Origin of the sequence: Pseudomonas sp. PWP3-1b2, assembly GCF_049896045.1 — a bacterium.
Classification (GTDB): domain Bacteria; phylum Pseudomonadota; class Gammaproteobacteria; order Pseudomonadales; family Pseudomonadaceae; genus Aquipseudomonas; species Aquipseudomonas antarctica_B.
In genome coordinates, this window is the sequence record NZ_JAFCTN010000031.1 from 1 (window position 1) to 57,671 (window position 57,671).

Here is a 57,671-nt window from a genome sequence, read left to right on the forward strand (position 1 = left end):
GCGATAGCGGTGTGCCTGCCCATAAATGGGTGACTGACACACCGCTATCGCAGGCAAGCCAGCTCCCACATTTTTGATCAGTGTTTACAGGCGTTAATAGCCGTTGCTGCCGTAGTCGATTGTAAATTCGAAGCCCTGAACCCGCTCCACCCCAGTCTCCAACCGTCCGTCGGCATGCAACCTTAGCCACCGATACCCCGGCGCCTGCTCGCTGACCTTGAAGTCCTCACTGCCCGGCGCGAACTGAATACAGGTAGAAGGCGAGGCCAACAGCCGCACGCCGTTGCGCTCAAGATCAATCTCCTGATGCACATGCCCCCACAGCACCGCTCTGACCTGCGCAAACCGGTCGAGCACCGCAAACAACGCATCCGGGTTACGCAGCCCGATCGGCTCCATCCACGCACACCCGATGGGCACCGGGTGATGATGAAAGCACACCAGATGATGCCGGTCCGGTGCTTCGCTCAAGGCCTGGGCCAGCAATTGCAGCTGTTGATCCTGCAGATAGCCCGGCACTGAGCCTGGAACAGCCGAATCCAACAGGGTGACACGCCAGTTGCCAATATCGACCACAGGCTCCAGTAAATCGCTGTGCACGGCGGCATGCGCCATGATCTGCGGCTCATCGTGGTTGCCGGGGATCCAGCGCGCCGGGGCGTCGATCTGCCGGGTCAGCTCGCGAAACTGTTGATACGACTCAAGCGTGCCATCCTGGGACAAGTCCCCCGTGGCCAGCATCAAGTCAATCTGCGGCTGCTGCGCTTGCACCAGGTCGATCACCCGCTGCAGGCTTTCACGGGTATTCATGCCCAACAGCGTACTGTCAGCCTCGGCAAACAAGTGGCTATCAGACAGTTGCACCAGCAATACCGGCGCATCAGGGTTCACGGCGGATACGCTCGACAAGGCGCTCTCCCAGGCAATCACAGGAAATAGACAGTAGGCGCGATTATGCTGGGGCAGGACACAAGAGGAAACCCAAGGAAGCAGATGCAGTTCACATCTACCGCACCACTTCGAACTCGTGGCCCAGGGCAAGGCAATGGCTTAGCCACTCACCGAGGAACACATTGAGCTGTGCTTTCTCATCGGGCTGGTGCATGAACACGTTCGGGTAGGGGTAGATGCTGCGAAAGCGGCGCGCATGTTCGGCGCTGATCACTTCGGCCATGCGTGCGTCGTGATACACCTGCACTTCCAGTTGCGGCACCGGCAGCCACGGCAGGCTGTGTTCCTGGCGCACGCGCAACGTGGTGGTGTACGGGCAGTTGACGATGACCTCAAGGGTCAGCACGCCAAGCATCTGGTCGCCGTGGGTGACGGCAATGCGCCGCGCCTCGGGGGCGTGGCGCATATCGGGAAGCAAACGCATCAGCCGCGCATAGTTGGCCTCGCAGGCGGCTTGCAGGCCGATCAGGTCGACTCGATAACGTTCCCGTGCCTTTACTGCCATAACCCCCTCACTTCCGCGCGATTAAGCGCAAGCCATTGCAGGGCGATAATGCTCGCTGCATTGGAAATTTTGCCGTCACGCACCGCTTGCAGGGCGTCTTCGAAAGCCCAACGGGTAACGCGGATGTCTTCTGCTTCTTCTTCCAGTCCATGCACGCCACCGGCGCCGGAGCTGTCGCAACGGCCCAGGTACAAGTGGACGAATTCGGTGCTGCCGCCGGGCGACGGGAAGTATTTAGTGATTGGCCACAACGCGGAGAACGTCAGCCCAGCTTCCTCCTCGGCTTCGCGGTGTGCAACCTCCTCAGGTTCTTCGTCCTTGTCGATCAGGCCGGCCACCATTTCCACCAGCCACGGGTTGTCGGTACGGCCCATGGCGCCCACACGGAATTGCTCGATCAGCACCACTTCATCGCGCTGCGGGTCGTAGGGCAGCACACACACGGCGTCATGACGAACAAAGACTTCGCGGTTGATCACCCGGCTCATGCCGCCGTCGAATTTCTCGTGACGCAGCTGTATGCGATCAAGCTTGTAGAAGCCTTTGTAGGCATTGTCGCGCTGAACGATTTCAATTTTGTTCGGCGTCGATTTGGCGATGTCCGTCATATCAATCCTCGTTATGCCCGTGCAGTTGGCGCCATCCTAACGCGCTCACGCCCCTCGGTGCAGCCCCTTTACAGTTGCCGGGATAGACGGCGGGCGTCAAACTCACTCTAATCAGCCTAGTGGCGAACTGACTGCGTTGTCGGCAGTCGAAGGTCCACTCTTTTCGCTTTCCATCGATTTGTGAAGGACACCCATGTCGCTTTTGAAAATCGCCTCCGTGGCTTGTATCGCCTTGACCCTGGGGGCTTGCCAGAGCCTGTTTCAGCCCAGCCATCTCAAGCCGCTGGACACCAAGCAAGACGCCTCGGAACAGATCAAGCCAGGCTGCGACAGCCCTGCCTGCCCGCTGGTGAACATCGACACCGTGCATTTCCCAAGCGAGCCGCAGCTCGACAGCATTGTGGAACAGCGCCTGCTGCAAATGACCCGCAACTCGCCGGGCGCCAGCGTGCCGCCGACCCTGAATGCCTACCGCGACAAGTTTTTGCGCGAATCGCCGGACCGCAACAGCATGTACTTGCAAGCCAAGGTACGCGAGCAGCATGACGGACTGGTGATCGTTGAAGTGTCGAGTTACCTGGACACCGGCGCCGTTCATGGCGAACCTGGCCGTGGTTTCATCAACTATTCGCGCCTGCTGCACAAAGAGCTGAGCCTGACCGACATGCTGCTGCCGGGCCAGGAACAGGCGTTCTGGAACACTGCGAAAGTCGCCCACAACAGCTGGCTGATCAACTCGCAGATGGACCGAGACCCGGAGTTTGTGAAGAACTGGCCGTTCCAGAAAACCCCGAACGTGGCCCTGACAAGCGCCGGCGTGGTACTCAAGTACAACGTGGCGACCATCGCCCCTTACGCATTGGGGCTGATCGAAATGACCATCCCCTATGCGCGCCTCACCGGTGTACTCAAGCCTGAACTGATGCCCGCGCGCCGCTAAACGCACGGCCCAGAATCAGCTGCAACAGCCCTGCCAGCACCAGCGCCGGCAGGGTTGCGCCAACATCCGGATAGAGGTTGGCCAGCACGTGGTAGGCAGCGATGCCGCCCAGCCACGCCACCAACGCCGGCCAATGCAGGTTGGCCACTGAGCCCTGGCCACGGCGGCGCAGGATGAAGTGATCCACCAGCACCACGCCGAACAGCGGCGCGAACACCGAGCCGATCAGCAGCAGGAAGTTCTGGTACTGCGCCAACGGTGCAAAGCAGGCAATCAAGGTGCAGATCACACCGATGGCCAAGGCCAGATGCTCGACCTTCAAGCGCAACAGCATCCCGCTGGAAACCGCCGCCGAGTGAATATCGGCGAAGGCGTTTTCCGACTCGTCCAGCAGGATCAGCAACAGCGGAATGCCCAGGCCAGCGCCCGCCAGTGCGAGCAACAGCGCGTTCACTTCACCGCTGGGCGCAAACGCCAGGGTGTAGGCCACGCCCAGGCTCATCAGCCAGAAATTACCGATAAAGAAACCCAGCGCAGTGCCGCCAAATACGCTTTTCGCACGTTTGCCAAAGCGTGAGTAATCGGCAATCAGCGGCAGCCACGACAGCGGCATGGCGATGGCGATATCAAACCCCACCGCAAACGGCATCGAACCGTCACCGGATTTGGCCCACAGCGCGGCAAGGTCGGCTTTGGCAAACAGGTTCCAGGTCAGCCACAGGCAGGCGGCAAGCAGCAGCCAGATGCCCCATTTACGCAGGATTTGCCGCACGAACGTCAGTGGACCGCTGACGGCCAGTAATGTCGCCAGACCACCAAAAAACAGCGTCCACAGCAATGGGCTAGCCAGCAGGCTGCCTTCGCTGAACGCACGAGTGCCGAGCAGGCTCGCGGCGTCGCGCATGATGATGATTTCGAACGAACCCCAGCCGATCAGCTGCAGCAGGTTCAGCAATGCGGGCAGGCTCGCGCCTTTGGCGCCGAGGCTGAGTTTGAGCGCGGCCATGGCGGACAGGCCGGTGTCACTGCCGATCACGCCGACGGCAGCCAGCAGCAACACGCCCACCAGCGTGCCGAGGAAAATCGCCAGCAACGAGCCGGACAAGCCCAGGCCCGGCGCGAGGAGTGCACCGGTTTGCAGGACCATCAGGCCGATGCCGAGGGAGAACCACAGGGAGAACAGGTCGCGGGCGCCGAACACGCGTTTGTCGCTCGGCACGGCGATGTCAGGTGAGTAGGTACTCGGTTGAATGCTCAAGGGTGTTATCTCTGAGGGGCATTTGTTGTTTGCAAGATTGCTATCGCGGGCAAGCCCGGCTCCCACATCTGGAATGCATTCCAGTGTGGGAGCCGGGCTTGCCCGCGATAGCGGCGGCACAGTCACCGCCGCCTAGGGATCAGACCTTTTTGTACAGTTGACTGCCTTCCTGCTTGAACCGCTCCGCCTGCTCCGCCAAACCCTTGGCCACGTCTACATCCACCGCTTCAATGCGCTGGTTGGCCGCGTATTCACGCACTTCCTGGGTAATCTTCATCGAACAGAACTTCGGCCCGCACATCGAGCAGAAATGCGCGACCTTGGCCGAATCTTTCGGCAGGGTTTCGTCGTGGTACGAACGCGCAGTGTCCGGGTCCAGGCCAAGGTTGAACTGGTCTTCCCAACGGAATTCAAAGCGCGCCTTGCTCAAGGCGTTGTCGCGGATCTGCGCGCCCGGATGGCCCTTGGCAAGGTCAGCCGCATGCGCCGCGATCTTGTAGGTGATGATGCCGGTCTTCACGTCATCCTTGTTCGGCAAGCCCAAGTGTTCCTTCGGCGTGACGTAGCAGAGCATGGCGCAACCGAACCAGCCGATCATCGCCGCACCGATGCCCGACGTGATGTGGTCGTAGCCGGGCGCAATGTCGGTGGTCAGCGGGCCGAGGGTGTAGAACGGCGCCTCGTCGCAGCATTCCAGCTGCTTGTCCATGTTCTCCTTGATCAACTGCATCGGCACGTGGCCGGGGCCTTCGATCATGGTTTGCACGTCATGCTTCCAGGCGGTCTTGGTCAGTTCGCCGAGGGTTTCCAGCTCGCCGAATTGCGCGGCGTCGTTGGCGTCGGCAATCGAACCCGGGCGCAGGCCATCGCCAAGGGAGAAGCTGACGTCATAGGCCTTCATGATTTCGCAGATTTCATCGAAATGCGTGTAGGTGAAGTTCTCTTTGTGGTGCGCCAGGCACCACTTGGCCATGATCGAACCGCCACGGGACACGATGCCGGTGACACGCTTGGCGGTCAGCGGCACGTAGCGCAGCAACACGCCTGCGTGAATGGTGAAGTAATCGACGCCCTGCTCGGCCTGCTCGATCAGGGTGTCGCGGAACAGCTCCCAGGTCAGGTCTTCGGCGGCGCCGCCGACTTTTTCCAGGGCCTGGTAAATCGGTACGGTACCGATCGGCACCGGCGAGTTGCGGATGATCCACTCGCGGGTTTCGTGGATGTGTTTGCCGGTGGACAAGTCCATCACGGTGTCCGAACCCCAGCGAATGCCCCAGGTCAGTTTCGCCACTTCTTCTTCAATGGAAGAACCCAGCGCACTGTTGCCGATGTTGCCGTTGATCTTCACCAGGAAGTTACGGCCGATGATCATCGGTTCCAGTTCGGTGTGGTTGATGTTGGCCGGGATGATCGCGCGGCCACGGGCGATTTCTTCGCGTACAAATTCGGGCGTGATGATTTTCGGCACGCTGGCGCCGAAACTGTGGCCGGCGTGCTGCTGGTCGAGCAGGCCGGTGGCGCGGGCTTCTTCGAGCTTCATGTTTTCGCGGATGGCGACGTATTCCATCTCGGCGGTGATGATGCCTTTGCGCGCGTAGTGCATCTGCGTGACGTTGGCGCCGGCCTTGGCGCGGCGCGGGTTTTTCACGTGAGCGAAACGCAACGCCGTCAGCTCGGCATCGCTCAGGCGCTGTTGGCCGAAATGCGAGCTCAAGCCCGGTAGGCGCTCAGTGTCGCCACGCACTTCGATCCACGGCGAGCGCACGTCGCCCAGACCTTTGCGCACATCAATGATCACGTTGGGGTCGGTATACGGGCCGGAGGTGTCGTAGACCACCACGGGCGCGTTGATTTCACCGCCGAAATCGGTGGGGGTCACGTCCAGGCTGACTTCGCGCATCGGCACGCGGATGTCCGGGCGAGTGCCTTGTACGTAGATTTTTTGCGAGCGGGTAAACGGCTGCACGGAGCCGGAGTCGACCTTGGCCGATTCACTCAAGTGCACGGTGTTTTTCAGTTTTGTACTTTTTATTTCTGTGCTCATCACGGGCTCTCCAACTATCCAGGCGGTGGATTTTTGTCGGAGCGAACCTGGGACGGATGGACGCACTGAAACCAGTGCTGTGCAATGCACGAGGGCTGTTCGGTGGTCGAACAACATCCCGGGCGAAGCACAAGAGGACTCGCCGGGTGACGAGAAATCTTGTTCCCTACGCAGGCGCTAACCTGATCAGGTTCAACGGGATCCGGTATTTACCGATCTCAGCCTTCCAACAAGGCACCCCGACAAGAACGCGGCCAGTCTAGACCATGGCGTGGGGAAATTGCCAATGGCGGTGCATTCAGCGTGATGAATGGCGTGATTGCAGGATTGTTGTGGCGTGATCGCGCAACTACACTCGGGCGTTGCCTCAACGCTTGACGCCGGAAACGGCCAGCCTTAGCCTTGGGCGCTAAATTATAGCCGTAATATTGAATCTAGGGATCGCCACATGCTGCGCAAACTCTCACTGGCTCTCGCCGTGTCTTGTGCGACCAACGGAATGGTCTGGGCAGCTGAAGCGCCCTTGTCCGCCCAAACCGATCTGGTCAGCGTCTACCAGGAAGCGGCCAGCAACAACGCCGACCTGGCGGCTGCCCGTGCCCAATATGGCGCACAGAAAGAAGTGGTGCCCCAGGCCCGCGCCGGTTTGCTGCCAAACCTGTCAGCCGGTGCCGACAGCAATAATGTGCGCACCCAGATCGACCAACCGGCCGCCACCGTCAACCGTGACGCTCACTCCTGGCGTGCAACCCTGAGCCAGCCGCTGTTTCGCGCCGACCGCTGGTTCCAGCTGCAAGCCGCCGAGGCGGTCAACGAACAAGCCTCGCTGCAACTCTCGGCCACCGAGCAGAACCTGATCCTGCAAAGCGCCGAAAATTACTTCGCCGTGCTGCGCGCCCAGGACAACCTGGCCTCTACCAGGGCCGAAGAAAACGCGTTCAAGCGTCAACTCGACCAGTCCAACGAACGCTTCGACGTGGGCCTGTCCGACAAGACCGACGTGCTGCAATCCCAGGCCAGCTATGACACTGCACGCGCCAACCGCATCGTCGCGCAGCGCCAGGTCGATGACGCCTTCGAAGCGCTGATCACCCTGACCAACCGCCAGTACAACTCGATTCAAGGCATCGTGCACACGTTGCCGGTGTTGCCACCGTCGCCGAACGACGCCAAGGCCTGGGTTGAAACCGCCGGTCGTCAGAACCTCAACCTGCTCGCCAGCAACTACGCCGTCACTGCCGCCGAAGAAACCCTGCGGCAGCGCAAGGCCGGCCACTTGCCGACCCTTGATGCCGTGGCGCAATACGAAAAAGGCGACAACGACGCGCTCGGCTTCAGCAACCCGAACCAACTGCCGGTGCCGTACGGTGGCGATGTGTCCCAACGCACCATCGGCCTGCGCCTGAACATCCCGATCTACAGCGGCGGCCTGACCAGCTCGCAAGTGCGTGAATCCTATTCACGCCTGGACCAGAGCGAGCAGCAGCGCGAAGGCTTGCGCCGTCAGGTGGTAGAAAACACCCGCAACCTGCACCGCGCAGTGAACACCGACGTGGAACAGGTGCAGGCGCGCCGCCAGTCGATCATCTCCAACCAGAGCGCGGTGGAAGCCACGGAAATCGGTTATCAGGTGGGCACGCGCAATATCGTTGATGTGCTGGATTCGCAACGCCAGCTCTACGCGTCGGTGCGCAACTACAACAACAGCCGCTATGACTACATTCTCGACAACCTGCGGTTGAAGCAAGCGGCAGGCACGTTGAACCCGGGGGATTTGCAGGACCTGGCGCGTTATCTCAAGGCCGACTACAACCCGGACAAAGACTTTCTGCCGCCGGATTTGGCCAAGGCTGCCGCCGAACAGCTCAAGGCCCGCCCCGGTTCCTGAGCCCACACCAAAAACCAATGTGGGAGCTGGCTTGTGTGGGAGCTGGCCTGCCTGCGATACAGACACCTCGGTCCTTCAAACACACCGGGGTGATGCTATCGCAGGCAAGCCAGCTCCCACATTTTGATCAGCGCTAATTCAGCAGTCTGTCCAAGCCATCGAGCAAGCGCTTCAGCGCCCCCTGGTTGGCCTGCATCACTTTCAATCCTGCTGCAGCCATCTTGCGCGCGTCCTGCGGCAGTTCGAACAATTGCCGCACAGCCTGCGCCAACCCTTCGGCATCATCCACGGCTCGCAACGCCCCGGCTTCGCGCATCATCGCGGTGATGTCGAGGAAGTTGAATACGTGCGGCCCCATGATCACCGGCTTGCCAAGCGCCGCCGGCTCCAGCGGGTTGTGGCCGCCAGTGGCAACAAGGCTGCCACCGACGAAAGCGCTGTCAGCCAACGCATACAGAAACAGCAACTCGCCCATGGTGTCGCCCAGCAACACCGAAGTTTGCGCAGTCACCGGCTCACCGCTGGAGCGGCGCACTGTGGCAAAGCCGCGTTGCGTGCACAGCTCGAACATCGGGCCGAAGCGTTCCTGATGACGCGGCACCAGAATCAACAACGCATTCGGATAGCTGGCAAGCAATTGGCGATGAGCCGCGAGAACCACTTCGTCCTCACCTTCATGGGTACTGGCGGCGATCCACACCGGGCGCTCGCTGGCGCCCCATTGCTCGCGCAGGGCGGCGGCGCGCACCGGCAGTTGTGGGTCGATGGTCAGGTCGAATTTGATCGAGCCAGTGACCTCAACCGTTTCCGGGCGCGCGCCCAGGCTTAGATAACGCTGCGCTTCGGTTTGCGTCTGCACGGCAAACAGGCTCATTTCAGCGAGCATCGGCGCGGTCAGCTTGGCGAAACGTCCGTAACCCTTGGCCGAACGCGCCGACAATCGAGCATTGGCCAACGCAACCGGAATCCCGCGTCGAGCGCAGGCGTGAATATGGTTGGGCCACAGCTCGGTCTCCATGATCACTGCCAGCTTAGGCTGCACCCGATCAAGAAACCGCTTGGCCGCGCACGGCACGTCATACGGCAAATAGCAGTGCTGAATGCGCGGCTCATTGGCGAACAGCGCCTGAATACGCTCGGAACCCGTGGGCGTCATGCAGGTGACGGTAATCGGCAACGTGGGATGACGTTCCATCAGCCCGCGAATCATCGGCGCGGCGGCAATGCTTTCGCCGACCGACACCGCATGCACCCAAATCCCGCCCGGCTGCATCACCGGCAAGCCATAGGAAAACCGTTCGCCGACGCGCTTGGCGTAGGCCGGGGCCTTGCGCGCGCGCAGCCACAGACGTAAAGCCACCAACGGCAGCGCCAGGTAAAACAGACAGCTGTAGAGAGTTCTATTCATGGCGGCGGAGTTTATCGGCTTTTTCAGTCGATCGCCTGCAAGCACTCGGCAAATCGTTCGGCCAGGAAACGCGCAGCAGGCCCGAGGTGCTCATCCCGGCGCCAGACCAATTCCACCACCAGCGCCGGCGGGGTCCATTCGCTGTGCAGTTCGACCATCTGCAGCTGATAGGTTGGGTACTGCACGATATGCCGGGGCAGCCAGGCCCAGCCCAGCCCACTCATCAGCCATTCAGCCAACACGTAGAAACTGTCGGCGCGCCACACCAGCGGGCTGGCGGCTTCACTGCCGGGGTAGACGCTGGTTTGGGTCGACATCAGCAATTGTCGAAACTGCGCCAGGCGCTGGCACGTCACATATTTGTCCTTCGCCAGCGGGTGATTCACGCCGCACACCGTGACCATTTCCACGCTGCCCACCACCCGCCGTTCAAGAGCTTCGGGGATTTGGTCGTGGTAAAACAACAGGCCCAGGTCCGCCTTGCGCTCCACCAGCTTGCGCGCCACATCGCCCTGGGCGGCGCTGGACAACTGCACTTCCAGATGCGGGTATCGCCCGGCCAATGCCTCAAGGCTGTCGAGCACCGGCTGGAACAGCATGGCTTCGTCCTGGGCCAGCCGCAGGCAGGGTTCTTCGCCGCGCGTCAGTGACAACGCGCGGCCATTGAGCCGCTCGCACTGGCGCAACACCTCGCGCGCTTCTTCCAGCAACACGCTGCCGGCTTCAGTCAGGGTTGGCTGGCGGCCACTGCTGCGTTCAAACAGGCTCAGGCCCAAATCCGCCTCCAGCAGCGCAATGCCGTTGCTCACCGCCGATTGCGCCTTGCGCTGGTCGCGCGCCACCGCCGAAAACGAACGCTGTTCAGCGACGCTGACGAACAAGCGCATCTGTTCGAGGTTCCACTGCACGCTCATGGCTCAACCCATCTTGATTTCGGATAGGTAATGACTTTATCCCATCTGCTGAAGCGTTAGAATGGCGACCTTATTCAAATACGCTGCACACCGAGGACACCTCTATGAATGCTGCCTACGTTTATCTGGCCATCGCCATTTGCTCGGAAGTGATTGCCACCGTTTCCATGAAGGCCATCAAAGGCTGGAGTACGCCCATCCCGCTGCTGCTGGTGATCGTCGGCTACGGCGTGGCGTTCTGGATGCTCACGCTGGTGGTGCGCACCGTACCGGTGGGCGTGGCCTACGCCGTGTGGGCGGGGATGGGGATTGTGATGGTCAGCGTCGCGGCGCTGTTTATTTACGGGCAAAAGCTTGATGTGCCGGCAATCATGGGCATGGGCCTGATTGTGCTGGGTGTGGTGGTGATTCAGCTGTTCTCGAAAACCGCCGGGCACTGACCCCGCCTCAACAGCCTGTATACTGCGCCTCTTGTCTTGAACACTGAGGTCGCCGATGCCATCCGATATTTCCACCGACGTTCTGATTGTCGGCGCCGGGGTTGCCGGCCTCTGGTTGAATGCGCGCCTGCGCGGCCAGGGGTTTTCCACGGTGGTAGTGGAAAGCGCCACACTCGGCGGCGGGCAAAGCGTGAAGTCCCAGGGGATTATTCACGGCGGTGCGAAATACGCCCTGCACGGCGCCCTCACCGGCGCCTCCGAAGCGATTGCCGACATGCCGCGCCGCTGGCGTGAAGCGCTGGCAGGCAATGGCGAGCTGGACCTGTCCGGCGTGCGCTTGCTGTCCGAGGCGCATTACCTGTGGTCCCCCGGCACACTCGCCGGCAACCTCACCAGCTTCTTCGCCAGCAAGGCCGTGCGCGGGAGGGTCGATCAGGTCAAGGGCGACGAGTTGCCCCCGGCCCTGCAAGACCGCCGCTTCAAGGGCAAGGTCTATCGCCTCGCGGAACTGGTGGTCGACGTGCCGAGCCTGGTCGAACGCCTGGCGCAACTGGCCGGAGACGGCTTGCTCGCCGGGCAACACATCGAACCGCTGCTGGACGGCGACACGCTGGTGGGGTTGAAGGTGGACGGTCGCGAGATCCGCGCCCAGCGCATCGTCTTGAGCGCAGGCGGCGGCACGGCGGATTTGCTCAGCGCCCTGGGCCTTAGCCAGCCGGCCATGCAGAAACGCCCGCTGCACATGATCATTGCCAAAGGCCCGGGCCTCAAACCGCTGTACGCCCACTGCCTGGGCGGCGGCACCAAACCGCGCATCACCGTCACCACCCACCCGGCTGCCGATGGCAATTGGGTGTGGTACATGGGCGGCGACATTGCCGAGGCGGACGGCGTGGCGCGCACACCTGAAGAACAGATCGCCACCGCGCAAAAAGAGCTGGCGCAACTGCTGCCATGGATCGACATGAGCCAGACCCAGTGGGCCACCCTGCGCGTCGACCGCGCCGAGCCGCTGCAATCGGGCCTGACCCGCCCGGACAATGCCTTTCTCGCCGATCAAGGCCGCCTGCTCGTCGGCTGGCCGACCAAGCTGGCCCTCGCGCCAGACTTCGCAGACCGCGTGCTCAATGCCCTCGAGCGCGACGGCATCCGCCCAAGCGCCACCGACGCCCTGCCCGACTTGCCGAAACCGGCCCTCGGCCAACCTGCCTGGGAGCAACTGTTGCCATGAGCCTGCCAACCCTGCACGACCTGCATCGCCCGCTGGGCAACACTGGCCTGCTGGTCTCGCCGCTGGGCCTGGGCACCGTCAAGCTGGGCCGCGACCAAGGGGTGAAATACCCCAATGGTTTCCAGATTCCCAATGATGAAGAAGCGCGGATGTTATTGCGCCAGGCCCGCCAGTTGGGCATCAACCTGATCGACACCGCGCCTGCTTATGGCCGCAGCGAGGAGCGCCTTGGCCCGCTGCTGCGTGACCAGCGCAAGGACTGGGTGATTGTCAGCAAGGTCGGTGAGGAGTTCGACGCGGGCGTGTCCCATCACGATTTCAGCGCGGCCCATACGCGCATGTCGATTGAGCGCAGCTTGAAACGCCTTGAAACGGATTTCATCGACCTGGTGCTGGTGCATTCCGATGGAAATGACCTTCACATCCTCAACGACTGCGAAGTTTACGAGACCCTGGAAGCGTTGAAAAAAGAAGGCAAGATTCGCGGTTTCGGCTTCTCCGGCAAAACCGTCGAAGGCGGCGTGAAGGCTCTGGAAAGGGGCGATTGCGCGATGGTCACCTACAATTTGAACGAACAGACCGAGAAAGCCGTGATTGATTACGCGGCGGCCCATGGCAAAGGCATCCTGGTGAAAAAAGCCCTGGCCAGCGGCCACGTGTGCCTGGAGCCGGGAATGGATCCAATTCGTGCCAGTTTCATGTTGTTGTTTGCGCACACCGGCGTCGCCAGTGCTATTGTCGGGACCATTAATCCGCTGCACCTGGCCCATAACGTGGCGACCGCTGCCCAAGTCATTCGTCAACTCTGATGCCGCCCACGCGGCCGACCCCGTCGCAAGAAGGAGCCGACATGCCGCGAACGCTCATAAGAAAAAACCCGAGCAACTTCAAAACACTGCCGCTGCACGTCGAAGCCACACCCGAAGGCCTGAGTTACCAGAGCGTGGGCATGCCGCTCAACTTCGCCCAGACCCTGCAACGGCGCAAGCCGGTGGAGGTAGCAGACCCGGAGCGCTTTGCCCTGGAGCTGGCCAACCTCGGTGTGTCGGTACGCCTGACCCTGCATTGGCAAAACAAGGATTACTGGGTGCTGGTACGCCAACGTCGCCAGGACCGTGGCGACGTGGTGCTCAAGCTGATTTCCGGCTACGTCCCTGCCCATGAACTGAACCTGCCGCTGCATACCGCCATCCAGGAAATTGCCGAAGAATGTTTGCTGGAGACGCCCGAAGGCTGGCTTGGCGGGCGCTTCAATGACACCTGGCTGCCTGCGCCCTACTCCGCCGCCCTGCATTACCGCGAGGCCCTGCCTTTTCGCTTGAGCCCGCTGTCTGGCGCCGCGCGCCCGGTGCGCTGCGCCACCACTCAACTGATCGAACGCCCACGCGCCTATGTGCACTTGCCCACGGCGTCGTTGCAGTTGATTTACGACTTGCGACTGGAAGTGCCGAAGGAAGCCAAGTCCCTCAGCCTGTTTCATGTGGATGAACGGCTGGAAGGCGACCAGTTGGTGGCGCGCCTTGACCGCCAGCGGCCGGATTTGTACCTGATGCCGTTGAAAGACGGGCAACCGATTGCCGAGTTGTACACGGTCAAGAAAGACCAGCTCATCCCGGCCAGCACCCGCGGTTTATACCTGGCGGAAAGCTTCGCGTTGCAGGAAGGCTGGCTGGTGCGGGACGAGCGGATTCGCTGGAAGGATTGGTTGCGTCAGCAAGGCCTGGCACAGCCTGAAAAAGAGTCGAAGCTCAAGCGCTTGACAGGCAAGGCCAAGCAGATGCTGCGCAAGATCGTGCCGAAGAAAAAAGCCAAAGGCTAAATCAAACCTGTTGTGAATATGGTTTGTGTGGGAGCTGGCTTGCCTGCGATAGCATCACCTCGGTACATCAGTTGGACCGAGGTGATGCTATCGCAGGCAAGCCAGCTCCCACACAAGCCCGCTCCCACATTTGATTGCGTTCAGCCGTTAAGCAGGCGCTCAAGGCCGACCTTCAGCGGGGTCGGCTTGGGCAGCGTGAAACTGGCCAACAGCCGCTGGTTATTCGCCCGCGAATGCCGAATATCCCCCAACCGCGCAGGCCCGTAAGTGATCGCCGGCAATGCGCCCACTACCTCTTCGAGCGCCTGCAACACCTGCTTGAGCGTGGTGGTGCGGTTCCAGCCGACATTGAGCGCACCCACCGGCGCATCCGGTACTTCGATCGCTTGCACGAGCAAATCCACCAGATCTTCCACGTACATGAAATCGCGGGTTTGCTCGCCGTCGCCGAACACGGTGATCGGCACGCCTTGCTGCACGCGCTCGCTGAAGATGCTGATCACACCGGAATACGGCGATGACGGATCCTGACGCGGCCCGAAGATATTGAAGAAGCGAAAGATCACCGGCTCCAGGCCATGCTGGCGGCGGTAGAAGTCGAAGTAGTGCTCGCCGGCCAGCTTGTCCGATGCATACGGCGTCAACGGCGCCTTGGTGGTCTCTTCGTCGATCGAAGCACCTTCGCCGTTGTTGCCATACACCGCCGCGCTGGAGGCAAATACCACGCGCTTCACACCGGCTTTGCGCATGGCCTCGCAGACATTCAAGGTGCCGACGAAATTGCTCTGGTGTGTGCTGACCGGGTCATCGACCGAGGCTTGCACCGACGCCACGGCGGCCAGGTGCACCACCGCCGTCGCGCCGATGGCGGCGTGCGCCACCCGTTCGGCATCGGCCACATCGCCTTCGATCAGTTCGACCCGCGGGTTATCCAACGGCAGATTGCTGCGCTTGCCGGTGGACAGGTCATCCAGCACCCGCACGGCATAGCCCTTGGCGAGCAATGCATCGACCAGGTGCGAGCCGATAAACCCGGCGCCGCCGGTAATCAGAATCCACTGCTCAGCGTCACTCATTGTTGCGAATCTTCTCGACAATGGCCGTGGTCGAGCTGTTCTCAACCAGGCCCAACACTTTGACCTTGCCGCCGTAGGCGCTGACGATATCGGCCCCCACTACCTGGTCGACGGAATAATCGCCGCCCTTGACCAGCACGTCCGGCTTGACCTGGGCCAGCAGGTTTTCGGGGGTACCTTCAGAGAAGCTGATCACCCAGTCCACGGCGCCCAAACCGGCCAAAACAGCCATGCGCCGATCGACACTGTTGATTGGACGGCCTGGGCCTTTCAGGCGGCTGACCGACGCGTCATCGTTGACCGCGACGATCAGACGATCGCCTTGGGCGCGCGCCTGCTCCAGGTAGGTCACGTGACCGGCGTGGAGGATGTCGAAGCAGCCGTTGGTGAACACAATGCTTTCGTTGTGGGCGCGCGCATCGTCAATCGCCAGCAGCAATTGTTCGATGGTCAGCACGCCACGTTCCGAGCCTTCGGAGCGCTGAATCGCACGGCGCAACTCGGGGGCGCTGATAGCAGCGGTACCCAATTTGCCCACCACAATGCCCGCCGCCAGATTGGCCAGGGCCACGGCGTGGGGCAATTCCTCACCGGCCGCGATGGAGGCAGCCAGAGTGGAAATAACGGTATCACCGGCGCCAGTGACGTCGAACACTTCACGGGCGCGCGCCGGCAGGTGCATCGCCGGGTGGCCAGGGCGCAACAGGGTCATGCCGTGTTCGCCACGGGTGACCAGCAAGGCGCCGAGGTCGAGGTCGGCCATCAGCGTCGCGCCCTTGGTCACCAGGTCGTGCTCATCGGCGCAGCCGCCGACGATGGCTTCAAACTCGCTGAGGTTTGGCGTGATCAGGCTGGCGCCCCGATAAATCGAGAAGTCCTTGCCCTTGGGATCGGCCAGTACGGGAATGCCTCGGGCCTTGGCGGCCTTGATCAGTTCCTGGTGATTCTTCAGGGCGCCTTTGCCGTAGTCCGACAACACCAGCACCTTGATGCCTTCGAGCAACGCATCAACCTGGCCGCTGAGGGCCAGGGCGTCGGTGGCGAAGGGTTCTTCGAAATCGATACGCAGCAATTGCTGGTGACGGCTCATGACCCGCAGCTTGACGGTGGTCGGCTGATGGGCAATGCGCTGGAACAGCGCGCGCACGCCGGCACCGCGCAGGCTGTTGGCCAGGCTGTCGGCGGCTTCGTCGTCGCCGGTCACACCCACCAGGGAGGCCGGGGCGCCGAGGGCGGCAATATTGAGGGCAACGTTGGCAGCGCCGCCTGGGCGGTCTTCGATTTGCTCGACCTTGACTACCGGTACCGGCGCCTCAGGGGAAATCCGTGAGGTACCGCCATGCCAGTAACGGTCGAGCATGACATCGCCGACCACCAAGACAGGGGCTTGATCGAATCGCGGCATGGACAACTTCATGGAGCAACCCACATACAAAATGAACAGGGGCGCGATATTAGCACAGGGTTACAGGAGGCTTGTGGCGGGCGTGACAGAAGATGGTGTGGCGAGGGAGCTGGCTCCCGCTGGACTGCGCAGCAGGCCCATTTTCAGGGCCGCTTCGCGCCCCGGCGGGAGCAGGCTCCCTCGCCACAAAAGCCCGCTCCCACAGAGATTCAGGTGATGTCGGCCGGCACGGGTGCATCCAGGCCCATGGCATGCAGGCGGGCGTAATAGCCGTTCTGTGCCAACAGCTCGCCGTGGGTGCCCCGCTCAACGATGCGGCCGTCATCCATCACCAGAATCAGGTCGGCTTTCTCGATGGTGGACAAGCGGTGCGCGATCACCAGAGTCGTGCGGCCCTGCATGACTTTGTCCAGGGCGGCCTGAATGTGCCGTTCGGACTCGGTGTCGAGCGCCGAGGTGGCCTCGTCGAGAATCAGCAGCGGCGCGTTCTTGAGCAAGGCTCGGGCGATTGCCAGACGCTGACGTTGACCGCCGGACAACAGCACGCCATTTTCGCCGACCTGTGTGTCGAAGCCTTTTGGCAACTGGTCGATGAAGTCTTTGGCGTAGGCATCTGCCGCCGCGGCCTCAACGTCTGCCCTTGGAGCACCGGCCAAATCGCCGTAGGCAATGTTGTTGGTCACGGTGTCACTGAACAGGGTGACGTGCTGGGTGACCTGGGCAATGTGCTTGCGCAGGTTGAGCAGCTTGTAGTCTTCGATTTCTACGCCATCGAGCAGGATTTCACCGCTTTCGTGGTGGTAGAAACGCGGAATCAGGCTGGCCAGGGTCGACTTGCCACTGCCGGAACGGCCGACGAGGGCGATCATCTGCCCAGGTTCGGCGGTGAAGCTGATGTCCTTGAGCACGTGGCGTTCGGTGCCTGGGTACGTGAAGTTCAGATTGCGCACGTCCAGACGGCCGCTGACCTTGTCGCGCTCGACGGTGCCGCCGTCGACTTCCTGTTCTTCGTCCAGCTGTTCAAAAATACTTTCGGCACCGGCCACACCTTTCTGGATGGTCGAGCTGACTTCAGACAATTGGCGGATCGGCTTGGGCAGCAGGCCCGCCAGCGTGATGTAAGCCACCATGTCACCCGCCGACGCGTCGCCACGAAGGTAAAGCACGAGGAACATCAGCACCGCCATGGCGGTATAGATCACCAACTGCAGCGCCGGGGTGTAGATCGCCCCGGTGCGGGTCATGCTCAGTTGTTTGTTGGTGTTGCTCAGGCTGGCCTTGAGGAAACGCTTTTCCTCGTAGACCTCACCGCCAAAGCTGCGCACTACGCGGTAGCCCTGGATGGTTTCAGAGGCGACGTGGGTCACGTCGCCCATGGCTACCTGAATCTTCTTGCTCTGCTTGCGGAATTTCTTGCTGGCGGTTCTGACCATCACGGCAATCAACGGCAGGATGGCGACCATCACCAGCGTCAGGCGCCAGTTCATGAACAGCAGCGAGACGAACAGGAAGATCACCGTCATGCCTTCGCGAATCACCACCTTGATGGCATCGGTCGCCGCACCCGTGACCATGGTCACGTTGAAGGTGATGCGGGAAATCAAGTGCCCGGAATTGTGGTTATCGAAGTAGCGGTTCGGCAATGTCAGCAGGTTGTTGAACAACTGCACGCGCAGGTCGTGGACAAGGCCCAGCGAAACCTTGGCCAACAGGTAGTTGCCCAGAAACGAACCCAAACCCTGCCAGGCTGCGATCAAAATGATCAACAGCGGCACGGCTTGCAACAATTGCAGGTCCCGCAGCAGCGGTACGCTTGGGAACAGCACCGCTTCGGGGTTGGACAGGCCGTCGACGAAGTACTTGAGGATGTACCCCAGCATGGGCTGGGTCGACGCAAAAATCAGAAACCCAAGGATACTCAGCGCAAACAAGCCGGCGTAGGGCTTAACGTAGGTGAGCAGACGGAAGTATATTTTCAAGCTCGAAGGGCTTGCGCTCGGACTAGAGTCGGTCATATCACGCGGCGTTTTGAAAAAGGAGGCTGACTTTAGCACAGCTTCTCTGTTGTACTTGCACCTGGCATGCCCCTCGGCCCGGCTGGATCCAACTGGCGACATTATATAGCCACTACTTTAATGTGGTCGGCTTTCTCTATTCTGGAATGGCTTTTACTGTATGCAGTCCAAGCGTCTTCACTATGGCTCAAATCGCGTTTTCGACTTCCTGGTTCTGTGGATTTTGCCCATTGGCTTGTTGTTGTTGCTGAGTTCGCTGTTCTACGTCACCAATCGCAATGTGATGCACCGGTTCTATTACGGCTTTTTCAGCGTGCCCACGTTGCTCCTGCTGTGCTTGCGCCCCAGGGAATTCAAGGCGTTGCTGCGTGAACCGCTGGCGGTTGCCTTCCTGGCATTTTCTGCCTGGGCACTGACCACTGTGCTCTGGAGCCCGGCACCGACCGGCGACTCAAACCTGTTCAAGGTCCCGCTGCAAACGTTCATGCTGTTTGCCGGCTGCGGGCTGCTGCTGCACTACCGCAACGACCTGTTTCGACCCATATTTTTCAGCGCTTCCGTGATTACGTTAGTGATCTGCTTGCTCAACCTGATTGCGTTTTTCCGAGGCTTCGAGCCGGGAATGCGCATGATCGGTGGCCTGGGTGCTCTCGACAATCCGTTGCTCAGCTCTCACCTGTTCGGTTTTTTCTGCGTGTATTGGCTGTATGTTTGCGTCAATACCAAGCGTTTCAGCACGCTGTGGCTCAGCGTACCCGCCGTCGCGATCATGGGCGTAGTCATACTGGCGACGGGCTCCAGGACCCCCTTTGTTGCACTGACTCTGGCCGTATTCTGGATGGGACTGCTGAGCCGTAATCGGCGGTCGGCGCTGATGGTGATTGGCCTGGTAGTGGCAGGCGTCGCGCTGGTGCTGTTTTATCCGGAACTGATCACCGAACGCGGCAGCTCATTTCGCTTCGAAATATGGCGCATTATTCTGGATCGCATCTCTGACGCTCCCTGGATAGGCCACAGCTACGATTCAGAACTCTATGTGATGCCTGAAAACTATAGCGACATCGCACTGCGCGAACCCCACAGCTTTGCCCTGGGCGTGCTGTATTACATCGGCATCATCGGCTTCATACCGTGGCTTTTCATGCTGGGCAGAGGCCTTTATCAAGGCTTCAGAGAGCGCGCGCAGCCGCTGTTTATCCTGGCATCCTCGCTGCTGGCTTACGGCATCGGCGCTGGCCTGACCGAAGGCGGTGGCATTCTTTCGCGGCCCAAGGAGCACTGGTTCCTGCTGTGGATTCCGCTGGCGTTGATCGCTGGCTTGAGCATCGCCCAGCGCCGTCACAGCCTGTTGCGCATGCCGGTCAAAACGCCCCGGCCGCAAGCTTTTGAAGCCCTGCGCGAAGGCGCTGACATTATTGAAGAAGACGGCCTTGGCCCCAAAGTCCTGCGCCTGGCGGACGGCAGCTTCCTGAAACTGTTCAGGGCGCGCCGCTGGTACACTTCCGGCGGGTTCAACCCCTACTCGGAGCGTTTTGCCAGCAACAGCGAGCAATTGCGGTCGATCGGTATTGCTTCGCCGCCTATCCTCGATCTGTATCACCTGCAAGACGCCAGTACCGCCGTGCGCTATCAACCGCTGCCCGGCCTGACCCTGCGCCAGGCCCTGCAGAGTCTGGACAGCAGCCTGCGAGAGTCGTTGATTGAACGTTTTGGTAGGTTCATGGCGCAATTGCACGAGCGCGGCGTTTATTTCCGCTCACTGCATCTGGGCAATGTGCTGCTGATGGACGACGGTGAGTTCGGGCTGATTGACGTGGCCGACCTGCGCATTTACCCATCGCCTCTGCGCAACGCACTGCGCCAGCGTAACTTGAAGCATATGCAGCGCTACCCGCAGGACCGCAACTGGCTGTTCGAATCGCACTTCGAACAATTGGCCCAGGGCTATGCATCGGTAGCGTCGCCGCAATCTACGGCAAAAATCCGCGAGCAGGTTCTGTCGCTCGCTCGCCCTGCTGCCTGAGCCATTTGAAAGATGCGCCCCCTGGAGGGGCGCACGCAGTCGCGGTCAGCCTTTTTCCAGCGGGGAAAAATACAGCCGCATCAAGCCCCGCCACGTTTTCTTGTTCCATGCCCGAAACGGAATCTGCGCGAGCAGCTCCCGCGCCAACGCGCGATTGCGATTGGACGTTTTGAGGAACATGGAACTGAGAAACTTGTAACGCACCTCGTCGTATTGCGGATGGTCACTGAACAACGCGTACGAGCGCAGAATATTGTCGATCATAAAGCGGTGATTCTTGTACGAGTTGGTGGCGTGCTTGCGGTAGCGCGCCATGACCACGTTCAAACCATCGATGAAATACCCGGCGTGGGTAATTTTCAATTCAATCAGCAAATCTTCCAGACGGATTTCAGGGTCGAAACCGCCGACCTTCTCCAGCGCTTCGCGGCGAATCATCAGCGTGGGCGCAGGCGGATAAGGCTTGCGTTCCATGAACAAGTCGTCGAAGTCCAAGCGCCGGAAAGGCACATCCCGACGCTGACGCTTTTCCGGAAACAGCTCACCCTGGGAATCGATCAGTTCGATGTTCCCCGCGCAAATCCCCACCTCGGGCTTGCCGTCCATATAGGCCACCTGGGTCGCAATGCGCTCGGGCAACATAATGTCATCGGAGCCGAACGGCACTATCAGCGGGCCCTGGGACCGTGCAATGGCACCGTTGAGCGTATTGGTCAGCCCTTGGTTCTGCTGCACGCGAAAATCGAAGGTGTGATGTTCCTGTAACCGGCGAATGCGCTCGACGCTGTCGTCTGTCGAACCATCGTCAATCACCAGCAATTCGATGTTGGGGTACGTCTGGTTCAGGACGCTGAGGATGCTGTCCTCAATGTAGGGCGCATGGTTGTAAGACGCGATGATCACGGTGACCAAAGGCTGATGCTGGTTCATACATTGCTCCCGTGTGCTTGAGCCAATCCGGAATCAATCAGCTCCAGGTATTCCTGACGGAAGACCTCAATGTCGTGCTGCGCCTGGAGGTACCTATAAGCCTGTTCGCCCTTCTGCGCCAGCGCCTCAGCGGACAGCGCCAGGTAGGTGTCCAGCGCCCGCGTCAGTTCGGGGACATTGGCCGGCTCAACCGCCAGGCCACCTGCTCCCTCAATCAGTGGAAGCATGGCCGGCACGCTTGAAGCGATCACCGGCAGGCGGCCGCTCATACCCTCCAGCAGCGCCAGGCCCAGGCCTTCCGCCAGCGACGGCATGGCCCAAATATCGAAGGCGCGCACGTACTGCAAGGCATTCTCCTTGAAACCCAATAAATGCACACGCCCGTCCAGACCAAGGCTTTGGATTTGCGCGGCCAGGTTGGATTCCTCGCGCCCCGCACCAATGATGGCGAGTTGTGCTGTGGGGTACTTGTCTTTGAGTGCGGCGAACGCCTGCAACAAATAGGTGTGGCCCTTGACGGGCACCAGGCGCCCCAACGCGCCGATCAGACGCACCGAAGGGTCGATGCCGAGCAACTCGCGCGCACGTTCGCGCGAATGCTGCAGGGCTTCGGCCTGCTCGATGTCGATGGCGTTGGTGATGGCGTACGTATTGCTGTCAGTAAAGCCGCACTGGCAGTCCAGCAGGTACTGTTTGACCGCAGGTGACACTCCGACGAAACGCCAGTGTTCGTCGATCCAGCGCTGCGCCTGCTTGCGCCGGTAGAGACGGTCATACTCGCCGAAGCCGTGGGAGATGCCGATACACAGCGGGATCTCCAACCAGCGGTTCAGTTGCAACATCATGTTGACCGGCTTAAAGCGGTTGCACACCACGACGTCGAACTTTTCCCGGCGGCAGAACTTGTACAGCTGCCACATGGCGCGCAGCCTCAAGCCTTTGAGGGACTTGTCGGAAAACTCGAAGTAGACCGATGTGCCCGCGCGGCTGACCGGCGCCCCGGGCCCAGGACGGCCACGCAGGAACGCTGCCGTGACCTCATAGCGGTCTGCCGGCAATGCCTTGACGATCTGCTCGGCGAGGTCGGCAAAGTCATGGGATTTAACATTGTAGTCAGGCTGCAATTGCAGAACCTTGAAACGCCGACTCATAACTCTCCTCGATGGAAACCTGTGGCATCAATAACCCAAGAGGGTTGCGCAGCGAGCGCCTCAACGTACTCGTCGCTGGGCGACGGTAATAACGACCACTGATTACGCTTCCAACAGACAAAATGGAAATACGGAAATTCCCGCTCGCCATCCCTGTCATTGGTCAGCCGACCGTTGTTCCAGAACCATTGATGAGGGAAGCGATCACTGCCGTCATGCCATTTGATGACGCCACCCGGCGTGCTGAACGCTTCGGTGAACTCACTGCGTCGACGCCAGGGATTGAGCATGCCCACCAGATTGAACAACGGTTTCGGGAAATTCTTGCGCCACAGGAAAATACGGCTGAACGCACCCTCATCCAGCGCATGATGCGCCTGGTCGGTGAAACGCGCTTCCCATTCCTTGATCTGCATGAACGCATGCCGTTTTCTGGCGGAATTGCGCATCAGGCACAAATGGCCGGCGACCCGGCGCTCATGGGTCGAAAACAAGTCGTAGCCGGCCAATCGCTCGGCGGTGAAGTAATTGCGCAGGTTGCCGTAAATAAGGTCCAGGTCGCCAAACGCCCAGAAATCATAGCCATCGAGGCGATCCGCATGGATATGCCCCAGTGCCGGCTTTATGTCACACAACTTGTAAGGCTCTTGAGGCGCAAAGTTGATGTACAGGCGCTGCGAAACCAGCGCGCAGTAATCGGCAAAGGTGATGCTTTCAATCTTGACGTTGTCCGGCACGTCTTTGGGCATTGGGCAATCGCTGAATAGCAGCCAGTCAATGTCCGCGTTGCGCCGGCAGCTTTCGAGGAAAAAAGGCATCCAGAATGGCCAGCGGCCAAAGTAAGGAATAATGAAAAGAATGCGAGGGCGCTGATTGATCACTCTGGAGACTCACTGTCATTGAGGCAGGAGCGCTCTTCGCTCCAACACGTTGCGTTACGTTACTTATGGTTGATGAACCAAAAAAGTTCATGGCGCCGAATGGCTTTGCGGAAGAACTCGTTCTCCCCCCAGGGCGAGATGGCTCTGCCCGCCAACAGGCGCTGAATGACACGCCGAACGCGCCGTTTAAACGGCATCCTCGGCTGCAAGTCATGCATCATGCCAAGCGACATCGCCTTGTCACACTGCTGCTCTTGGGATATCGGCAGGCAATAAGGCTGAAAAGTGTACGTTGAATCAAAGCATGGTGGCAAAGCGATACCAGCACCCGAATCGCCCATCGGCCAGCGGTCATTGTCATGCAAATGGTTGGCGTAACCCAGCAACGTGGTCGGCTGCCATTCGAGCCCCTGCAATGCTTCCAACACGGCTTGCTGAGCGCAGATATGGTCAGGGTGCGGATCCAGCACCGCATGAGGCAGCACGATAACCTCCGGACGCGCCATCAACAGCACCGCGCGAAGATCAGCCAGCAGGTTGTTCCAGGTCGGTCGCCCGTCAGCATCCGCTGGCAACGTGAACGGGTTGAACTGGCGAAACACACGAATATCATCCAGGTCGGCTTCCCGGGACGCTACCGCCCGGTCAGGCTCGGCCTTCATCGCCGCCAGCTGCAGGCAAAAATACCCCAACTGCACGCAATGCTCCTGCGCCACCCCGGCCCAACGCGGCACGGCAATGCTGTCCCAGGCACGCAAGCGGCCCTTGAGCCGCGCCGCCTCGGGCTTGTTCAGGCCCATGTGCTGATAGTGTTCGGCTTCAATTTCGCCGGCCGTCAACGTCACGATCCAGGGTTGCGTCGCCTGGCAGTAGAGGCCAAAGGCTGCCAGCTCGGCGTCGTCGGCGTGGGGGGCAATCACCATCACCCGCTGCCGGCGCACGTCGGGTTGGCGGAAGACAGACAAAACGGGCGAGCCCTGCACGCGGCAGAAGCGACTGCGCAGCAGCAACTGCCCATCGAGAAGCGCTTGCGCCTGGCCGGTCAGGTTCAGGTAGCGCAAGCCATTCACGCCGCGCTCGAACACCTGACGGTCACCGTCGGGCAAGGCAATGAACGGATCGATAAAGCGGCCCAGCCAATTGCTCTTGAGGCGCAGCGCCAGGATCAGCGTTTCATCGCCGTCCAGCTTTAAAGGCTGGCTGAGCACCAAGCGACCCTGCTCCAGGCTGACTTCAGGCTGCTCGGTGTCCGCCGCAAATTGATACTGATAGTCGTCTTTGGGCGAGTAGAAAAGGTGATCGGCAAACCAGGCTTCATGCGCCACCCAGGCCAGCACCGCCAGCACCAGCGGCAACCACCAGGCCACGAGCACACCTACGGCAACCAACAGCAACAACCCCACCAGCAGGCTGATGCGTTTGTGGCGGCGATGGCGCTTTAGCAGCGCCTGCTTGCGGCTCACGGACTCACTCATGTTTTGAATACCGGCACAGGGTTGCACCAACGGTCCTTGTACTCACGGTCGGCGCGGCCAAACGAAAACCGCAGCGGCTTGCCGACTGCCCGCGCCTGTTCCCAGGCACTTTGTGTGTTGAGGAAACTCAGCACGCTGCCCGGGCTGAACGCGCGCGTTTCGGGGTCAACACCGCCGTTGATGTACTCGACGCTGACCCACTGCGGCGCTTCAACGCGGTACACCAACTGAATGGCAATCGGCGCATCGTTAAGGAAAATCACCGAACCGATCAGCCATTCGCGCAATAACTCGATGACCTGCGCCATGTGCTCGGCGCCGGTGGCGGCAAAACCCCAGCGGCGCTGGAACAGATCGCAGTAGATCGCCGCCAGCTCAGCGCTGGAAAATTCCTGCACCGCACGCACCACGCCACCCGCTTCCTCGAGCAAACGCAGCTCACGGCGCTGGTTGTAGCGAAACTTTTTCGACAGCTCTTCAGGGCTGCGCGCCATGGCCAACTGTTCGGTCTGCAGCTTGATACCGGCAAACCGGCCTTCATTCAGCGCCGACAAGTAACGACCGCGATGGCGCAGCGGCACCTGGGCATCGGCAGCGGCGGGCAGGATCAGCTCGGCATTGCCCAGGTCAAACAAGCCTTTCTTGCCCTGACGCTTGAGCACGTCTTTGGACAAAGCCAGATCCTGGCCCCAGGTGGCGATGCTCGCCTTAAGCTCGCCGCCCTGCTCCCACGCCAGATAGCGCACGGGGATTTCAGCCAGCCCGGCCAGCCGCTCGACCACCTGCGGATGGGTCGCCACACTGCCACCAAAACGCTGCCAGGCAGCGCTGTAGGTGGAGGCATCAACGACGGACCAGCCACGCTCGCGCCAGCCTTGGAATCGATTGAGCATCAAGCCCTCGCGGTCAGTTCGATGACGTGAGGCAACTGCCAGAACGTCGCGCGTACCGCCTGATCCGAGAACCGCGCGTGCAGGCGCTCCAGCATCATTTCGGCACATTGCTGGTGCTGTTGACGGTCCATCGCCGCCAGGTGCCGAAGCCCTTGGCCCAGGTGGTCGGCATCGCCGAAGGGAAACAGGATCCCCACACCGTCAACCACTTCCCGGGCGCCACCGCAGGAGGTGGCCAGCAGCGGCACGCCAGCGGCCATGGCTTCGAGCAACACCATGCCAAACGGTTCATGGTCGGAACTCAACGCAAACACATCGAACGCACGGAAATACCGGCGCGCGTCCGGCACTTGGCCAAGGAACAGCACGCGGTCGGCAATATCCAGCTCGCGGGCCAGGGCCTTGAGGTCCTTTTCCAGGCGCCCGGTGCCGAGGATCGCCAGACGACTCTGCGCCGGCAAATGCGCCAATGCACGGGCAAAGCCCTTGATCAGCGTGGCTTGGTCCTTGTCCGGGTGCAGGCGGCCGACGTTACCGACCACCCATTCATCCGGCGACAACCCCAAGGCATCCCGCGCAGCTTCGGCCGGCACCTGCAGCGCTTGCATGGCCTCAACGTCGATGCGGTTATACAAGGTCTGGATGCGCGCCGCAGGCCAAGCCGGCAGGCAGCGACGCATGTCATCGCGCACCGCATCAGACACACCGAGCAGGCTCAGGCGCTTGCGAAAAATCGACGCGAACAGTTTGCGGGTGCCGCGCTTGTAGTCACCAAACGCGTGATGTACACCGATCACCGGCAGGCGCGTGCCCAGCAGGGCGATATAGATCGGCTTGAAGCGGTGAGCGATGCAGAAACTGAAATTGCGCGATGCGGCAATCCTGCGCAGCTCACGGATGGCCCCCAGCTTCAGGCCACGAATGGCCTTGGAGCTGAATTCCATGAACAACACTTCATCACTGGCACAACCGGCGGCGACATCGGGGTCGGCGACCCCGGTGAGAAACACCGTCGTCACCTTGTAGCCGGAGCCTGCGAACAGGCTCGCGTACTGTCGCGCGCAATCCAGAAACGGCCCGTCATAGCCGTGGCAGAACTGCAGGACGTGACGTTCAGCCGACCGTGTCATAAGGGTCCACGCCGTCTTTGACGACCAGGATGTCTTCCATGATCAGGTACTCAAGGTCCGAGCCGAAAAACATGTTCAGCGCGTCGGTTGGCGAGCAGATCATCGCTTCACCACGACGGTTGAGCGAGGTGTTCAGCGACACGCCGTTGCCGGTCAGCACTTCCAGCTCTTTCATCATGTCGTAGTAGCGCGGGTTGTATTCGCGCTTGAGCACCTGGGCGCGGGAGGTGCCATCTTCATGGACCACTTCCGGCACGCGGGTTTTCCACTCTTCAGACACTTCAAAGGTGAAGGTCATGAACGGCGCCGGGTGATCGACCTTGATCATCAGCGGGGCCACGGTGTCGAGCATCGACGGGCAGAAAGGCCTCCAGCGCTCGCGGAACTTGATCTGGTGGTTGATGCGGTCAGCCACGCCGGTGGCGCTCGGGCAACCGATGATCGAACGACCGCCGAGGGCACGCGGGCCAAACTCCATGCGGCCCTGGAACCAGGCCACCGGGTTGCCGTCGACCATGATTTTGGCGATGCGCTTGGGCATGTTTTCGATCTGGCGCCACTTGGGCTTGCTCGCATGCTTGGCGCACGCGGCAATCACGTCTTCGTTGCTGTAGGACGGGCCGAGGTAGACGTGTTCCATCTTCTCCACCGGCACACCACGGGCGTGGGACACATAGGCCGCCGCGCCCACCGCAGTACCCGCATCACCGGACGCAGGCTGCACGAACAGTTCCTTCACGTCGTCACGGGCGATGATTTTCTGGTTCAGCTTGACGTTCAGCGCGCAACCGCCAGCGAAGGCCAGCTTGCCGGTGTCTTTGAGGATGTCGCCCAGGTAGTGGTCGATCATCTGCAACGCCAGCTTCTCGAACAGCGCCTGCATGCTGGCCGCGTAGTGGATGTACGGCTCGTCGGCGATGTCGCCTTCGCGTTTTGGGCCCAGCCACTCGATCAGTTTTGGCGAGAAGTAGAAACCCTTGCCCTTCTCTTTGTAGCGGCGCAGGCCGATGACGTTGGCGTAGTCGGTGTTGATCACCAGCTCGCCGTTTTCAAAGGAGGCCAGGCGCGAGAAATCGTATTTGCTGGCATCGCCGTACGGCGCCATGCCCATGACCTTGAACTCGCCGTCGAGCATCTCGAAACCGAGGAACTCGGTGATCGCGCCATACAGGCCGCCGAGGGAGTCCGGATCGTAGAATTCTTTAATCTTGTGGATCTTGCCGTTTTCGCCGTAGCCGAAGAACGTGGTGGCGTACTCGCCCTTGCCGTCGATGCCCAGGATCGCGGTTTTTTCCTGGAAGCCGGAGCAGTGGTAGGCACTGGAGGCGTGGGCCAGGTGGTGTTCAACCGGTTCGATCTTGATTTTCTTCGGATCGAAGCCCAGTTGCTCCAGGCACCAGACGATCTTGTTGCGGTAGCGCTTGTAGCGACGGTTGCCCATCAGGATCGCGTCGAGGGCGCGGTCCGGGGCGTACCAGTAACGCTTGGCGTAGTGCCAGCGCGCCTCGCCGAACAGGCTGATCGGGGCAAACGGGATCGCCACCACGTCAACGTCGGAAGGCTTGATGCCGGCCTGTTCCAGGCAGAACTTCGCCGATTCGTAGGGCATGCGGTTCTTTGCATGTTTGTCGCGTACGAAGCGCTCTTCTTCGGCGGCCGCGATCAGCTTGCCGTCGATATACAGGGCTGCGGAAGGATCATGGCTAAGGGCGCCGGACAGGCCAAGAATCGTCAATGCCACAGGGGTCTAGCCTCTTTTAGTCTGCATGCAGGCGGGTCGCGCCTGAAAAAAGTGTGCTTCCCGCCTGGGCAGGAAACAGCTAAAGGGCGGGATTATAGCGTAAAAGCACCAGGAAGCTGTTAGCCGCGAGGACTAGCGAAGTTCGATACTGCCGTCGACGTTTTGCCGGTAGATCGTGTAAGGCAGGATGAGCGTATCCAGAACACCGGAGACAGGCACATCAATGAACGCCCAGGGCACGCTGTTCAACGACACCCCGGTCGCGGAACTCGGCGGCGCATGCAACACGCACAAGTCATAGGCGAGGCCGCTGTAGACACGCGGAACAGACTGACAATAGGTTTTTTTCGCCTTGAGGCTTTGAACCGTGGCGTTGTCCCCTCGAAACACCGTGGTCACCGTACCGCAGCCGCCCATGAGCAGAAAACCGCCCATCAAGCCCAGCAGGCCTGCCATTTTTGTTACTTTCATAGTTGCCTCGCCTCACGGGAAAGGCGCAAACCTAACACCCTGGCCTGGCACCCACAGCCTCCAAGTACCCAAAACAGAGTAGGAACCTTCTTTTTCGGCAAAAGAACGGGAGTAACCGGTAAACTCGGTTTTTTCCCCGCGTTGACGCCTGTCACCCGCGCAGTTCCACTGATCCGGCTCCCCGATGAATACATCCGCAACCACCCCTCTGGCCCTGATGCTCTTAGGCTTGAGCTGTACCGCCCTGGCCGAAGAGGCCACGTTGACGCTCGACCCCAGCGTCGTCACCGGTTCGCGCAGCGCCAGCCCGACTTTCGACCTGCCCTACTCGGTCGACAGCATCAGCCATGAGCAAATCAGCGACGGCCAACTCGGCATCAACGCCTCCGAGGTCCTGTCCCGCGTGCCGGGCCTGGTGGTGCAAAACCGTCAGAATTACGCCCAGGACCTGCAGATCTCCTCCCGAGGCTTTGGCGCCCGCTCGGCGTTTGGCGTGCGCGGCATCAAGCTGATCGCCGACGGCATCCCCGCCAGCACCCCGGACGGCCAGGGCCAGGCCGCCACGTTCAACCTCGACACCGCCGAGCGCATCGAAGTGCTGCGCGGCCCGGCGGCCACGTTGTACGGCAGCAACGCTGGCGGGGTGGTCCAGATGTTTTCCCGCGACGGCGAAGGCCCGCCGCGCATCGGCGCTGAAACGCTGGTGGGCAGTGATGGCTTGAACAAGAACCACCTGACCGCCGAAGGCTCGGCCAATGGCGCAGGTTTTGTGCTCGACGCCTCGCGCATGGACACCGACGGCTACCGCGACCACAGCAGCGCCCGCCGCGACCAGACGTTCGCCAAGCTCAACGTCCAGCCGGACGACGACAGCAAGCTGGCACTGATCTACAGCAGCCTGGAGCAGAACGGCACTCAGGACCCGCTGGGGCAAACCTGGGCGGCGTACAAGGCCGACCCGCGCTCGGTGGCTCCGGCTGCGCTGACGTACAACACGCGAAAAAGCATCGATCATCAGCAACTCGGGATGAATTACGAGCGGTATTTCGGCGATGCGACGCTGCAGGTGAATGCGTACACGGGCCGACGGAGCGTGATTCAGTACCTGTCGATTCCAGGCGGCAGCCCAGCAGACAAGCGCGGCGGCGTGGTGGACTTCGACCGCACGTTCTACGGCGGCTCCCTTCACTGGCTGCAACCCATCACCAGCGCTCCCGGCGACCTAACCCTGATCACCGGCCTCGACTACGACCGCAGCAGTGATGATCGCCAAGGCTATTCCAACACCCTGAACGGCGTGCACGGTGTCAAAGGCGCCCTGGGCCGCGACGAAATCGACACCGCCACCAGCCTCGACCCGTTCGTACAAGCCAACTGGCTGCTGGGCGACTGGACCCTGCAAGCCGGCCTGCGCCACAGCACCATGAAGATGGATGTTGACGACCACTTCCTCAGCGACGGTAACGACAGCGGCAACAAGACGTATCAGAAAAACACGCCGTCGGTCAGCGTCATGTACGCCTTCACGCCGGACTTGCATGGCTATGTAAGCGCGGGCAAAGGCTTCGAAACCCCGACCCAGGCCGAGTCGGCGTATTCCAGCAGCGTCAACGGCTTTAACTTTGCGCTCAAACCGTCAGTCAGCAAACAGTATGAAGTGGGGCTCAAGGCCAGGCTCGGCCAGGACACGCGCCTCAACGCCGCCGTGTTCCAGATCACCACCGAAGACGAGTTGGTGGTGCAGCAATCCAGCGGCGGTCGCACCACCTACCAAAACGCTGGGCGCACGTTACGGCGCGGCTTTGAACTGGGCCTCGAAAGCCAACTCAGCGAACAGTGGAGCACCCACCTCGCTTACACCCGCCTGCAAGCCACCTATGACAGCGACTTCGTCAGCGGCGGCAACACTCCAATCGACAAGGGCAACTACCTCCCCGGCGTCCCGCAAACCACGCTGTTCGCCGAACTCAACTGGAAGCCCCGCGACTGGGTCAGCACCGCCCTCGAAGGCCTGTACCGCAGCAAGGTCTACGTCGAAGACACCAACAGCCAACACGCCGCCCCCGGCTACAGCGTGTTCAACTGGCGCGCGCGTTTCGAACAGAAGGTGGAGCACTGGACCTTCCACCAGACCCTGCGCCTGGATAACTTGCTGGACCGCCAGTACGTCGGCTCGGTGATCGTCGGCGACGGCAATGGGCGTTACTACGAAGCCGCGCCGGGCCGTTCGTGGTACGCCGGGGCGGGTGCCGAATACCAGTTTTGATCAAGCACTCTCCAACACCCGGCGACTGGCAAAACTGAAGGTCAGCACCGCAAAAATCAGCACACCGGTCGCCACCTGCTGCCAATAGAAATTCCAGCCGATCAGCAGCAAGCCGTTGGCAATCACGTTGATAAACAGCACGCCCAGCAAGGTCCCGGGAATATTCGCGCGACCTTGCCGGCTGAGGGTGGTGCCGATAAAGACCGCACCAATCGCGTTCAGCAAAAACGCGTTGCCGGACAGCGGCACGTAGGCACTCACCGTTGCGCTGAGCAGCACGCCAGCCACGCCGCACGCCAAGGCCGTGGCCACTGCCACGACGGTGACAATGCGCCGCACCGACAACCCCGAGTAATACGCCAACAGCGGCTGCGTGCCCTGGGCCAGCAGTTCACGGCCCAGGCGCCCGCGCGCCAACGCCAGGCCGTAAAACACCGCCAAACCCACTACGATCAGCAACGGCGTCAGCCCGGCCAGCTCAGGCTTCAGGCCTTGGCTGATATAGATCGGCTGGCCGCCGTCCGAGAGCAATTGCTGGGCGCTGGTGCCGATAAACAAAGTGCCCAGGGTCGCCAGAAACGGGCTGATCCGCAGCCCGGCGATCAACCCGGCATTCACCGCGCCCACCAGCAGCGCGGCGCCCAAAGCGCCAGTGGCAGCAAAGGCCCAGCCATGCCCGCCATTGAGCAGCACCACAAAGCTGAAACTGGCGAAATCCAGCGCTGTGCCCACCGACAAATCCATACCACCGGCCGCCACCGCGTAGGTCATACCGATGGCGACAATCGCCAGCAACACGAAGTTATTCAGCACCAGGCTTTTGAGGTTGCCGGCACTCAAAAACCCCGGTGCCTGCACGGCAAACAGCACCACAATGACAGCAAAGACCACAGGCAATGTCAGCGGCAGCAGGGCGCGCAGGTTCATGAACTCGCCCCTTTATTCAATGCGCTGGAAGCCGCGACCACCAACAGGATCAACACGCCTTGCACGCCGTTGACCCAGAAACTCGAGACATTAAGCAGTTGAAAACCATTGATTAGAAAACCGATCAACAAGGCCGCGAGCAAGGTGCCCTGAATGCTTGCCACCAGCCGCCGGGAAAACACCACACCCAAAAAAGCGATCGCCACCACCGACAGCAACATGTCGCCGGAACCGGTGGTGCTGCCGCTGAAAAACGCCGCCGAACACAGCGCGGCCACCGCCGCGCACAGGCCGGCCAACAGGTAACTCGACAGCACGTAGGCTGGCACGCGCAAACCCGCCGCCTCGGCTGCCTGTGGGTACTCGCCCACCGCTTGCAGGCGCAACCCGTAGGCCGAATGCTGGATCAACACGGTCAGCAACCCCGCCGTCACCAGCAGCACCCAGGCCAACGCAGGCACGCCCAGCCAAGCGCCACCGCTGAGCAGGTCGAGCACCGGCGAATCGGTGGACACCACGGTATTTTCCGTCAGCACCAGCTCCAAACCGGCCACTACATTCATGCTCGCCAGCGTCGCCAACAGCGGCGGCAAACGCAACACCACCACGGCCAGCCCGTTGAACAAACCCACCGCCAGGCCACACCCCAAGGTCAGCAGCAATGTCAGCCAGAGCTCCAGGCCCGCATTGTTGAGGCGGCTGAACACGGCGGCACACAGCCCTAGATTGGCCGCGAGCGAAAGGTCGAGGCCACCGGCGACCACGTTCGAGCCGCCGCCAATCATCACGCAGGTCAGCCCGAAAGCCAGCACGCCGAGGATGGCCGACTGGCTGAACACATTCGCCAGGTTACCCACCGACAAAAAGTTAGGCGCCGTCACGGCAAACCCCAACATGATCGCAAGGAATACGCCCACCGAACCTCGGCGCAGCAGCAACACCCACAGGCGTTGCGAAAACCCCGACGGGGCGACTTCAAGCATGTTCAACCTCCCGCACAAGCGCCGTCGAGACGGGCGCCGCGCCCGTGGCACAGGCTAGCAACTGATCGCTGTCAGCCTCGCCTGCGCGGAACTCGCCGGCGATTTCTCCGCGATGCAGCACCACAATGCGATCACTGATACCCAGCAATTCCGGCAGGTCCGAGGACAGCACCAGCACCGCAGCGCCCTCCTCCACCAGCCGTCCGATCAAGCGGTAAATCTCTACTTTGGCGCCGACATCCACACCCACACACGGCTCATCCAACAGGTACACGGCCGAGCGCCGGCTCAGCCATTTACCCAGGGCGACTTTCTGCTGGTTGCCACCGCTGAGCTGGCTGACAGCGGCATGAGGACCGGGCGCCTTGATGGCCAACGCCTCGATCAAACGGGCACTTTCCGCCTGCTCCTTGTGGCGGCTCAACAAGCCCCAGCGCGTGAACCGGGAGAGCCCCGCGAGTGTGAGGTTTTCCAGCACCGACAAAACGGGAGAAATGCCTTGTGTACGGCGCTCCTCCGGCACCAGTGCTATCCCCGCTGCAATCGCCTGGCCAGGTGAACGCAAGCGCAACAAGCGCCCTTCAAGATGAATGCTGCCGCTGTCAGGTTTTTCGACGCCAAACAGCGTCTTGAATAATGCCTTGGCCCCCGAGCCGACCAGCCCGGTAAGGCCGACGATTTCGCCGCGGCACACGTCCAGGTCAATGCCGTGATAACGCCGCGCCAGGCTCAGCCCGCGCACCTGCAATAACGGTTCGCCAGGTTCGACTGCCGCCTTGGGGTACATCTCCTGCACTTCACGGTTGACCATCAGCCGCGCAATCTCGGCGCTGGAGGTGTGCCGAGGCTCCACTACCGCCACATCCCGGCCATTGCGCAACACGGTGACTTCATCGCACAGGCTGTCGATTTCCTGCAGGTAATGAGAGATGTAAAGGATCGACAAGCCCTCGCTGCGCAAGCGTTTGACGATGCGCAGCAACTGGTCGACCTCACGCTTGACCAGCGCCACGCTGGGCTCGTCGAACACCAAAATCTTCGGCTTGCGGATCAGCGCGCGAGTGATTTGCAGCACCTGGCGCTCAGCGCTGTTCAGTTCGCTCACCAGCGCGCCGGCAGGCAATTGCAGGTCAAAATATTCCACCAGCAAACGCTCGGCTTCACGCTGTTGGCGGCGTCGATCCACGAAGGGACCACGGCGCAACTCATGCCCGAAAAACAGCGCTTCGCCCACGGTGAAACTGGCGGGCAACAGACGCTCCTGATGAATGAACTGCACCCCCAGCCCGTCCACCTGGCGCGGCGACAGCGAGGCATAGGCCTGGCCGTCGATACTCACCTGTCCGGCATCAGCCTTGTGGATACCGGCGAGAATCTTGATCAAGGTCGACTTGCCCGCGCCGTTTTCACCGACCAGCCCGTGAATGGTGCCGCGCTCGACCTTGAGGCTTGCGTCATCCAGCGCCCGTGTGGCGCCAAAGCGTTTGTGCAGATGCTGCAGGTGCAACGCTGTCATCAGTCACCCCGCAATTGCTGAACCTGCGCCAGGTTGGCGGCGGTGGTCAGCAAGGTCGCCACGTGGGTTTCCTTCGGCAAATCGCGCTGACCGGCGAGGTAGTGTGCGACGTTCTGCACGGCGGTTTTGCCGATCAACGCCGGTTGCTGCGCCACTACCGCGCCAACCGGCGAGTCCGCCTGGCCGAGCAGCGCCAACACTTCCGGGGTGCCATCGACGCCGTAGGTTTTGATCTCGGTGCGCTTGGCATCGATCAACGCCTTGCTCGCGCCCAACTGCGGAATATCCCACGCCGACCAGATCGCCGAGACGCTGCCCTTCGGGTACTTGTTGAGCAAGGCCGACACTTGGGAATAGGCGTCTTGCACGGTGTTGGGGATTACGTCGCGCAGCTCGGGCTGGATGATTTCCAGTTGCGGATGGTCCTTGAGCGCGAGCTTTAACTGGTCGTAGCGGATCGCGCAGACGGGCACGCCGTAGAAGCCGTTGAACACCAGGATCTTGCCTTTGCCGTCAGCGTCCTTGATCAGTTGCTCGGCCAGTTCCTTGCCGGTGGCGACGTTGTCGGAGGTGGTGTTGTTGAGGCTGTATTGCGACGGGGCGTCGATGGTGAACAGCGGGATGCCGGCCTTGCTGATGCGCTTGAGCCAGGGGTCGATAACGCTGAGGGTGCCGAGGGTCTGGATGACGGCGTCGGGCTTTTGGGTGACGACGGTTTGCAGTTGGGTGACGAGGTTTTTGTCGTTACGCCCGGCGTCGAGGGTGATCGGGGTGCCACCCAGGCGTTTGATTTCGTCGACCTGGGCCTGGAAGGCTTTGATGTCGAAATAGTGACTGGTGCCGGTCATGCTGACGGCGATGCGCTTGCCGGCGAGTGAGGGGACGGTGGTGGTGTCTTCAGTGGCCTGAGAGAGGGTCGCGTGGCCCAGGAGCAGTGCGGCGCTTAGATAGATTAAACGGGAAAGTGTGTTGGGGGTGGAGGGCATATGGGGCTCCGCTGGGCGACCTGGGGAAGGGGTTGGCCAGGGGTATTGCAGAGCTCGTGCCAGGATTTTTCTTTATAAAAATCATGTAGATATAAACATTCTAGAATGGGCGGCATGTCGCAATTGTGTATGAACTGCTTGATTGCTGTTGTTCAGGCAACAGTTGTGGGGGCATATCCGTTATTGCGTGATGGCGGCTTATGGTTCCGCTCTTACAGCGGGTCACTTTTGGCAAACGCCCGGAAGCCGGCCCAGCCAAAAGTAACCAAAAGGTCTGTGCCCCACCACTCGACACCTCGCTGTGGCTCGGTGTGGGGCTGGCTTTTTTGTGGGAGCTGGCTTGTGTATGGAGATGATGAGGTCTTACTCGGTCAAAACTGTTGGAGCGGGCTTGCTCGCGAAGGCGATGGGTCAGTGATGAATGTGGTGGCTGATACACCGCATTCGCGAGCAAGCCCGCTCCCACAGTGGATCTCCATTTTGTCTGGGAGAACGCAATCTGCTCTGGAAAAAACAGCGCTTCTGATTCAACCACTAACCCGGCAGGACGCCGGGTTAGCCGTTACCACAGCAACGGATATGTACTCAACCAACCGCCAAAGGCAACCGCTGATCAATCACCTGATACAGCGCGCTCCCGACCGGCCAATTACGCATAAACCGCGCCCGATCCCGGACATACGCAGGCGCAAATCCAGCCAAAGACCCGTGATGACACATGGCATCCAGATCAATCAAGGACCACCGATCCCCCGCCCAAAACAGGTTATGCCCCTTGAAATCCCCATGACTGATCCGCTCCCGAATCAACTGCGCAAACAGCTGATCCAACGCCACCAATTCAGCCTCCGGTGCCTCCCCACTTTCAACGTAAGGCGCAAACCGCTCAATAATATCCGGCCCCGGCAAATACTCAGTCACCAGATAAGCCCGACTGCGCAGCCACAAAAAGCGCTTCTCCAGTACCGCCAACGGCGTGGGCGTAGCAATCCCCAAAAACGCCAGACGATTACCCTCACACCAAGAATGCCAGGCCCGGCTCGGCCGCCAGAACCGCTTGAGCCAATGGGCAAACCCCTTGATGTTATAGCGCTTGATCACCAACGGCCGCCCCGCGACTTCAACCCTGGCCACCGTCGCCGCACCGCCGGTCTTGTACAAATGCCCCTGATCGAGCAATGCATCTGCCTGCGCCAGCGCCGGCAACATCGCCGCCACTTCCTCACGCCGAATCGCACGCAAGCCAAAGGCACCACGCACCACGCTGAACAGCGTGCATTCACGGCCAACCTTGCTCAGAAAGTCCTTCAAACGCCAGGCGCTGACTTTACGCACCTGCTTTTCCAGGGCTTCCAGCGGCAACGCATGCTCACCGTTGCTCAGCAGGTAATACACCAACAGTTCTTCGGTAAACGGCTCAAGATTTTTTGGCAACTGGGCAAAAAACACACCGAGGTTTTCCAGCACGCGGTTACGCGAAAGCGGCTTACCCGCCTCTTCAACGCGAATACCCGCGCCGTCGATCAGGTACAACATGCCGTCCTGACGCAGCAGGTTGTCCAGGTGCAAGTCTTCCTGCCACAGCCCTTTGGCGTGCATCTGCGCAATCGCACCGAGTGCTTCGGCAAGTACGGCGGTTTGTTCGTCTGCCAGCGGCGGCAGCCCTTCGACTGCCTGCCAGGCATCGGCAAGGCTTTTGGCGCCTTCAATAAAGTCGAACAGCAGCCAGCCGCCCTCGCCTTCCTCCAAGCCATCGGCCAGCAACTGCGGCGTGGTCAGCCCTTGCTCGGCCAGCAGCCGGACGCCAGTGAGTTCACGCTGAAAATGCCGTGCGGCTTTGCCGCCCACCAGCAACTTGGCCAGCACCGGGCGACCGCGCCAGACGGCGGCGCCGACGTAGCGCTCGCCCGGCAATACGCGCAGCAGGCTGAGCAGTTGCAATTGCCCTGTGCCGGCGGCATCCGCCAGTTCCAGGGTCAGGGGCAGATCGGGTGTGCGCCCGGCGTTTTTCAGTGCGGATAAACGCATCAGCGTTTCCCCTTTTGGCTGCGACGGGCCGTCAGGCGGCGGTGCCAGACATCCACCAGCGCGCTGTCCTCAGGCTGTTCAATGTAAGCGGCCAGCAATTGCCGAATGTGCGCGTCCGTCCACTGCGGCGCACGGCGCAGCAGTGGCTCCAGGTCTTTGACTCGATCACGCCAGCCAAACAACAGTGGTCGGGTTTTCTCCAGGTCGATCAACCGCGCGGCATAACCCGCACCGGCCGCCTGCAGGAAAATATGCTTGGGGTAAAAACAGCCGTGCACCTGCCCCACGCGGTGAAGGTCGCGGGCCAGCTTGCCGCACGCCAGCAGGATCGCGCGGTGCTGGGCGTCGCTCAGTTGCGACCATTGCTCCAGCAACGAATCCAGATCATTCCAGCCGTCCAGGGCACGGGTCAGCAGCATCGCGCGGCGCTCGCCGCTGACCTTGCGCTCACCGAAAAACGCGGCCTGCAACGCGGGAATACCGAGCGTCTGGTAACGGCTGATATTGCGAAATTCGCGGGCGAACGTGGGCTCGCCAAACGGCCTGTGCAAGCTGCGCGTCAGGTAGTTGCTCTGGCGTTTGAGGTAGTACCCCTGGCCTTCAAGCTCCAGGCGAAACACGCTGCTCCAGCCGCCTTCGCTGGTATTGGGTTCGTCCACCGCGTCCAGTTGCCGAGCCCACAGGGCGTCGAAGGTTGCGAGGCCGTGGCGCTCAAGCAGAGCGCGGTCTTCGGCCGCCAGGAAATCACTCATTCGCGTCCCTCGAAAAACTTCACCACGTGGCGAATTCGCTGTTTGTCCGCCGCCGACAGGTGTGGGCGTTGGCGATATTGCAGGTAGAAACGCAAGCGCTGGGTGGCCGACAAGTGATACTTGGCGACTTTGTCCAGGCAGGCTAGGTCCTTGGTAATCCGGTACTTGAGCCAGAAGCCACGCCAGAAATCACCGTTGGGGCAATCGATCAGGTACAGCGTCTGATGGTCATCGACCAGCAGGTTGCGCCACTTCAAGTCGTTATGAGTGAAGCGATGCTCGTGCATCGTGCGCGTGTATTCGGCGAGCTGACGGCTGATCGCATTGACCCATTTGGGGTCTTTCAGACGGGCGTCGTGGCGGCCGGCGAGTGCCGACAGGTCTTCGGTTTTCGGCAATTCACGGGTGATCATCGCGCCGCGGTGATACGCCAGGCCCTTGCGCTCCAGGCCCCAGGCGACCACGTCTGCGGTGGGAATGCCCCACTTGGCAAAACGCTTGAGGTTCTGCCACTCGGACTTGACGCGCGGCTTGCCCAGGTAGCGGCGAAGGCCTTTGCCGGCGCCGACGTAGCGCTTGACGTAGTAATGGATCCCGCCACGCTCCACGCGGATCACTTCCGACAGCGGGTCGCGAGTCAGCCGCTCGCCTTGCAGGGCGAACACCGCCTCCAGGCTGCCGAAATCATCCGCCAACGCGGTGTAAGCAGGTTCCAGGTTCCAACCCGCCATCAGATCGCATCTCCCAGGCGCTGCTTGCGCGCATACAGCTTGTCGGCCTTGCGCTGCAACAGGCTCAAGGACGCCGACTGCTCGGCGAGGATCTGGCGCAATGGCTGACGGAAATAGCCTTTGAGGAAGCGGAACTTGTCCCGCCGGGTCAGGCCGATTTCCAGCGCCGAGTAGTACAGCGCAGACAAATCTTTGTCGCGCCAGCGCAGCGGCAAGTGGGCACGCATCTGGGCGCGATGCAGGTCAATCACCGACAGCTTGATGTCGCGGGCGTCGATCGGTTTGGACGTGTCCAGCAGGAAGTGGCACAGGTAGCAATCGCGGTGGTTCACACCGCCACGGTGCATGTCGCCAACCATGCGCGCCAGTTCGTCCGTCAGCGCATGGCGCAACGCAAGGGGCGGCGGCTCGGCTGGCCAGTTGACGGTCAGGTCTTCCAGGCTGATGGTCGGGGCCAGCTCTTCGGTGATGATGAACGAGTGCTGGTCCGCCGGGTTGCTGCCTTTTTCGCCGAAGGCCACGCCGGTCATGGTCGGCACGCCGATTTCCTGCAAGCGGTGAATGGCATCCCATTCCAGGCCGGCGCCCAGCACGGGCAATTTGGCCGTGATCAGGTTCTTGAAGATTTCCGCCCAACCGATGCCACGGTGAATTTTCACGAAATACGCACGGCCATCCACCTCGGTGCGCAAGGTGCGGCGCGCCGCCAGTTCACGAAACACCTGGCCTTGCAGTTTTTCGACTTCGGCAAAGGCGTCACGCCCGGCCCATAAAGTCTTGAACGGTTCGGCAAGAATCAACTTCATCGTTTTGGCTCCGCCAGAATCACATCCGCCGCGTGCTGCGGCATGCTGTAGAGGTCGGCCGTCTCGGCGAAGGCCAACCCATTGCGGCCCCAGGCCACGCGCTGTGAGGTGTCGGAAAGCATCTGCGTCAGGTACTGATTGAGCTGCGCCTGCTCGAACGGCTCATCCAGCACCAGGCCGCTGTCGGCCTCGGTGATGTAGTGCGCGTAACCGCACACCGCCGAGACCAGCACCGGCAGCCCGGCTACCACGGCTTCAAGCAACACGGTGCCGGTGTTTTCGTTGTATGCCGGGTGGATCAACAGGTCGGCGCCCAACAGAAAACGCGGGATATCACTGCGCCCCTTGAGGAACTGCACGTTATCGCCCAGCCCCAATGTGGCGCTCTGCAGTTGGAATACTTTGGGGTCGTCCTGGCCAATTACAAACAGACGCGTGCGCTTTTTCAATTCCGCCGGCAGCGCGGCCACGGCCTTGAGGCTGCGGTCGACGCCCTTGGTCTTGAAACCCGAGCCGATTTGCACCAGCAGCAGCTCGTCGTCGCGCAGGTTGAATTCCTTGCGGAACCCCGCGCGAATCTCGGCCGCATCGGGCGGCGCGCGGCGGTCTTGTGCGATGCCCGGCGGCAGCAGGTGGAAGCGCTCCAGCGGCGTGTCGTAATGCTTGATAAACAGCGGCTGCTGCACTTCGGAGATCATCAAGACTTCGGTCTTGGCATCCTTGGCAAACACTGCGCGCTCGTAGTCGGCAAAGTGCTTGTAGCGGCCAAAGTAGCGGTACAGCGAATGGCGCAGGTTTTGCGCCTTGTCTTCAAAGCAGCCGTCGGCGGCGTAGTACACGTCCAGGCCGGGCATCTTGTTGAAGCCAATCAGGCGGTCCACCGGGCGTTTGGCCAGGTCGGCTTCCATCCAGGCGCTGAGTTTTTCGTTGCGCCGATGGTTGAAGAACGCCTTGACCGGCGCCACCAGCACTTCGAAGCCGGGCGGGATGTCGCCTTCCCAGATCAGCGTGTAGACACGAATCTGATGCCCGCGCTTCTGACACTCCAGGGCGATGCGCATGAAGTCGCGCTGCAGGCCACCGAAGGGAAAATATTTGTACAACACAAAAGCCAGTTGCATCAGTGCAGCTCCTCAGCCAGTAACAACGTGCTCAGTCGGCTTGCCACACGCTCAGGGTTCAGGCGCGTGAAGCACAGCGGCGACTCGCGCTTGATGTCGAACCGACGCAGGTCGTCGGCCGTTGGTTGATAGGTACAGTGCTTTTGCAGGCACGGCGCGCACGGAAAATCGCTGGCCAGGTGAATCTGGCCCTTGCCGTAGGCGCCGGTGAGGCCCGGGTTGGTCGGGCCAAACAGGGAAATGGTCGGCACATCCAGAGCAGCGGCCAAGTGGCCGAGACCGGTGTCCACGGCCACACAGGCACGCGCGCCCGCCAATACACGGGCCACGCCAGCCAGGTTCAATTTGGGCAGCACTTCGGCGTTTGGCAGGCCTTGGGCCAGGCGCTCGGCGCGGGCTTTTTCGGCGGCATTGCCCCACGGCAACTTCACGTCTACACCCAGGCTGCCCATGCGCTCGGCCAGCTCGCGCCAGTAGGCTTCGGGCCAATGCTTGGTGTCCCAGGTGGTGCCGTGCAGCAGCAGTACGAAGGGCTTCTTTGGCGGCAGGCCGAGCAGTTTATCCACGCTCAAACCATAGTCGCCCAGGGCTTTGGGCAGGTCATAACCGAGGGCGACGGCGAACAGCTGGCGCAAACGCTCCACGGCGTGCTGCCCACGGGCGACGGCCAAGCGACGGGAATAAAAGCGTGCGGCGATCGGCTCACGGGCCGAGTTTTTATCGAAGCCCGCCACCGGCGCACGCACATAACGCGTCAGCCAGGCGCTTTTCAGCAGGCCTTGGGCGTCGATCACCAGGTCGTATTTGGTCGACTGGATGCGCTGTTTAAAACGTCGCCACTCGCCACTCTTGAGCGTCTGCCAGATGTTTTTGCGCCAGCGACGAATCGCCACCGGGATCACCTGGTCCACCGCCGGGTGCCAGGTCGGAATTTCGGCAAAGCCTTCTTCCACCACCCAGTCAAAGCGAATGCCGGGGATCGCCCGCGCGGCGTCGGTCAGGGCCGGCAAGGCGTGGATCACGTCGCCCAGGGATGAGGTCTTGATTACCAGTACGCGCAAAACTATCGAACCTCGACCGCAGTGCCCTGCAACCGCTGCAAGGCTTCATTTACCGGCTGCGGCAATAATTGGCGCATGCAGTTGTAGTGGCCGAAACGACAGGTGCGCTCAAAACACGGGCTGCACTCAAGCCCGAGGCGCACCACTTCAACCTTGTCGGCCAACGGCGGGGTGAAACCCGGCGACGTGGAGCCGTACACCGCCACCAATGGGCGATTCAGGGCCGCCGCAACGTGCATCAGGCCGGAGTCGTTGGACACCACCGAGTCGGCGCAGGACAGCAAATCAATCGCTTCGGCCAGCGAAGTGTCACCACTGAGGTTCACCGCTTCTTCACGCAGGCCGGGAATCAGGCGCTGGCGGATGTCTTCGCCCACCGGGTGATCTTTCTTCGAACCGAACAGCCACACCTGCCAACCTTCGCGAATCTTCGCTTCGGCGACTTTGGCGTAGTGCTCCGACGGCCAGCGTTTGGACTCGCCAAACTCGGCGCCCGGGCACAGCGCCATTACCGGGCGATCGAGCATCAAACCGAACTTGGCCAGGGCCGCATCGCGGCTCACCGGGTCGATTTGCAGGCTGGGGCGCGGGTAAGGCGTGGGCAACTCGGCACCCGGCGCGTAGGCCAGGGCCATGAAGCGTTCGATCATCAGCGGGTAGCGCGTCTTGTCCAGCGTGCGCACGTCGTTGAGCAGGATGTAACGAAACTCGCCGCGCCAGCCGGTGCGCTTGGGGATGCCGGCAAAATACGGCACCAGCGCCGACTTGAGCGAGTTGGGCAACAGGATCGCCTGGTCGTATTGGCCGGCCAGGGATTTACCGATGCGACGACGGGTCGCCAGCTCAAGCGCGCCGTGGCCGAGCGGAAAGCTCAAGGCCTGACGCACTTCGGGCATGCGCTCAAGGATCGGCCGGCTCCACTCGGGGGCGAGCACGTCGATCTGGCAGTCTGGATAGCGCATGCGCAGGCACTGAAACAGTGTCTGTGCCATCACCATGTCACCGACCCAGCTGGGCCCAACGATCAGAATATTCATGTAGTTTCCACAAACGATACGGGGAGGCTAATGCCTCCCCGCCTCGATAATGACTGTAGGTCACGGTTAGCCCGGTAACAGTGTTGTGTGGGAGCCTGTTGATGTGGGAGCTGGCTTGCCTGCGATTGCATCGACTCGGTGCCACTGATAAACCGAGGTGTCTGCATCGCAGGCAAGCCAGCTCCCACACAAGCCCGCGCCCACATTTAATCAAGTTTCAACTTAACCCCAGTTCCTTCCAGACCCGCATCACCTGGCGCCGCTCGTCGGCAAACTGGTCCCCGGCAACCGTGCCGGCCTCGTTTTGCAAGGCCTGGCGGTGCGCGGCGGAACGGTAGGCCTTATACACCTCGCGCAACAGATGGGCGTCGGCGGCGGGCATCAACCCCACCTGCTCCAGGCCTTCCAGAATGCGGATATTGTCGGTGTAGCGCAGCAACGATGGATGGTGGGCAGACCACGCCAAAGCCGCGTATTGCACCATAAATTCAATATCGACGATACCTCCGGCGTCCTGCTTGAGGTCGAACGCTGCCGTGGCCTCGAAAGCATTGGCGCCGGTACCGGCCGCCGTGCTCTTGGTACCCAGGTTGTCACGCATCTTGGCGCGCATCTCGCTGACCTCCTGGCGCAGCGTTGCCAAATCCCGCTCGCGTCCCAAAACCCTGGCGCGAACTTGCTCAAACGCATGGCCCACGTCCGCGCAACCGACCAACACCCGCGCGCGGATCAGGGCCTGATGTTCCCAGGTCCAGGCTTCATTTTGTTGATAGCGCTCAAACGCCCCAAGCGAACTCACCAGCAAGCCCGAGGCGCCGGAAGGTCGCAGGCGCATGTCCACTTCATAGAGCTGGCCGGAGTTGGTCTGGGTGGTCAGCAGGTGAATAATGCGCTGGCCCAGGCGCGTGAAGAACTGCGCGCCGTCGATGGGCTTGGCGCCGTCGGTTTCAGCCTGAGGGTCGCCGTCGTGGATAAACACCAGGTCCAGGTCCGAACCATGGCCCAATTCGATGCCGCCGACTTTGCCGTAACCGACAATGATGAACCCAGGGTCGCACACGCTACCGTCCAACCGTTGCGGCGAGCCGTAACGCGCCACGGTCTGGCGCCAGGCCAGGGCCAGCACTTGTTCGAGGATGGCTTCGGCGAGCCAGGTCAGGTAGTCGCTGACTTTCATCAGCGGCAGGCTGCCGGCGATTTCCGAGGCGGCCACACGCAGGCGGTGGGCCAGTTTGAAGTGTCGCAGCGCTTCCATTTGCTGCTCAAGGTCATCCTCAGGAATACGCGTCAGGCGCTCGCGCAGTTCGGCGGCGAGCTCAGGCGCCAGGGGTGGCTTGAACAGGCGGCCTTCGTTGAGCAACTCATCAAGCAGCAGCGGGAAGCGGGTGATCTGTTCGGCAATCCACGGGCTGGCGGCGCACAGGGTTAAAAGGCGGCGAAGTGCGCCGGGGTTTTCCGTGAGCAGCACCAGATAAGCGGAACGCCGGGCGACAGCCTCCAAAAGCGGCAACACGCGCTCCAGCACAAGGTCCGGGTTGGCGTGCTCCACGGACTGGGCCAGCAGGCGCGGGATAAAGGCATCCAGACGCTCACGCCCAAGGCGCTGCATGGCCCGCAATTGCGGGCTGACGCGCAAGCCGGCCAGGGCTTTGAGGGCTTTGGGCGCGTCGCTGAAACCACCTTCGGCCAATTGACGACAGGCAGCGTCTTCGTCCTGGGACTCCTCCCACAGCGGCAACCACTCGCCTCCCACCACCAACTCGCTTTCTTCGCCCTCTTCTTCATCGGGGTCGGCAATCACTTGGCGAAAGTGCCAGCTCACCCGGCCACGCCAGTGCATCAGGCGCTCGTGGAAGGCCGCCCAGTCGGCAAAGCCCAACATAAAGGCAATGCGCGCCTGGTCTTCAGGGCTGTCCGGGAGCATTTGCGTCTGCCGGTCGGCAATCGCCTGGATCGCGTGTTCGGTGTAGCGCAGGAATTCGTAGCCATTGCGCAGTTCGGCAATCACCGCCGGCGGCAAATAACCTTGGCCCTCCAGCATGCCAAGTACTTTAAGTAACGGGCGCTGTTGCAGGCTGAGGTCGCGACCGCCGTGAATCAGCTGGAAGGCCTGGGCGATAAATTCCACCTCGCGAATGCCGCCCGAGCCCAGCTTGATGTTTTCGGCCATGCCCTTGCGCCGCACTTCCTGCTGAATCAACTGCTTCATGGTGCGCAGTGCTTCGATGGCGGAGAAATCCAGGTAACGCCGGTAAACGAACGGCCGCAACATATCCAACAGGTGCGCACCCGCCACCTGATCGCCCGCGACCACGCGCGCCTTGATCATGGCGTAGCGTTCCCAATCGCGACCCTGATCCTGATAGTACTGTTCCAGCGCGTTGAAGCTGAGCACCAAGGCACCGGCCGAGCCGTAAGGGCGCAAGCGCATATCGACGCGGAACACGAAGCCGTCGACGGTCATCGGGTCGAGGGACTTGATCAGTTTTTGACCCAGCCTGATGAAAAATTCCTGGTTATCCAGTGCACGCTTTACGCCCACCGTTTCGCCCCCTTCGGGGTAGGCAAAGATCAGGTCGATGTCGGACGACAGGTTCAGCTCTACCGCGCCGAGCTTGCCCATGCCGAGGATGACCATGTGCTGGGCTTCGCCGCTGCGCCGACCGGTGGGCGTGCCGAATTGCACGCAGTGGCGCTCATACAGCCATTGATAGGCTTGGTCGATGCTGGCGTCGGCCATGTCGGAGAGGTCACGACAGGTTTGCACCAGGTCGGCTTGACGGGTCAGGTCGCGCCAAATAATGCGCACCTGCTGGCGGGTGCGCTGGCGGCGCAATACGCGGCCCAATTCATCTTCTGTTTGTGCCTGTTGCACGACGCCGCAGATCTGGCTGCACAGCTCGCCGGGCGCAAAGCCACGGTCCAGCTCGCCCCACGCCACCAGCTCAAGCAACATCAAAGGGTCACGAACGCTCTGTTCAATCACGAAATCACTGGCGGCGCACACGCGGGCGAAGTCGGCCCACCGTTGCGGCGTCCACGCAGAAAGTCCATGATCGTCGTCCAGCGCGGCCACTGCGTCACGAAATGACTGCTCGGCCCGCTGGGCAAATGGCAAGAGAATGGCCGGCAGTTCGGCCAGCGTTGGGAGGCTCATGGTCTATCCTTGATCGGCGCGTGAAGGGCGTGTTGCCGTAAGGGCAAGAACCACGCTTGGTGAAGGACTGTCGAACAAAGGTGATAAATAGCTGAAATTAAATTTATCTTGGCAGCCAGCATTAAACTTTCACCTTTTCTTGTTCGCAAATGATCAACAATAACGATTATGCTCACCAGCCAGACCGAGTTATACGCTCAGTCTTGTGTAGTTTTACTACTCGTATATACATTCGAAAGGCTGAAATGGCCGACGATTTGTAGTAAAACTACAGGACGCCGAAGCAACCTTCGGCCATCCAAGAATTTATGTCGTCTGCCCACAAGGCCAGTCGCAAACTCAGGCAACCGATTCTGGTAGCCTTTCCGCCCTGGAGCAAGCCATGCAAGACCTCGATCCCGTCGAAACCCAGGAATGGCTGGACGCCCTGGAATCGGTTCTCGACAAAGAAGGCGAAGACCGTGCGCACTATCTGATGACCCGTATGGGCGAACTCGCGACCCGCAGCGGCTCGCAATTGCCTTACGCCATCACCACGCCATACCGCAACACCATCCCCGTTACCCACGAAGCACGCATGCCTGGCGACCTGTTCATGGAACGCCGCATTCGCTCGCTGGTACGCTGGAACGCCATGGCGATGGTAATGCGCACGAACTTGAAAGATTCTGACCTGGGCGGTCACATCTCCAGCTTCGCTTCCAGCGCAACCCTGTACGACATCGGCTTCAACTACTTCTTCCAGGCCCCGACCGACGAACACGGCGGCGACCTGATCTACTTCCAGGGCCACACCTCGCCAGGCGTTTACGCCCGTGCGTTCATGGAAGGCCGCATCACTGAAGACCAGATGAACAACTTCCGCCAGGAAGTAGACGGTCAGGGCCTGTCGTCGTACCCGCACCCTTGGCTGATGCCTGACTTCTGGCAGTTCCCGACCGTTTCCATGGGTCTGGGTCCAATTCAAGCGATCTACCAGGCACGCTTCATGAAGTACCTGGAAGCGCGTGGTTTCATCCCTGAAGGCAAGCAGAAAGTCTGGTGCTTCCTGGGCGACGGCGAGTGTGACGAGCCGGAATCCCTGGGCGCCATCTCCCTGGCTGGCCGCGAGAAACTCGACAACCTGATCTTCGTCATCAACTGCAACCTGCAGCGCCTCGACGGCCCGGTTCGCGGCAACGGCAAGATCATCCAGGAACTCGAAGGCGTGTTCCGCGGTGCTCAGTGGAACGTGACCAAAGTCATCTGGGGCCGTTTCTGGGACCCACTGCTGGCCAAGGACGTCGACGGTATCCTGCAACGTCGCATGGACGAAGTCATCGACGGCGAGTACCAGAACTACAAAGCCAAAGACGGCGCGTTTGTACGTGAACACTTCTTCAACACGCCAGAACTCAAGGCGATGGTTGCTGATCTGTCCGACGACGAGATCTGGAAACTCAACCGTGGCGGCCACGACCCATACAAGGTCTACGCGGCGTACCACGAAGCGGTCAACCACAAGGAACAACCGACCGTCATCCTGGCCAAGACCATCAAGGGTTATGGCACCGGTGCCGGCGAAGCGAAGAACACCGCGCACAACACCAAGAAAGTCGATGTCGACAGCCTGAAGTTGTTCCGCGACCGCTTCGACATCCCGGTCAAGGACGAAGAGCTGGAAAACCTGCCGTTCTTCAAGCCGGAGCCAAACAGCGCCGAAGCCCGTTACCTGGCCGAGCGCCGCACTGCACTGGGCGGTTTCGTGCCGCAGCGCCGCGCCAAGAGCTTCGACATCCCGACGCCACCACTCGATACCCTCAAGGCTATCCTGGACGGCTCGGGCGACCGTGAAATCTCCACCACCATGGCCTTCGTGCGGATCCTCGCGCAACTGGTCAAGGACAAGGAAATCGGTTCGCGCATCGTCCCGATCATCCCGGACGAAGCCCGTACCTTCGGTATGGAAGGCATGTTCCGTCAGTTGGGCATCTACTCCTCCGTCGGCCAGCTCTACGAGCCAGTCGATAAAGACCAGGTGATGTTCTACAAGGAAGACAAGAAGGGCCAGATCCTCGAAGAAGGCATCAACGAAGCGGGCGCCATGAGCTCCTTCATTGCAGCCGGTACTTCGTACTCCAGCCACAACCAGCCGATGCTGCCGTTCTACATCTTCTACTCGATGTTCGGTTTCCAGCGTATCGGCGACCTGGCGTGGGCAGCCGGCGACAGCCGTACCCGTGGCTTCCTGATCGGCGGTACTGCCGGGCGGACCACGCTGAACGGCGAAGGCCTGCAACACGAAGACGGTCACAGCCACATCCTGGCTGCCACCATCCCGAACTGCCGCACCTTTGATCCAACCTACGGCTATGAGCTGGCGGTGATCATCCAGGACGGCATGAAGAAGATGACCGAACAGCAGCAGGACGTTTTCTACTACATCACCGTGATGAACGAGTCCTACCAGCAACCTGCCATGCCGGCCGGTGTTGAGGAAGGCATCATCAAGGGCATGTACCTGCTCGAAGAAGACACCAAGGAAGCAGCGCACCACGTGCAACTGATGGGCTCCGGCACCATCCTGCGTGAAGTGCGTGAAGCGGCGAAGATCCTGCGTGACGAGTTCAACGTGGGCGCTGACGTGTGGAGCGTTACCAGCTTCAACGAACTGCGTCGCGATGGCCTGGCCGTCGAGCGCAACAACCGCCTGCACCCGGGTCAGAAGCCACAACTGAGCTACGTCGAAGAATGCCTGAACGGCCGCAAGGGTCCGGTCATTGCATCCACCGACTACATGAAACTGTTTGCTGAACAAATTCGCCAGTGGGTCCCGTCCAAGGAATTCAAAGTCCTGGGCACCGACGGTTTCGGCCGCAGTGACAGCCGCAAGAAGCTGCGTCACTTCTTCGAAGTTGACCGTCACTTCGTGGTGTTGGCAGCCCTGGAAGCCTTGGCTGACCGTGGTGAGATCGAACCCAAGGTGGTAGCAGACGCTATCGTCAAGTTCGGGATCAACCCGGAAAAACGCAACCCACTGGACTGCTGAGGAGATTTTTTGTGAGCGAACTCATTCGCGTACCTGACATCGGCAGCGGTGAAGGTGAAGTAATCGAGCTGTTTGTGAAGGTCGGCGACACCGTCGAAGCCGACCAGAGCATCCTGACCCTGGAATCGGACAAGGCGAGCATGGAAATCCCTGCTCCCAAAGCCGGCGTGGTCAAGAGCCTGAAAGTGAAGCTGGGCGATCGCCTGAAAGAAGGCGACGAACTGCTGGAGCTGGAAATTGAAGGCGCTGCTGATGCAGCTCCTGCGGCGGCTCCGGCTGCCGCTGCTGCACCGGCTGAAAAACCTGCCGAAAAAGCCGCCGAGGCCCCTGCGGCTCCGGCGGCTGAACCTGCCGCCGCCACCGTTCAGGACATTCATGTTCCGGACATCGGCTCGTCGGGCAAGGCCAAGATCATCGAGCTGCTGGTCAAGGTCGGCGATACCGTCGAAGCCGACCAGTCGCTGATCACCCTGGAGTCCGACAAGGCCTCCATGGAAATCCCGTCGCCGGCTGCCGGCGTCGTGGAAAGCATCGCGGTCAAGCTGGAAGACGAAGTCGGCACTGGCGACTTCATCCTCAAGCTGAAAGTACAAGGCGCGGCACCGGCTGCTGCTCCAGCACCGGCCGCCGCACCGGCGGCCAAAGCTGAAGCTGCACCGGCTGCTGCTGCCCCGGCTTCGGCTCCGGCTGCAAAAGCCGAGGCCGCACCGGCTCCTGCTGCTGCCGCTCCAGCGCCAAGCGGTGCCAAGGTTCACGCCGGCCCTGCCGTGCGTCAGCTGGCCCGTGAGTTCGGCGTTGAGCTGAACGCTGTGTCGGCCACTGGCCCTCACGGTCGCGTGCTGAAGGAAGACGTGCAGGTTTACGTCAAATCCATGATGCAGAAAGCCAAGGAAGCTCCGGCTTCAGGCGGCGCTACCGGTGGCTCGGGCATTCCGCCGATCCGCACCGTGGACTTCAGTCGGTTCGGCGAAACCGAAGAAGTGCCGATGACCCGCCTGATGCAAATCGGCGCGTCGAGCCTGCACGCGAGCTGGCTGAACATTCCGCACGTGACTCAGTTCGACCAGGCCGACATTACCGACCTGGAAGCTTTCCGCGTTGCGCAGAAAGCCGTGGCCGAGAAGGCTGGCGTGAAACTGACCGTGTTGCCACTGCTGCTCAAGGCCTGTGCGCACCTGCTCAAGGAACTGCCGGACTTCAACAGTTCGCTGGCGCCAAGCGGCAAAGCGATCATTCGCAAGAAGTACGTGAACATCGGCTTTGCGGTCGACACCCCGGATGGCCTGCTGGTACCGGTCATCAAGAACGTCGACCAGAAGAGCCTGCTGCAACTCGCTGCCGAAGCGGCTGCGCTGGCTGCCAAGGCCCGCGACAAGAAGCTCACCGCCGACGACATGCAAGGCGCTTGCTTCACCATCTCCAGCCTCGGTCACATTGGCGGCACTGGCTTCACGCCAATCGTCAACGCGCCGGAAGTGGCGATCCTGGGTGTCTCCAAGGCAACCATCCAGCCTGTATGGGACGGTAAAGCGTTCCAGCCAAAGCTGATGCTGCCACTGTCGCTGTCCTACGATCACCGTGTGATCAACGGCGCCGCAGCTGCGCGCTTTACTCAGCGTCTGAGCCAGTTGCTGAACGACATCCGCACCATCCTGCTGTAAGCCACAACGGGCCTCCCTTTCATCGGGGAGGCCTGGCACCACCGATTTCCGAGCGCCACGCTCGTACCTCAACCCCGCCCTGTGGCGGGGCTTTTTTTGGGTGGTTGTTGGACACACAAAACAGGTTTGTACACCTTCCATCACTCCGACTGTAGAAATCCCCCGCCCGGCCGATAACACCCATATAGCACTTAGCCTTCACTCTCTCTTGTCAGTGCGTCCTGCATGATGCAACCTTGCCGCAGGCGACAGTAAAGAGGGTGTGAACCCGGCGCCGAGCGCATTTTCCCAAGCGAGTTTCCCCCATGAAAAGCCAACCCGATGTCGCCCGTATGGCGGCCGAGGTAGTGACGCAGTTACCGGTGCCTTCGCGCCTCGGTATGCTGCGTTTCGAGCGGCTGAATGAGGCAAGCTGGGCCCTGCTGTACCTCGACCCCAATTGCGAGCGCCAATTCGGCCTGCCGGCGGTGGAGCTGTGTGCCCTGCTCGGCACGCCCTACGCCAGCCTGATGGAGCCTCAGGCGCGCTATCAGTTGCACGATGCGATCCAGCAACAACTGGCTCAAAGCCCGCATTACCTGGTGCGCTACACCCTGCACACCAACGATGGCCCGCTGAGCCTGCTGGAAATGGGCGAGGCCTATAAACAACACAATCGTCACCTGGTGCGCGGCTACCTGATGGTGGTTGACGGGCTGTTCAGCGAACCCCCCTCGGCGGCACCCACCGCCGACCTGGAAAACCAGAACAGCCGTCTGCAGATCGCCCTGGAACTCAACCAGCGCGCCCAGCAGGAACAGTTGCAGCACCTGGAACGCGTCCGCGCCCAGCAGGAGTTGATCCTGTTGCTCGCGCGCCAGCGCTACACCATGCCCAATTCGCTGCAGGAAGCCGCCGAGCTGATCACCCGCAGCGCCTGCGATATCTACCAGATCGATTGCGCCAGCATCTGGAACCTCGAAGGCCAGCGCCTGGTGCCGATTTCGGCCTACCACCGCGATGACCAACAGCACCATATGCCCGAACCGATTGATGCGAGCGGCTTTCCCGATTACCTGGAAGCCTTGCATTCGAGCCGCGCCATCGATGCCACCCATGCACTGCGCGACCCGCGCACCCGGGAAATGGCCGAGAGCCTGCGAGCCAAGGATGTTCACGCGATGCTTGATGCGAGTATCCGTGTGGATGGCCAGGTCGTCGGCGTGTTGTGCCTGGAGCAAAGCGGCAGGCCGCGCGCGTGGCAGTCGGATGAGATCGCCTTTGCCGGCGAGCTGGCGGACCAGTTCGCCCAAGTGATCAACAACCACAACCGCCGCACCGCCACCAGCGCCCTGCACCTGTTCCAGCGTGCGGTGGAGCAAAGTGCCAACGCCTTTCTGCTGGTCAATTGCGACGGCGTGGTGGAGTACGTCAACCCCAGCTTCACCGCGATCACCCAATACACCGCCGAGGAAGTCCACGGCCATCGCCTGGCGCAACTGCCGGCCCTGGAAAACCTCAGCGAATTGCTCTTCGACGCCCCGTCCGCCCTGGCCAAAAGCAACAGCTGGCAAGGTGAATTCAAGAGCCGGCGCAAGAACCTGGAACCCTACTGGGGCCAGTTGTCGATTTCCAAGGTGTATGGCGACAACCGCGAGTTGACCCATTACATCGGCATCTACGAAGACATCACCCAGACCAAGCTGGCGCAGCAGCGTATCGAGCGCCTGGCCTACACCGACAACCTGACCAACCTGGGCAACCGTCCGGCGTTCATCCGCAACCTCGATGAACGCTTCGCCCGCGACAGCGACAGCCCGATCAGCCTGCTACTGGTGGATATCGACAACTTCAAGCGCATCAACGACAGCCTCGGCCACCAGACCGGCGACAAACTGCTGATCAGCCTGGCCCGACGCCTGCGCAACAGCCTGAGTGCCAGCGGCAGCCTGGCGCGGTTTGCCAGCAACGAATTTGCGGTGCTGCTGGATGACACCGACCTTGAGACGGGCCAGCAAGTGGCCAGCCAATTACTGGCGACCCTCGACAAACCGATGTTCGTCGACAACCAGTTGATCAGCGTTACCGGCTCCGTGGGCCTGGCCTGCGCGCCATTGCATGGCCGAGACCCGCAAACCCTGATGCGCAACGCAGGTCTTGCCCTGCACAAGGCCAAGGCCAACGGCAAACATCAGGTGCAGGTGTTCACCGAAGCGTTGAACGCCGAGGCCAGTTACAAGCTGTTCGTGGAAAACAACCTGCGTCGCGCCCTGACCCAGAACGAGCTGGACGTGTTCTACCAGCCCAAGTTGTGCCTGCGCAGTGGCCGCTTGCTCGGCATGGAAGCGCTGTTGCGCTGGAACCATCCGGAAAAGGGCATGATTCGTCCCGACCAGTTCATCAGCGTCGCTGAAGAAACCGGGCTGATTATTCCGATTGGCAAATGGATCGCGCGCCAGGCCTGCCGCATGAGCAAGCAACTGAGCGCTCGCGGCATGGGTAATTTGCAGGTGGCGATCAACCTGTCGCCCAAGCAGTTCTCTGACCCGGACCTGGTGGCCTCCATCGCCACCATTCTCAAAGAAGAACAGCTGCCAGCCAACCTGCTGGAGCTGGAGCTGACCGAAGGCCTGCTGCTGGAAGCCACCGAAGACACGCGCCTGCAACTGGATCAGCTGAAAAGCTTCGGCTTGACCCTGGCCATGGACGACTTCGGCACCGGCTACTCGTCGCTGAGTTATTTGAAAAAATTCCCCATCGATATCATCAAGATCGATCGCAGCTTTATCCACGAAATCCCGGACAACCAGGACGACATGGAAATCACCTCGGCGGTCATCGCCATGGCCCACAACCTCAAGCTCAAGGTCGTGGCCGAAGGCATCGAGACCGCCGAACAGCTGGCGTTCCTGCGCCGGCATCGCTGCGACGTCGGCCAGGGCTATCTGTTCGACCGGCCAATCCCCGGCGCAGAGCTGTTTGAGAAGCTCAAACGCTACCCACGCGGGCCAATCGCCTGACAGCGCTGTAACACTCGGGCACACTGGCTGTCTGACTCATTACTTACCCAACTCAATCTGACTGAGAGGACTGATCATGGTCTTGCGCTCGGAAATTCTGGTGAACAAAAACGTGCTGCCTACCCAAGAACAAGCTTTGCCTGGTCGTGAAACCCCGATGGCCTTGCCGGAGACGCATTTCGTCAACGGCAACCCGTTGCTGGGCCCTTTCATGGATGACGTCGGCTTCGCCATTTTCGGCCTCGGTTGCTTCTGGGGCGCAGAGCGCAAATTCTGGGAACGCGACGGCGTAGTCAGCACGGTGGTCGGCTATGCCGGCGGCTACACGCCGAACCCGACGTACGAAGAAGTCTGCTCGGGCCTGACCGGCCACAGCGAAGTGGTGCTGGTGGTGTATGACCAGGCAAAAGTGAAATACGAAGACTTGCTGAAGATGTTCTGGGAACTGCACAACCCGACTCAGGGCATGCGCCAGGGCAACGATATCGGCAGCCAATACCGCTCGGTGATCTACGCGACCACGCCGGAGCAACTGGCGGCGGCGAAGGCGAGTGCCGAGGCCTATCAAGCTGAATTGACCAAGGCTGGGCTGGGTGTGATCACCACGGAAATCGAAGAAGCGCCGACGGTGTACTTCGCCGAGACGTATCACCAGCAGTACCTGGCGAAGAATCCGCAGGGCTATTGCGGGATCGGCGGCACCGGTGTGACCTGCCCGATCTAAGATCGGCGCGAATCAAAATGTGGGAGCGGGCTTGCTCGCGAAAGCGGTGTATCAGTCGACTAATTCAGAGACTGACGCTCCGTCTTCGCGAGCAAGCCCGCTCCCACATTAGGTTTGTGTTCGGCTTTAGACAGGATTACTCGGCAATCAACCAATCCATCTGCCACCCGCCCTGGGTCTGGCCAAGCTTTTTGGACAGCCACGGCAGCAGCTCACGCAATTCCTCTTCCAGACCCCACGGTGGGTTGGCAATTGCCAGTCCGGAGCCGGTCAGGGTGTCTGGGGTATCCAGTGGGTGCACCAACAATTCCACGCGCAGCAACTTCGGCGCACCGGTGCCGGCCAGGTCCTGGTAGAAACGACGCAGCATGCGCTGATCCTTCACCGGGTACCAGATCGCCGCAACCGTCTGGCGCATACGGCTGACGGCTTCCTTGAGAGACGCCGCACAGCGCTGCATCTCGTCGAGCTTTTCAAACGGCGGATCAATCAGCATCAACGCGCGTTTTTCCGGCACCGGCAGCATGGCGCGAGGCACATGCCAGCCTTCGCCCAAGTGCACTTTGACCCGACGATCACCCTTCATGTTGTCCTTGAGCAGCACGCCGTCTTCCGGGTGCTTCTCATTGAGCAACACACGGTCCTGGGGACGCGTAAGGCGACGCGCCAGTTCCGGCGAGCCGGGGTAGTAACGCAACTGGCCATCCGGGTTCATCTCGTGCAGCACACGCATGTAATCGGCGGTCAGTGGCGGCAGGTCGCTCTGGCCCCACAGGCGCGCGATGCCTTCCAGGTATTCACCGGTGCGGTTGGCCTGGTCGCCCTGCAGGTCGTACAAACCGATCCCGGCGTGGGTGTCGAGGTAGGCGAACGGCTGCTCCTTGCGCGACATCAGAGCGATGAGGCGGGTCAAGGTCAGGTGTTTGAAGACATCGGCGTGGTTGCCGGCGTGAAAGGCGTGACGATAATTCATGATTGCTCCTGCGCAGGAGGCGAAGTTTACCTTCTGCGCGGGCAAAGGTGCAGGGTTGTGGTAAGCGGGCTTGCCACGCGCAGGGTTCACCCCACCTCTGAAGCCAGGAATGCGGATAACGCTGCATGGCTGACCTTCGCACTGCGGGCAAAGTAAGCGACCTTGTGCTGCAAGGTTTCGGGTTTAAACGCTGTGTACAAGTCAGGACGTTGCTCTTCAAGCCATTGCACCAGGTTGTCGATCAGGGTTTGCGGTGACTGCTCAGCCAAGTGGTCCAGTAACGGTGCAGTTACTCGCCACCATGGGCTGGTTTTGGCAGCCGTGACCGCGCCCGTCGCCCCTGTCAGCGGCTGGCCATTGATCAGATAGCGCTGGAACACTGGCAGCACCTTTCCCGCCTCGTCGCCCAGCTGTTGCAAAATCGGCAGAAACTGAGAGCCATCCCAGAAGCGCAAAAACACCTGCTGGTCATCCGGCAAATACACCTTTGTCAGGCTTTGCAGGTGCGCTACCACCGTTTCCAGTGGGCTCGACGATACCGCCAACCAGCCCCAGTCTGTCGCCTCGGTCGCTGCTATCCAATCGAGGAAGGGGCTATCGGGTTCGATGATGCCCACGTAGGGCATTACCTCGTTCCACTCGGCGTAGGCTGTGCCTGCCCAGATTGGTTGGGGTGGCATCCCGGCGGCGTGGGTTCGCCAAGCGTCCAAAGGCTTGGCAACGCTGGCGGTGCTGAAAATGGCGAAAAGATTTTCGGTGGATTGAATCGGGTTGTGGGCCAGCCACGTACGAGGTATGAACTGCAACGGCATTGAAAAACGCTCCTTCACAATAAGATGCAGGAAAACAGGCAACTAGTATTCAAGTGTCTGAAGTCTCTCATTTAAGCCACCCCATATACTTACCAACACACCACAAAGCGATACAACCCCCAACCAAGAAAAACAAAACATACACCAGAGCCTTTAGTTGAAATTTAAGTCGGTAAGGAACGTTTTTAAACTCCTCACGAGTAAACCCACCGTCTTTTATATGAAATTCAGGAAACACAAGCATCCCAGCAATCGCCAGCACAAAAAACGACCTATTAAAAAAGCCTCTCCCTAGAAAACTTCTACGCCCTAAAACAAAATTTGAACCACCTAAGCATTCCAATATTTTATTAACTTTAGAATAAGAAAAATAAACCTGAACCAAGAAGGTCAAAAAAATACATACGAATACGCCTATCCAGCACAACATATAAAACGCGTAAAACTCACCTTTCATTGCTTCCCCCCCTCATAAATAAAACCTCCGATCCTCTCTCCGGCTAACGCCCCACCCGCACCACCCAGAGCAGTGCCTGCGCCTATAGCGGCACAAACTGTGCCGGCACCCGCTGCTGCGGAAGCAGCACCTAACCAGCCCCCACCGGCGCTCCCGACAAAATTGCCACCTTCTGTATATTTCACTCTTTGACAATCATCCTTACTTCCCACTCGACACGTTTCCTTCACCTTCAATGCCGAGGCTGATGCCCCTAGTCCAATTCCAATAAACCCGCCGACTTTCATATACTGACTCGCCCGCGCCACACCTTGAATATGCGTTGCGTACCCCGGAATCCCCCCTGACACTCCTGCTTTGCTCCAATGGTGAACCAGGCTACGACTGGAAATCCCCAATGCGCTTTTGAGCTTTGGGTGATCGGCAATACCAACACCTTTCCGCATCAG

At 60.8% G+C, this 57,671-nt stretch carries 45 protein-coding genes and 1 riboswitch; of the genes, 12 read left to right on the forward strand and 33 right to left on the reverse strand.

All coding sequences use genetic code 11. The features are described from left to right. Positions 1–93: 93 nt before the first annotated feature. From cpdA to ACP7A2_RS19300, 3 genes are all read right to left on the reverse strand, one after another. The gene (gene cpdA, locus ACP7A2_RS19290; protein ID WP_426135487.1) at positions 94–909 is read right to left on the reverse strand and encodes a 3',5'-cyclic-AMP phosphodiesterase; all 816 of its coding nucleotides are present in this window, start codon (positions 907–909) and stop codon (positions 94–96) included. A gap of 97 nt (positions 910–1,006) precedes the next feature. Beyond that, the gene (locus ACP7A2_RS19295) at positions 1,007–1,456 is read right to left on the reverse strand and encodes a DUF1249 domain-containing protein (protein WP_017138485.1); all 450 of its coding nucleotides are present in this window, start codon (positions 1,454–1,456) and stop codon (positions 1,007–1,009) included. Further along, positions 1,447–2,064, reverse strand: a complete 618-nt coding sequence (locus ACP7A2_RS19300; protein WP_426135488.1) for an NUDIX domain-containing protein — start codon at positions 2,062–2,064, stop codon at positions 1,447–1,449. The genes ACP7A2_RS19295 and ACP7A2_RS19300 overlap by 10 nt, the downstream gene beginning before the upstream one ends. Before the next feature lie 193 nt (positions 2,065–2,257). Here ACP7A2_RS19300 and ACP7A2_RS19305 point away from each other — a divergent pair, with 193 nt between their 5' ends. Next, positions 2,258–3,004: an RsiV family protein gene (locus ACP7A2_RS19305; RefSeq protein ID WP_426135489.1), complete on the forward strand. Its 747-nt coding sequence runs from the start codon at positions 2,258–2,260 to the stop codon at positions 3,002–3,004. On the opposite strand, the gene cytX is transcribed toward ACP7A2_RS19305, so the two are convergent. Both cytX and thiC read right to left on the reverse strand, forming a co-directional pair. Further along, positions 2,973–4,262, reverse strand: coding sequence for a putative hydroxymethylpyrimidine transporter CytX (gene cytX / locus ACP7A2_RS19310; RefSeq protein WP_426135490.1), 1,290 nt, complete (start codon positions 4,260–4,262; stop codon positions 2,973–2,975). The genes ACP7A2_RS19305 and cytX overlap by 32 nt on opposite strands. Positions 4,263–4,401: 139 nt before the next feature. Then, on the reverse strand, positions 4,402–6,306 hold the full coding sequence (gene thiC, locus ACP7A2_RS19315; RefSeq protein WP_426135491.1) for a phosphomethylpyrimidine synthase ThiC: 1,905 nt from the start codon (positions 6,304–6,306) through the stop codon (positions 4,402–4,404). A 146-nt stretch (positions 6,307–6,452) separates the two neighbouring features. Then, positions 6,453–6,558, reverse strand: a riboswitch (TPP riboswitch). Positions 6,559–6,754: 196 nt separating this feature from the next. Here thiC and ACP7A2_RS19320 point away from each other — a divergent pair. Beyond that, positions 6,755–8,194 (forward strand): TolC family outer membrane protein, encoded by a 1,440-nt coding sequence (locus ACP7A2_RS19320; RefSeq protein WP_426135492.1) that lies wholly within the window; start codon positions 6,755–6,757, stop codon positions 8,192–8,194. Between the two features lie 133 nt (positions 8,195–8,327). Here ACP7A2_RS19320 and waaA read toward each other — a convergent pair whose 3' ends face one another. Together waaA and ACP7A2_RS19330 are read right to left on the reverse strand one after the other, a co-directional pair. Beyond that, positions 8,328–9,602: a lipid IV(A) 3-deoxy-D-manno-octulosonic acid transferase gene (gene waaA, locus ACP7A2_RS19325; RefSeq protein ID WP_426135493.1), complete on the reverse strand. Its 1,275-nt coding sequence runs from the start codon at positions 9,600–9,602 to the stop codon at positions 8,328–8,330. Positions 9,603–9,625: 23 nt separating this feature from the next. After that, positions 9,626–10,516, reverse strand: a complete 891-nt coding sequence (locus ACP7A2_RS19330) for a LysR family transcriptional regulator (protein WP_426135494.1) — start codon at positions 10,514–10,516, stop codon at positions 9,626–9,628. A 104-nt stretch (positions 10,517–10,620) separates the two neighbouring features. Between ACP7A2_RS19330 and ACP7A2_RS19335 the strand changes: the two genes are divergently transcribed. Genes ACP7A2_RS19335 through ACP7A2_RS19350 form a run of 4 tightly spaced genes read left to right on the forward strand, consistent with a single transcriptional unit; the run spans position 10,621 to position 14,006 of the window. After that, positions 10,621–10,956: a DMT family transporter gene (locus tag ACP7A2_RS19335; RefSeq protein ID WP_348062405.1), complete on the forward strand. Its 336-nt coding sequence runs from the start codon at positions 10,621–10,623 to the stop codon at positions 10,954–10,956. Between the two features lie 55 nt (positions 10,957–11,011). After that, positions 11,012–12,187: an NAD(P)/FAD-dependent oxidoreductase gene (locus ACP7A2_RS19340; protein WP_426135495.1), complete on the forward strand. Its 1,176-nt coding sequence runs from the start codon at positions 11,012–11,014 to the stop codon at positions 12,185–12,187. Then, the gene (locus ACP7A2_RS19345) at positions 12,184–12,996 is read left to right on the forward strand and encodes an aldo/keto reductase (protein ID WP_426135496.1); all 813 of its coding nucleotides are present in this window, start codon (positions 12,184–12,186) and stop codon (positions 12,994–12,996) included. Before ACP7A2_RS19340 ends, ACP7A2_RS19345 begins: the two co-directional genes overlap by 4 nt. A 41-nt stretch (positions 12,997–13,037) precedes the next feature. Beyond that, positions 13,038–14,006, forward strand: a complete 969-nt coding sequence (locus ACP7A2_RS19350; protein ID WP_078740376.1) for a metal ABC transporter ATPase — start codon at positions 13,038–13,040, stop codon at positions 14,004–14,006. Between the two features lie 140 nt (positions 14,007–14,146). Here ACP7A2_RS19350 and ACP7A2_RS19355 read toward each other — a convergent pair whose 3' ends face one another. From ACP7A2_RS19355 to msbA, 3 genes are all read right to left on the reverse strand, one after another. Beyond that, positions 14,147–15,082 carry an NAD-dependent epimerase/dehydratase family protein gene (locus ACP7A2_RS19355; protein WP_426135497.1) on the reverse strand — a complete coding sequence of 312 codons (936 nt, stop codon included), beginning with the start codon at positions 15,080–15,082 and terminating at the stop codon, positions 14,147–14,149. After that, positions 15,075–16,499 (reverse strand): bifunctional D-glycero-beta-D-manno-heptose-7-phosphate kinase/D-glycero-beta-D-manno-heptose 1-phosphate adenylyltransferase HldE, encoded by a 1,425-nt coding sequence (gene hldE, locus ACP7A2_RS19360; protein ID WP_426135498.1) that lies wholly within the window; start codon positions 16,497–16,499, stop codon positions 15,075–15,077. Before hldE ends, ACP7A2_RS19355 begins: the two co-directional genes overlap by 8 nt. A 197-nt stretch (positions 16,500–16,696) precedes the next feature. Further along, positions 16,697–18,502 (reverse strand): lipid A export permease/ATP-binding protein MsbA, encoded by a 1,806-nt coding sequence (msbA, locus tag ACP7A2_RS19365; RefSeq protein ID WP_426135499.1) that lies wholly within the window; start codon positions 18,500–18,502, stop codon positions 16,697–16,699. A gap of 160 nt (positions 18,503–18,662) precedes the next feature. On the opposite strand from msbA, the gene ACP7A2_RS19370 reads away from it, so the two are divergent. Beyond that, complete coding sequence (locus ACP7A2_RS19370) at positions 18,663–20,525, forward strand: O-antigen ligase family protein (protein ID WP_426135500.1); 1,863 nt, start codon at positions 18,663–18,665, stop codon at positions 20,523–20,525. 45 nt (positions 20,526–20,570) lie between these two features. Here ACP7A2_RS19370 and ACP7A2_RS19375 read toward each other — a convergent pair whose 3' ends face one another. From ACP7A2_RS19375 to ACP7A2_RS19410, 8 genes are all read right to left on the reverse strand, one after another. Continuing rightward, the gene (locus ACP7A2_RS19375; protein ID WP_426135501.1) at positions 20,571–21,455 is read right to left on the reverse strand and encodes a glycosyltransferase; all 885 of its coding nucleotides are present in this window, start codon (positions 21,453–21,455) and stop codon (positions 20,571–20,573) included. Continuing rightward, on the reverse strand, positions 21,452–22,606 hold the full coding sequence (locus ACP7A2_RS19380) for a glycosyltransferase family 4 protein (protein WP_426135502.1): 1,155 nt from the start codon (positions 22,604–22,606) through the stop codon (positions 21,452–21,454). Before ACP7A2_RS19380 ends, ACP7A2_RS19375 begins: the two co-directional genes overlap by 4 nt. Continuing rightward, positions 22,603–23,487, reverse strand: coding sequence for a DUF6625 family protein (locus ACP7A2_RS19385; protein WP_426135503.1), 885 nt, complete (start codon positions 23,485–23,487; stop codon positions 22,603–22,605). Before ACP7A2_RS19385 ends, ACP7A2_RS19380 begins: the two co-directional genes overlap by 4 nt. A gap of 59 nt (positions 23,488–23,546) precedes the next feature. Further along, positions 23,547–24,962, reverse strand: coding sequence for a PIG-L deacetylase family protein (locus ACP7A2_RS19390; protein ID WP_426135504.1), 1,416 nt, complete (start codon positions 24,960–24,962; stop codon positions 23,547–23,549). Continuing rightward, positions 24,959–25,855, reverse strand: a complete 897-nt coding sequence (locus ACP7A2_RS19395; protein WP_426135505.1) for an antimicrobial resistance protein Mig-14 — start codon at positions 25,853–25,855, stop codon at positions 24,959–24,961. Before ACP7A2_RS19395 ends, ACP7A2_RS19390 begins: the two co-directional genes overlap by 4 nt. Beyond that, positions 25,855–26,985 carry a glycosyltransferase gene (locus tag ACP7A2_RS19400; RefSeq protein ID WP_426135506.1) on the reverse strand — a complete coding sequence of 377 codons (1,131 nt, stop codon included), beginning with the start codon at positions 26,983–26,985 and terminating at the stop codon, positions 25,855–25,857. The genes ACP7A2_RS19395 and ACP7A2_RS19400 overlap by 1 nt, the downstream gene beginning before the upstream one ends. Beyond that, positions 26,969–28,726, reverse strand: a complete 1,758-nt coding sequence (locus tag ACP7A2_RS19405) for a carbamoyltransferase family protein (protein WP_375069436.1) — start codon at positions 28,724–28,726, stop codon at positions 26,969–26,971. The genes ACP7A2_RS19400 and ACP7A2_RS19405 overlap by 17 nt, the downstream gene beginning before the upstream one ends. A gap of 132 nt (positions 28,727–28,858) precedes the next feature. Next, complete coding sequence (locus ACP7A2_RS19410) at positions 28,859–29,197, reverse strand: YceK/YidQ family lipoprotein (RefSeq protein WP_426135507.1); 339 nt, start codon at positions 29,195–29,197, stop codon at positions 28,859–28,861. Positions 29,198–29,381: 184 nt separating this feature from the next. Here ACP7A2_RS19410 and ACP7A2_RS19415 point away from each other — a divergent pair, with 184 nt between their 5' ends. After that, entirely contained in the window at positions 29,382–31,463 is a 2,082-nt protein-coding gene (locus ACP7A2_RS19415; RefSeq protein ID WP_426135508.1) for a TonB-dependent receptor family protein, read from the forward strand. Here ACP7A2_RS19415 and ACP7A2_RS19420 read toward each other — a convergent pair whose 3' ends face one another. The 12 genes from ACP7A2_RS19420 to glnE all read right to left on the reverse strand — a co-directional run bounded on the left by ACP7A2_RS19420 (position 31,464) and on the right by glnE (position 46,568). Continuing rightward, the gene (locus ACP7A2_RS19420) at positions 31,464–32,390 is read right to left on the reverse strand and encodes an ABC transporter permease (RefSeq protein WP_426135509.1); all 927 of its coding nucleotides are present in this window, start codon (positions 32,388–32,390) and stop codon (positions 31,464–31,466) included. Next, positions 32,387–33,379 carry an ABC transporter permease gene (locus ACP7A2_RS19425; RefSeq protein WP_426135510.1) on the reverse strand — a complete coding sequence of 331 codons (993 nt, stop codon included), beginning with the start codon at positions 33,377–33,379 and terminating at the stop codon, positions 32,387–32,389. The genes ACP7A2_RS19420 and ACP7A2_RS19425 overlap by 4 nt, the downstream gene beginning before the upstream one ends. Next, a complete protein-coding gene (locus tag ACP7A2_RS19430; protein WP_426135511.1) occupies positions 33,366–34,889 on the reverse strand; it encodes a sugar ABC transporter ATP-binding protein in 1,524 nt (507 codons plus the stop codon). Before ACP7A2_RS19430 ends, ACP7A2_RS19425 begins: the two co-directional genes overlap by 14 nt. Beyond that, positions 34,889–35,875: a sugar ABC transporter substrate-binding protein gene (locus ACP7A2_RS19435; RefSeq protein WP_426135513.1), complete on the reverse strand. Its 987-nt coding sequence runs from the start codon at positions 35,873–35,875 to the stop codon at positions 34,889–34,891. Before ACP7A2_RS19435 ends, ACP7A2_RS19430 begins: the two co-directional genes overlap by 1 nt. A 585-nt stretch (positions 35,876–36,460) precedes the next feature. Further along, on the reverse strand, positions 36,461–37,903 hold the full coding sequence (locus ACP7A2_RS19440) for a lipopolysaccharide kinase InaA family protein (RefSeq protein ID WP_426135514.1): 1,443 nt from the start codon (positions 37,901–37,903) through the stop codon (positions 36,461–36,463). After that, positions 37,903–38,655, reverse strand: a complete 753-nt coding sequence (locus ACP7A2_RS19445) for a lipopolysaccharide kinase InaA family protein (RefSeq protein ID WP_426135515.1) — start codon at positions 38,653–38,655, stop codon at positions 37,903–37,905. Before ACP7A2_RS19445 ends, ACP7A2_RS19440 begins: the two co-directional genes overlap by 1 nt. After that, a complete protein-coding gene (locus ACP7A2_RS19450; protein WP_426135516.1) occupies positions 38,652–39,386 on the reverse strand; it encodes a lipopolysaccharide kinase InaA family protein in 735 nt (244 codons plus the stop codon). Before ACP7A2_RS19450 ends, ACP7A2_RS19445 begins: the two co-directional genes overlap by 4 nt. After that, positions 39,386–40,192, reverse strand: a complete 807-nt coding sequence (gene rfaP, locus ACP7A2_RS19455) for a lipopolysaccharide core heptose(I) kinase RfaP (RefSeq protein ID WP_426135517.1) — start codon at positions 40,190–40,192, stop codon at positions 39,386–39,388. The genes ACP7A2_RS19450 and rfaP overlap by 1 nt, the downstream gene beginning before the upstream one ends. Further along, positions 40,189–41,313: a glycosyltransferase family 4 protein gene (locus tag ACP7A2_RS19460; protein WP_426135518.1), complete on the reverse strand. Its 1,125-nt coding sequence runs from the start codon at positions 41,311–41,313 to the stop codon at positions 40,189–40,191. Before ACP7A2_RS19460 ends, rfaP begins: the two co-directional genes overlap by 4 nt. Next, entirely contained in the window at positions 41,313–42,374 is a 1,062-nt protein-coding gene (gene waaC, locus ACP7A2_RS19465) for a lipopolysaccharide heptosyltransferase I (protein WP_375066969.1), read from the reverse strand. Before waaC ends, ACP7A2_RS19460 begins: the two co-directional genes overlap by 1 nt. Positions 42,375–42,376: 2 nt before the next feature. Then, positions 42,377–43,411 carry a lipopolysaccharide heptosyltransferase II gene (waaF, locus tag ACP7A2_RS19470; RefSeq protein WP_426135519.1) on the reverse strand — a complete coding sequence of 345 codons (1,035 nt, stop codon included), beginning with the start codon at positions 43,409–43,411 and terminating at the stop codon, positions 42,377–42,379. Between the two features lie 217 nt (positions 43,412–43,628). Next, positions 43,629–46,568 (reverse strand): bifunctional [glutamate--ammonia ligase]-adenylyl-L-tyrosine phosphorylase/[glutamate--ammonia-ligase] adenylyltransferase, encoded by a 2,940-nt coding sequence (gene glnE / locus ACP7A2_RS19475; RefSeq protein WP_426135520.1) that lies wholly within the window; start codon positions 46,566–46,568, stop codon positions 43,629–43,631. A 382-nt stretch (positions 46,569–46,950) separates the two neighbouring features. Here glnE and aceE point away from each other — a divergent pair, with 382 nt between their 5' ends. The 4 genes from aceE (at position 46,951) to msrA (ending at position 54,980) form a co-directional block, all read left to right on the forward strand. Then, positions 46,951–49,596 (forward strand): pyruvate dehydrogenase (acetyl-transferring), homodimeric type, encoded by a 2,646-nt coding sequence (gene aceE, locus ACP7A2_RS19480; RefSeq protein ID WP_375066964.1) that lies wholly within the window; start codon positions 46,951–46,953, stop codon positions 49,594–49,596. A gap of 11 nt (positions 49,597–49,607) precedes the next feature. Further along, positions 49,608–51,257 carry a dihydrolipoyllysine-residue acetyltransferase gene (gene aceF, locus ACP7A2_RS19485; RefSeq protein ID WP_426135521.1) on the forward strand — a complete coding sequence of 550 codons (1,650 nt, stop codon included), beginning with the start codon at positions 49,608–49,610 and terminating at the stop codon, positions 51,255–51,257. A gap of 305 nt (positions 51,258–51,562) precedes the next feature. Continuing rightward, positions 51,563–54,256, forward strand: coding sequence for a putative bifunctional diguanylate cyclase/phosphodiesterase (locus ACP7A2_RS19490; RefSeq protein WP_426135522.1), 2,694 nt, complete (start codon positions 51,563–51,565; stop codon positions 54,254–54,256). A gap of 76 nt (positions 54,257–54,332) precedes the next feature. Further along, positions 54,333–54,980: a peptide-methionine (S)-S-oxide reductase MsrA gene (msrA, locus tag ACP7A2_RS19495; protein ID WP_426135523.1), complete on the forward strand. Its 648-nt coding sequence runs from the start codon at positions 54,333–54,335 to the stop codon at positions 54,978–54,980. Positions 54,981–55,116: 136 nt separating this feature from the next. Here msrA and ACP7A2_RS19500 read toward each other — a convergent pair whose 3' ends face one another. From ACP7A2_RS19500 to ACP7A2_RS19510, 3 genes are all read right to left on the reverse strand, one after another. Beyond that, a complete protein-coding gene (locus ACP7A2_RS19500; RefSeq protein WP_426135524.1) occupies positions 55,117–55,953 on the reverse strand; it encodes a 23S rRNA (adenine(2030)-N(6))-methyltransferase RlmJ in 837 nt (278 codons plus the stop codon). Between the two features lie 86 nt (positions 55,954–56,039). Continuing rightward, a complete protein-coding gene (locus ACP7A2_RS19505) occupies positions 56,040–56,765 on the reverse strand; it encodes a DUF4123 domain-containing protein (protein ID WP_426135526.1) in 726 nt (241 codons plus the stop codon). A gap of 67 nt (positions 56,766–56,832) precedes the next feature. Further along, positions 56,833–57,222 carry a hypothetical protein gene (locus tag ACP7A2_RS19510; protein ID WP_426135527.1) on the reverse strand — a complete coding sequence of 130 codons (390 nt, stop codon included), beginning with the start codon at positions 57,220–57,222 and terminating at the stop codon, positions 56,833–56,835. Between the last annotated feature and the right edge of the window lie 449 nt (positions 57,223–57,671).

Excerpts from the sequence above, each read along its gene's own strand:
- ACP7A2_RS19295 (WP_017138485.1), bottom strand. The coding sequence starts at position 1,456 with ATGGCAGTAAAGGCACGGGAACGTTATCGAGTCGACCTGATCGGCCTG.
- ACP7A2_RS19300 (WP_426135488.1), bottom strand. The coding sequence starts at position 2,064 with ATGACGGACATCGCCAAATCGACGCCGAACAAAATTGAAATCGTTCAG.
- ACP7A2_RS19305 (WP_426135489.1), top strand. The coding sequence starts at position 2,258 with ATGTCGCTTTTGAAAATCGCCTCCGTGGCTTGTATCGCCTTGACCCTG.
- thiC (WP_426135491.1), bottom strand. The coding sequence starts at position 6,306 with ATGAGCACAGAAATAAAAAGTACAAAACTGAAAAACACCGTGCACTTG.
- ACP7A2_RS19320 (WP_426135492.1), top strand. The coding sequence starts at position 6,755 with ATGCTGCGCAAACTCTCACTGGCTCTCGCCGTGTCTTGTGCGACCAAC.
- waaA (WP_426135493.1), bottom strand. The coding sequence starts at position 9,602 with ATGAATAGAACTCTCTACAGCTGTCTGTTTTACCTGGCGCTGCCGTTG.
- ACP7A2_RS19330 (WP_426135494.1), bottom strand. The coding sequence starts at position 10,516 with ATGAGCGTGCAGTGGAACCTCGAACAGATGCGCTTGTTCGTCAGCGTC.
- ACP7A2_RS19335 (WP_348062405.1), top strand. The coding sequence starts at position 10,621 with ATGAATGCTGCCTACGTTTATCTGGCCATCGCCATTTGCTCGGAAGTG.
- ACP7A2_RS19340 (WP_426135495.1), top strand. The coding sequence starts at position 11,012 with ATGCCATCCGATATTTCCACCGACGTTCTGATTGTCGGCGCCGGGGTT.
- ACP7A2_RS19345 (WP_426135496.1), top strand. The coding sequence starts at position 12,184 with ATGAGCCTGCCAACCCTGCACGACCTGCATCGCCCGCTGGGCAACACT.
- ACP7A2_RS19350 (WP_078740376.1), top strand. The coding sequence starts at position 13,038 with ATGCCGCGAACGCTCATAAGAAAAAACCCGAGCAACTTCAAAACACTG.
- ACP7A2_RS19355 (WP_426135497.1), bottom strand. The coding sequence starts at position 15,082 with ATGAGTGACGCTGAGCAGTGGATTCTGATTACCGGCGGCGCCGGGTTT.
- hldE (WP_426135498.1), bottom strand. The coding sequence starts at position 16,499 with ATGAAGTTGTCCATGCCGCGATTCGATCAAGCCCCTGTCTTGGTGGTC.
- msbA (WP_426135499.1), bottom strand. The coding sequence starts at position 18,502 with ATGACCGACTCTAGTCCGAGCGCAAGCCCTTCGAGCTTGAAAATATAC.
- ACP7A2_RS19370 (WP_426135500.1), top strand. The coding sequence starts at position 18,663 with ATGCAGTCCAAGCGTCTTCACTATGGCTCAAATCGCGTTTTCGACTTC.
- ACP7A2_RS19375 (WP_426135501.1), bottom strand. The coding sequence starts at position 21,455 with ATGAACCAGCATCAGCCTTTGGTCACCGTGATCATCGCGTCTTACAAC.
- ACP7A2_RS19380 (WP_426135502.1), bottom strand. The coding sequence starts at position 22,606 with ATGAGTCGGCGTTTCAAGGTTCTGCAATTGCAGCCTGACTACAATGTT.
- ACP7A2_RS19390 (WP_426135504.1), bottom strand. The coding sequence starts at position 24,962 with ATGAGTGAGTCCGTGAGCCGCAAGCAGGCGCTGCTAAAGCGCCATCGC.
- ACP7A2_RS19395 (WP_426135505.1), bottom strand. The coding sequence starts at position 25,855 with ATGCTCAATCGATTCCAAGGCTGGCGCGAGCGTGGCTGGTCCGTCGTT.
- ACP7A2_RS19400 (WP_426135506.1), bottom strand. The coding sequence starts at position 26,985 with ATGACACGGTCGGCTGAACGTCACGTCCTGCAGTTCTGCCACGGCTAT.
- ACP7A2_RS19410 (WP_426135507.1), bottom strand. The coding sequence starts at position 29,197 with ATGAAAGTAACAAAAATGGCAGGCCTGCTGGGCTTGATGGGCGGTTTT.
- ACP7A2_RS19415 (WP_426135508.1), top strand. The coding sequence starts at position 29,382 with ATGAATACATCCGCAACCACCCCTCTGGCCCTGATGCTCTTAGGCTTG.
- ACP7A2_RS19420 (WP_426135509.1), bottom strand. The coding sequence starts at position 32,390 with ATGAACCTGCGCGCCCTGCTGCCGCTGACATTGCCTGTGGTCTTTGCT.
- ACP7A2_RS19430 (WP_426135511.1), bottom strand. The coding sequence starts at position 34,889 with ATGACAGCGTTGCACCTGCAGCATCTGCACAAACGCTTTGGCGCCACA.
- ACP7A2_RS19435 (WP_426135513.1), bottom strand. The coding sequence starts at position 35,875 with ATGCCCTCCACCCCCAACACACTTTCCCGTTTAATCTATCTAAGCGCC.
- ACP7A2_RS19440 (WP_426135514.1), bottom strand. The coding sequence starts at position 37,903 with ATGCGTTTATCCGCACTGAAAAACGCCGGGCGCACACCCGATCTGCCC.
- ACP7A2_RS19445 (WP_426135515.1), bottom strand. The coding sequence starts at position 38,655 with ATGAGTGATTTCCTGGCGGCCGAAGACCGCGCTCTGCTTGAGCGCCAC.
- ACP7A2_RS19450 (WP_426135516.1), bottom strand. The coding sequence starts at position 39,386 with ATGGCGGGTTGGAACCTGGAACCTGCTTACACCGCGTTGGCGGATGAT.
- rfaP (WP_426135517.1), bottom strand. The coding sequence starts at position 40,192 with ATGAAGTTGATTCTTGCCGAACCGTTCAAGACTTTATGGGCCGGGCGT.
- ACP7A2_RS19460 (WP_426135518.1), bottom strand. The coding sequence starts at position 41,313 with ATGCAACTGGCTTTTGTGTTGTACAAATATTTTCCCTTCGGTGGCCTG.
- waaF (WP_426135519.1), bottom strand. The coding sequence starts at position 43,411 with ATGAATATTCTGATCGTTGGGCCCAGCTGGGTCGGTGACATGGTGATG.
- glnE (WP_426135520.1), bottom strand. The coding sequence starts at position 46,568 with ATGAGCCTCCCAACGCTGGCCGAACTGCCGGCCATTCTCTTGCCATTT.
- aceE (WP_375066964.1), top strand. The coding sequence starts at position 46,951 with ATGCAAGACCTCGATCCCGTCGAAACCCAGGAATGGCTGGACGCCCTG.
- ACP7A2_RS19490 (WP_426135522.1), top strand. The coding sequence starts at position 51,563 with ATGAAAAGCCAACCCGATGTCGCCCGTATGGCGGCCGAGGTAGTGACG.
- msrA (WP_426135523.1), top strand. The coding sequence starts at position 54,333 with ATGGTCTTGCGCTCGGAAATTCTGGTGAACAAAAACGTGCTGCCTACC.
- ACP7A2_RS19500 (WP_426135524.1), bottom strand. The coding sequence starts at position 55,953 with ATGAATTATCGTCACGCCTTTCACGCCGGCAACCACGCCGATGTCTTC.
- ACP7A2_RS19505 (WP_426135526.1), bottom strand. The coding sequence starts at position 56,765 with ATGCCGTTGCAGTTCATACCTCGTACGTGGCTGGCCCACAACCCGATT.
- ACP7A2_RS19510 (WP_426135527.1), bottom strand. The coding sequence starts at position 57,222 with ATGAAAGGTGAGTTTTACGCGTTTTATATGTTGTGCTGGATAGGCGTA.